We start from the raw sequence: 48,387 nt of genomic DNA, 5'->3' as shown, positions 1-48,387 counted from the left end.
GGCTCAGCAATCGCAAAAAACTCTCGAATTCACGAGTGTTACTTGTGATGCTGATAATCTTGCGATCGATCAGTCTTAACTCACAAGCACCCACACGAATTGCTTGATTCAACTTGTTAAAGAGCAGTTGGCTGAGGCCTTCGCTTCAACCGAGGCGCGCATTCTACGCTAACCTCTTCGTCCGTCAAGCCTTATTTTTCGAAATTTTCGTTTCTACTCAATCGCTTGCGCCAAGGAGAAGATCGAAGCCTTCTCGTCAGCGGGATGCGCATTCTACAGCGATCAAACTCGCTGTCAAGCCCCTCTCGGCACTTCACTCTCACTTCATCGCTGCTTAAGTGCTTGATTTTCAAGCTCTTTGCCGGCACCGCCGTGAGAGTGGGGCGCATTATAGGGACTTGGAAAACTGAGTCAACGACTTTCTGAAAGAATCTTCACTCGGCGACGAGCAAGACCTTTGCAAAGGTTTTCTTGCCAGCCTGGCACACATGCGTCGCACCAAGCTTGAACACGAAGCTGCGATCGACCACATGGCCGTCCACCTTCACACCACCGGAAGACAGCAGATCACGCGCAACGGCCGAGTTCTTCACCAGCCCCGCCTTATTAAGAACAGCGCCAATCGGCAGATCCTCAGCCGAAGCAACCTCCACCTCCGGCAGATCTTCCGGAAGCTCACCTTCCTTCAGGCGGTTACCAGCAGACTTGTGCGCGGCAGCAGCAGCCTCTTCACCATGGAAGCGCGCGACGATTTCCTCGGCCAGCTTGATCTTGATGTCGCGCGGATTCGCACCCTTCTCGACATCCTGCTTGAAGCCCTCGATCTCTTCCATGGAACGGAAGCTCAGCAGCTCGAAGTAGCGCCACATCAACGTATCCGGGATCGACACCAGCTTGCTGTACATGATGCCCGGCGCTTCCTGGATGCCAATGTAGTTCCCCAGGGACTTGGACATCTTCTTGACCCCATCCAGCCCTTCCAGCAGCGGCATGGTCAGGATGACTTGCGGCTCCTGATCGTAGGCACGCTGCAGCTCACGCCCCATCAGCAGGTTGAACTTCTGATCGGTGCCGCCGAGCTCGACATCCGCACGCAGCGCAACGGAGTCATAACCCTGTACCAGGGGATAAAGGAACTCGTGAATGGCAATCGACTGATTGCTGGCATAGCGCTTGCTGAAGTCATCCCGTTCGAGCATGCGCGCAACGGTGTACTGGGAGGCAAGGCGAATGAAATCAGCCGGGGAGAGTTGGTCCATCCAGGTGGAATTGAACGCCACCTCGGTGCGCGCCGGGTCGAGGATCTTGAATACCTGTGCCTTGTACGTCTCGGCGTTTTCCAGCACCTGCTCGCGGGTCAGCGGCGGGCGGGTGACGCTCTTGCCGCTGGGATCGCCGATCATTCCGGTGAAGTCGCCGATCAGGAAGATGACCTGATGTCCGAGGTCCTGGAACTGCCGCAGCTTATTAATGAGGACCGTGTGACCGAGATGCAGGTCCGGCGCGGTCGGGTCGAAGCCAGCCTTGATGCGCAAGGGCTGGCCGCGCTTGAGCTTGGCGACCAGTTCGGCCTCCACGAGAATTTCATCTGCGCCACGCTTGATCAGCGCCAGCTGCTCTTCGACCGACTTCATTGCAGAGCTCCGCCCATTTCCAGAATTCAAAAGGGAACCAAAAATACAAGATCGATAACTAAAAACAAGCCCCGCTCCGCCCAGGGGACGACTAACCAGATCCTTGAACGCAGGGTTGCTTCAGAGGGAATTTGGTTATATTTTAGGCAGTTATTTCACATTCCAAAAACACCACTCAAGCCATGACGCAATCAGATCAGAAAGCGCCCTACTACCCGAAGAGCCATTTGCTGGCTGCCAGTGGTATTGCTGCGCTCCTAAGCCTGGCCCTGCTGGTGTTCCCCTCGAGCGAAGTTGAGGCCAAGAAAACCACCCTCAACCTCGAGATGGATGGCGGTACCGAACGCATCGTTCAGGAGAAAGACGATCTCCGACCTGCTCCGGTCACCGAGGACGAAGGCAGTTCACCCTTTGCACAGACCGGGGCCCCGTCCGCCAGCAACAACGACAGCGCCGGAAAAGACGCGGAAAAGAACACCGAACTCACCGCCTCCAGCGAGAAAGCCCCCGTCACTCCAGCCGCTCCGGCCTGGAAAAGCGTGACCGTGGGCAAGGGCGACACCCTCTCCACCGTATTCGCCAAGGCAGGGCTGCCGGCCAACCTCGTGCACGACATCCTGGCCAGCAACAAGGACGCCAAGCGTTTCACCCGCCTGCACAAAGGCCAGGAAGTCGAGTTCCTGCTTGGCTCCGCCGGCGACCTGCAGGCCCTGAAGGTCAAGCAAAGCGACCTTGAAACCCTCAATCTGAACAAGACCGCCAAGGGTTACGTATTCAAGCGCGACCTGGTCAAGCCGGAGCTGCACGCCAGCTACGCGCACGGCCGGATCGACAGCTCGCTGTTCGCCGCGGCGCGCAATGCCGGCCTGCCCCATGGCCTGACCATGGAGCTGACCAAGATCTTCGGCTACGACATCGACTTCGCTCTCGACCTGCGTGACGGCGACGAATTCGACGTGATCTACGAAGAACACAAGGTGAACGGCCGCAAGGTCGACACCGGCAACATCCTGGCGGCACGCTTCGTCAATCGCGGCAAGACCTACACCGCCGTGCGCTACACCAACAAGCAGGGCAGCACCAGCTACTACCGCGCCGACGGCAGCAGCATGCGCAAGGCGTTCATCCGGACTCCGGTGGACTTCGCCCGCATCAGCTCGCGCTTCTCCATGGGGCGTTTCCACCCTGTCCTGAACAAAATCCGTGCACACAAGGGCGTCGATTACGCCGCGCCGACCGGCACGCCGATCAAGGCCACCGGTGATGGCCGGATTGTCGAGGCAGGCCGCAAGGGTGGTTATGGCAACGCCGTGGTCATCCAGCATGGCCAGCGCTACCGCACCATCTACGGCCACCTGAGCCGCTTCGCCAAGGGCATCCGCTCCGGCACCAGCGTCAAGCAGGGGCAGATCATCGGCTACGTCGGCATGACCGGCCTTGCCACCGGCCCGCACCTGCACTACGAGTTCCAGATCAACGGCAAGCACGTCGACCCGCTCAGCGCCAAGCTGCCGATGGCCGACCCGCTCGCCGGCGCGGATCGCAAGCGCTTCATGGCGCAGACGCAGCCCCTGATGGCCCGCATGGATCAGGAAAAGACCACCCAGCTCGCCATGAACAAGCGCTGAGCCATGGCGCTCTATCTGGGGGTGATGTCCGGGACCAGCCTCGATGGCCTGGACATCGCCCTTGTCGAGCAGGATGCAGGAGCCACCCTGCGCGCCTCCCACTACATCCCCATGCCCGCGGCGCTACGCGCCGATCTGCTGGCCCTCTGCGCTCCCGGCGCGGACGAACTGGCTCGCGCCGCCCGCGCCGAGCAGGACTGGGTTCGCCTGGCAGCCCAGGGTATCAACGAGCTACTGCGTTCCCGGAACCTCGACGCCAGCGCCATCCGCGCCATCGGCAGCCACGGGCAGACCGTGCGTCATGAGCCGCAATGGGGCTTCACCATCCAGATCGGCAACCCGGCGCTGCTCGCCGAACTGACCGGCATCGATGTGGTTGCCGATTTCCGTCGCCGCGACATGGCAGCGGGCGGACAAGGCGCCCCGCTGGTCCCGGCATTCCACCAGGCCCTGTTCGGCCAGGACTCGCGCCAGCGCGCCATCCTGAATATCGGCGGTTTCAGCAATGTCTCCCTGCTCGCCCCCGGCGAACCGGTGCGCGGTTTCGACTGCGGCCCCGGCAATGTCCTGATGGACGCCTGGGTCCAGCATCAGCGCAACGAAAGCTACGACAAGGACGGCGCCTGGGGGGGCAGCGGCAAATTGAACGATGCGCTGCTGCAACGCATGCTGGCGGACGACTTCTTTGCCACCCGCGGCCCGAAGAGCACCGGACGCGAGCGTTTCAACCTGGCGTGGCTACAGGCGACTCTCGCCGCCGGCCCGGTATTGCCATCTGAGGATGTGCAGGCGACGCTGCTCGAGCTCAGCGCCCGCAGCATCGCCGAATCCCTGCTGGATGCCCTGCCGGGCTGCGAAGAGGTTCTGGTGTGCGGCGGCGGCGCCTTCAACCCGCCGCTGATGGCGCGTCTTGCCGCGCATCTGCCGGCCGCGCGGGTCGCCAGTACCGCGGATTACGGCATCCCGCCGGAATGGATGGAGGCGATGGCATTCGCCTGGCTGGCACACCGCTTCCTCGAACGGCAACCGGGCAACTGTCCGGACGTCACCGGCGCACACGGCCCACGCATCCTCGGCGCGCTCTACCCCGCCTGACGGCAGATACGAAAACGCCGCGCAAATTGCGCGGCGTTTTTGTATGCCGAAGATCAGATCGAGAAGGACTGACCACAGCCGCAGGTGGTCGCAGCATTCGGGTTCTTGATCACGAAGCGCGAGCCTTCCAGACCTTCCTGATAGTCCACTTCCGCACCCGCCAGGTACTGGAAGCTCATCGGGTCGATCACCAGGCTGACACCGTCGCGCTCGACGATAGTGTCGTCGTCGGCGGTATCCTCATCGAAGGTGAAGCCGTACTGGAAACCAGAGCAGCCACCACCTGTGACGAATACCCGCAGTTTCAGGCGCGGATTGCCTTCTTCGTCGATCAACGTCTTCACCTTGGTTGCCGCACCTTGGGAAAAGATCAGTGCTGTGGGGGTGAAGGTCTCGATGGTCATGGTTACAACTCTCCCGGCCAGGGCCGTACGTTACAACATTGCGGGCTATTATCCGCTTACCCTAGAAAAATGGTCAACTAATCCACAGCAAGGATCAGTCGAATCGCCGCCCCGGAAAATCGGGGCGGCTGAGCTGCATCAGGGCAGCAGCGCGACATTCGACAGGCCGAGGCGCTCTTCCAGGCCGAAAAGGATGTTCATGTTCTGCACAGCCTGGCCCGAGGCGCCCTTGACCAGGTTGTCGATGACCGACAGCACCACCACCAGGTCGCCGCCCTGCGGACGGTGCACGGCGATGCGGCAGACGTTGGCGCCACGCACGCTGCGGGTCTCCGGATGGCTGCCGGCCGGCATCACATCGACGAAGGGCTCGTTGGCGTAACGCTCCTCGAAGAGCTTCTGCAGATCGACCTTGCGATCGGCGACCCGCGCATAGAGGGTCGCATGGATGCCGCGGATCATCGGAGTCAGGTGCGGCACGAAAGTCAGGCCGACATCGCCCTTGGCCGCGCGACGCAGGCCCTGGCTGATTTCCGGCAGGTGACGATGGCCCTTGACCGAATACGCCGCCATGCTTTCGCCAGCCTCGCAGAACAGCGAACCGACCTTGGCTCCACGGCCCGCGCCGCTGACGCCGGACTTGCAGTCGGCGATCAGATTGGCGGTGTCCGCCAGGCCTGCTTCCAGCAGCGGAATGAAGCCGAGCTGGGTCGCGGTCGGATAGCAGCCGGGCACCGCGATCAGGCGGGCCGACTTGATCGCCTCGCGGTTCACTTCCGGCAGACCGTAGACCGCCTCCGGCAGCAGCTCCGGCGCGCCGTGCGGCTGGCCGTACCACTTGGCCCACTCATCGGCGTCCTGCAGGCGGAAGTCGGCGGACAGGTCGATCACCCGGGTGCCGGCAGCCAGCAGCTCGCCAGCCAGGGCATGCGCCACGCCGTGCGGAGTGGCGAAGAACACCACGTCGCAGCCGCCGAGCTTCTGCGCATCTGGCACGCTGAAGGCCAGATGATCGTAGTGACCGCGCAGGTTGGGGTACATGTCGGCAACCTTCACGCCCTCTTCGGAACGCGAAGTGATCACCTCGACCCGCACCTCCGGGTGCTGCGCCAGCAGACGCAGCAATTCCACACCTGTGTAACCCGTCCCACCAACGATACCGACCTTGATCATCTGTCACTCCAGCAATGGCGCCAAACTCAGGAGCGCAATGATAAGAGTCACCGCCTGCGCTGAACAGGCCGAATCGACCTAGGGTCTGTTGACGTTTCGTTCCGGCCGCGACGGAGCCTGTTTTTGCGCGGGGCAAGGCGCGAGGAGAGTGGTCAAATAAACGACGAGCAACGCGGCACCGCGCAAAAACAGGCCCGTCCCTTCGGGTTGCGCGGCAAATGGCGCCATGCGTCGTTGCGGGACTTGGCAAGGGAGCGACCATTCCCTGTGTCCCGCGCCTAGCCTGGCGCCATTTGACGCAGCAACGCGGTTCGGAACGAAACGTCAACAGACCCTAGAGGCCGGACCGTTTGCCGGATGTCAGGCTTTCCATCATCTGCCGGGCCAGGGCGTGGTAGATCGGTACGCGGCTGATGCGCGAGGAAATCGCGCTGGCCAGCAGGGTCGCGGCGAGGATCGGGATCAGCATGTCGGGGCTGTGCGACAGCTCGATGGTGATCACCGTGGCCGTCAGCGGCGTGCGGGTGACCCCGGCGAGATAGGCGGACATGCCGAGCAATCCCACCGCCGGCAGCGTGGCACCCGGGATCAGCGGGGTGATCCACGGCGCCAGGCTGGCGCCGACGGTCAGCGACGGCGAGAACAGGCCTCCAGGGATACCGGCGATGAACGACACCACGTTGCCGAGGAACTTCCACAGCAGGAACCAGTGGTCGACAATGGGTTGGCCTTCGAGGATCGAGCGGGTTTCCGCATAGCCGGTGCCGAACACGTGCTGCCCCGAGCACAGCCCCAGCAACGCCAGAAGCAGGCCACAGACGACCGCAAAGGGAATCGGCCAGCGGCCGCGCCAACGCGCGATGAAACTCAGCGGACCGCTCTTCGCCGGCAGGATCAGGCGGCAATACAACCCGCCGAGCAGGCCACCGATCACGCCGCACGCCGCCACCGCCATCCACGCCGGCCCCAGCGGCATGCTTTCCGAGAGCCTGCCGAAGTAGCTGTAGCTGCCCATCAGCCCGAGCGTCACCATGCCGCCAAGCAGCACGGCGGTGAGCAGCAGGCCGCTGAAACGCTGCTCGAAGGTCTTGCTCAACTCCTCGATGGCGAACACCACGCCACCCAGCGGCGTATTGAAGGCCGCCGCGATGCCCGCCGCGCCGCCTGCGAGGATCAGCCCGGTGACGGTGCGCTTCTCGTACAGGCCCAGGCGGCGGCCGAAGGAATACATCAGTGCCGCGCCGATATGCACCGTCGGGCCTTCGCGCCCGGCGGAGGCGCCAACCAGCAGCGCCAGCAGGGTCAGGACCAGCTTGCCGACAGCGATCGGCAGCGACAGCAGCGCATTGCGCGTGCGGCTACTGCTCTGCCCCAGCGCCACGATCACCTGCGGAATGCCGCTGCCGCGGGTGTTCTTCAGCGCGCCCTGGGTCAGCCAGACCAGCACGGCGAAGCCCAGCGGGCAAATCAGCCACGGCCACCACGGGTTGTGCGCCACCACGCCGCGAAAGGTCGCGCTGGCCAGATCGGCGAGATGGGCGAACGCCAGCGCCACCAGCCCGACCAGTAACGCACCGATCCAGAATGCGACGACCTGCCGCCAGCGGCGCAGGAAACGGTTGCGCCGCCAGAAGCGCAGCGGATTGCTGCGCACAGCCTGCGGCGGCAAGATGGACTCGCGATCCTCTGGGCCGGGGTCGAGCATCCTGGGAGCCCGGGCATCTGCCGGATGCCATGCGGCATGTCGCCCGCCGGGGGCGCATGAAATTTGCGATAGCGGAGAGTCTAGTCAGACCCTGGAGATGACGGCATGCCCATGCGCCACTACTATCAGCGCAACCGTGAAACGAGGAGGACTCCATGCTTTATCTCTGGCTGAAAGCCGTGCACATCATCGCCGTGGTCTGCTGGTTCGCCGGCCTTTTCTACCTGCCGCGACTGTTCGTCTACCACGCGATGAGCGAGGACCAGGCCAGCCGCGAGCGCTTCTGCGTGATGGAGCGCAAGCTCTACCGGGGGATCATGCTGCCGTCGATGCTCGCCACCCTGATCCTCGGCATCTGGATGCTCATCCTCAATCCCGCCTGGCTGTCCCAGGGCTGGATGCACGCCAAGCTGACCCTGGTGCTCCTGCTGGTCGGCTACCACCATGCCTGCGGCGCCATGCTCAAACGCTTCGCCCGCGGCGAAAACAGCCGTGGCCATGTGTTCTACCGCTGGTTCAACGAAGTCCCGGTACTGTTCCTGATCGCCATCGTCATCCTGGTAGTGATCAAACCCTTCTGACCCCGCGTACCCCGGGCGGCGCCCGGCACTACGCCATCAGCGGTACAGGAGCATAATCCCGCTTGTTCGCCACAGGCCGTGCCGATTACGCTGTCACCAGCCAATTTCCAGCCGACAAGGATGCTTCGATGGACGCAACACGCTACAAGATCGTGTTTGACGGCGCTTTGATGCCACAGACGCCCCTGCAAACCGCCAAAGAGAATCTTGCGCGCCTGTTCAAGAGCGACCCGGCCAAGGTCGACGCCCTGTTCAGCGGCCAGCCGGTCGTGCTCAAGCGCGATCTCTCCGAGGACGAGGCCGAGAAGTATCTGCGCGCGCTGCACAGTGCCGGCGCCAACGCCCGCAAGGAAGCCGACCGGCTCGCCGGCCTGTCGCTGGTGGAAACCGAAGACCACCCCTCCCCCGCCAGGGCAACAGCCCCGACCGCCGATGCACAGCGCATGACCTGCCCGAAATGCGGGCACGAACAGGACAAGGCTTCGGAATGCTCGTCCTGCGGCATCATCATCGACAAATACCTGGCCCGCCAGGCCGAACTGGCAGCCAGCCCGCCCGCGCAACCGGCCGCGACTCCCGCCCCCGCCGCCGCCCAGTCGCCCTACGCGCCGCCGCAGGCCCAGGTGGGCGACGTGCTGCCCGAGTACGGCGAACTGAAGTACATCTCGGCGAGCGGACGCATCGGCCGCGTTCGCTACCTCGGCTGGGGCATGGGCGCGATGTTCCTGATGCTGCCGGTCTTCGCGGTATTCGCCGGGCTCGCCAGCGTTTCCAGCTCCCTGGCGATGGTTCTGCTGATCGTAGCCGTCGCCGCATACGCCGTCATCGCCGTGCTCTTCGGCATACAGCGCCTGCACGATATCGGCTTGTCCGGCTGGCTGTGGCTGGTCAACCTCGTGCCCGTGGTGGGCAGCGTGATGGGCCTGGTGATGCTGCTGATGCCCGGCAACGCCGGCGCCAACCGCTATGGCCCGCCACCACCGCCGAACAGCCGGGGCGTAGTCGTGCTTGCCTGGAGCACCGCCCTGGTGGCCGTCATCGGCATCCTCGCCGCCTTCGCCATCCCGAGCTATCAGGACTACGTGACCCGCGAGCAGTTGAGTCATTACAGTCAGGACAGCGACTACGGCTCCGGCGAAGACAGCGAAAGCGCCGCGCCGGACGAGTCCTCGTCCGAGCAATAGCCGGCCATGTCGGGGCGCGTTAGAATCCGCGCCCCTTCACCGAGACTCGTTCGATGCCACGTTATGCCCTGATCACCGGAGCCTCCAGCGGTATCGGCCTCGCCCTGGCCGAAGCCCTGGCGCGCCGTGGCCAGGCGCTGGTGCTGGTGGCGCGCCAGCGGGATGCCCTGGAAAGCATCGCCTGCGAACTGGCGCAGCGCTTCGGCGTGGACGTGCTGTTCCGCACCTGCGATCTCTCCGAGCCGCTGCAGTTATCCGGACTGGTGCACGAACTGGACCAGAACGGCCTGCAGATCGAGCTGCTGGTGAACAGTGCCGGCATCGGCTCGGCCGGCGCCTTCATCGACCAGGACTGGACGCGCGAGCGGGAGCTGATCGAGCTCAACGTGCTCGCCCTCGCCCGCCTCTGCCACGCCATCGGCTATCGCATGGCGCAGAACGGCGGCGGCCGGATCCTCAACATCGCCGCGACCGGCGCCCTGCATCCGGGGCCGTGGATGAGCAGCTACCACGCCAGCAAGGCCTATGTGCTGCATTTCTCCGAAGGACTGCGCGAAGAACTGAAAGGCCGCGGCGTGAAGGTTTCTGTGCTCTGCCCCGGTCCGACGCAAACGGCGTTCTTCCGCGAGGCCGGGCTGAAGCCGGAGCGTTTCGCCGGCAAGCGCATGATGAGCCCGGAAGAGCTGGCGTTCCTCACCGTGAAGGCCCTGAAGCGCAATCCGGCGATCATCATCCCCGGCTGGCGCAACCGCCTGCTGGCCTGGCTGCCGCGCCTGGCGCCGCGCTGGCTGGTGCGCAAGCTGGCAGGTCGGCGCAACCGCCTCGCCGTGCAGGGCTGACGCTCAGTCCGCCCGCACCGTGCGGCCGTCGGCCCAGCGCCGCAAGGCTGCCAGGTCTTCCGCCATCACCACCGACAACGGCGAAGTGCGCTTGAGCTCCTGCAGCAGCAGCTCCTGGTCCACGGTCTTCTGCTGCGCCTGCCCCGCATAGAACGCGCCCACCACCACCTGCTCGATTTCCGCGCCGGAGAAGCCGTCACTGGCCTGCGCCAGTTCCGCCAGATCGAACTGCGCGGGATCGAGCTCGCGCCGCACCAGATGGATGCGGAAGATATCGCCGCGCACCTGCATGTCCGGCAGATCAACGAAGAACAGCTCGTCGAAGCGCCCCTTGCGCACCAGCTCCGGCGCCAGCCGATCGATATTGTTGGCGGTGGCGACCATGAACACCGGCGCCTTGCGTTCGGCCATCCAGGTCAGCAGCGTACCGAGTACGCGCTGGCTGACGCCGCCATCGTGGTCGCCGGTGGCCAGCCCCTTCTCGATCTCGTCGACCCACAGCACGCAGGGCGCCATTTCGTCCGCCAGGCGCAGGGCATCACGCAGGTTGCGCTCGGTTTCGCCGAAGTACTTGTTGTACAGGCAGGCGAAATCCAGGCGCAGCAACGGCAATCCCCATAACCCGGCGACGGCCTTGGCCGCCAGGCTCTTGCCGCCGCCCTGCACGCCGACCAGCAGGATGCCCTTGGGCAGATCGTTGTCCCTGTCGGAGCTGAATGCCGCCTGGCGCTCGCCCAGCCAGCGTTTCAGGCTGAACAGTCCGCCGACTTCGGCGAAGCGCGCGGTGTCGTGCTCGAAACTGAGCACGCCACTGAGATCGAGCAGGTCGAACTTGGTGCGATTGAGGCTGGGCAGGTCTTCCTGGGTGATGGCGCCGTCGTTGCAGATCACGTTGCGCGCCAGCAGGCGGGCCTCGCCATGGCTGAGTCCGCGCAGGTTCTTCACCACCTGGCGCAGCGTGCGGTTGTCGGTGCGCACCCGCACGCCGTTGTTGCGTTCGCTCCAGCGCGCGGCCTCCTCGCGGACGATGCCGACCAGTTCGTCTTCGCTGGGCAGCGCCAGGGAGAAGCGAGCGGCGAAACGCTGGATTTCCGCCGGCAGCTTGAGGGCATGGGAAACCAGCACCACGGTGGGTTTGAACGGGCTCTCCGCCATGGCGATTTCCTTCAGCAGGCGCACCACCCGCGGGCCGTCCACCAGGAACGGATGCAGGTCGCAGAGCACGTAGAGGTTTGGCTGCACGTCGGCCTTGATCAGCCGTAGCGCGGTTTCCACCTCGCGGCTGTCGCCCTCGCCCTGCACTTCGCCACCGAAGCCCAGGCGCTGCAGGCCCTCGGTGACCGACCAGGTCAGCAGACCGAGTCCGCGCTTCACCGCCAGCCCGGTCAGGGTTTCCAGCACCCGTGGCTCGTCCCAGGACTCGATCACGACCAGCTTGACCCGCGAGTCCAGCACCAGGCCCAGATCATGGATGTCGTTCTTCACGCAGGCTCCTTGCGATTGCCGCCCCGGCCGTTACACTCAGGCCGCATGACCCAGGCCGGAGGCACTTCCGTGAACTGTCTGTTCTGCAAGATCGTGACCGGGGAAATTCCCGCGCGCAAGTTCTACGAGGACGACCAGGTGGTCGCCTTCCACGACATCAACCCGCAGGCGCCGGTGCATTTCCTGGTCATACCGAAGAAGCACATCCCGACCCTCAACGACCTCACCGAGGCGGACAAGCCGCTGACCGGCCATATCCTGCATACCGCGCAGCAACTGGCGCTGGAGCAGGGCTGCGCGGAAGGCTTCCGGGTGGTGATGAACTGCAACGACCTCGGCGGCCAGACGGTCCATCACATCCACATGCATGTGCTTGGCCAGCGGGCGATGCACTGGCCGCCGGGCTGAGCGGGCGTCCTACGACACTTTCCCACTGCCCTGCGGCAAGACCTGGCCCGCCCATTCCGCTAAACTGGCGCGCGATATTTCTTCCGGAGGTACGCCATGTCCGCCGAACGTCACTACTCGCCCGTCGACCGTTTCCTGCTGCAGGCCGATGCCGCCATGCGCACCCTGCTGCCGTTCGCCGGCCATCCGGCGCGACCGTCGCCCGCCATCGTGCAGCCGGACGCCGAACTGAGCGAAGAGGACGCCCGCCACGTCGCCGGCCTGATGCGGGTGAACCACACCGGCGAGGTCTGCGCCCAGGCGCTCTACCAGGGGCAGGCGTTGACCGCCAAGCTGCCGAATATCCGCAAGGCCATGGAAGATGCGGCGGACGAGGAAGTCGACCACCTCGCCTGGTGCGAGCAGCGCATCCGCGAACTCGGCAGCCGGCCGAGCCTGCTCAACCCGCTGTTCTATGGCATGTCCTTCGGCGTCGGCGCAGTGGCCGGGCTGATCAGCGACCGCGTCAGCCTCGGTTTCGTCGCCGCCACCGAAGACCAGGTGTGCAAGCACCTCGACGAACACCTCGCGGAAATCCCCGCCGAGGACCAGAAAAGCCGCGCGATCCTCGAACAGATGCGCAGCGACGAGCAGCACCATGCCAACAGCGCCCTGGATGCCGGCGGTTTGCGCTTCCCGGCGCCGGTAAAGCTGGGCATGACCCTGCTGTCGAAGGTGATGACCAAGACCACGTACCGGATCTGAAGCCTCTCCTGTAGAAGCCAGCTTGCTGGCGATCGATGGTGTCAGCCGGCAATACGCTGCCAGGCGGAATCCCTGGATCGCCAGCAAGCTGGCTCCTACAGAAAAAGAAAAGGGCGCCATGCAGGCGCCCTCTTCTTTTGGAGTCGATCCTCAGTGCGGCATGTTGCGCGCGTAGAAGATCTCCAGCATCTCGTGACGCAGGCGTTCTTCCACCTGCTTGCGCTGCTCCGCCGACAGGGTGCGGGTGGCGTCGCCGAACAGGTAGTTGTCCAGCTCGAAGTCCTTCAGCAGCATCTTGGTATGGAACATGTTCTCCTGGTACACGTTCACGTCGGTCATCTGGTATGCCTCGTACGTGTCGTCGGAGAGATAGTTCTGGATCGAGTTGATCGCGTGGTCGATGAAGTGCTTCTTGCCTTCCACGTCACGGGTGAAGCCGCGCACGCGGTAGTCCACGGTGACGATGTCCGAGTCGAACTGGTGGATCAGGTAGTTCAGCGCCTTCAGCGGAGAAATCACGCCGCAGGTGGAGACGTCGATGTCCACGCGGAACGTGGCGATGCCTTCCACCGGATGGATTTCCGGATAGGTGTGCACGGTGATATGGCTCTTGTCCAGGTGCGCCAGGATGGTTTCCGGCAGCGGCCCTGGGGATTCCTCGATCTGGCTTTCGGTCGGCTCGACCGGCTGCTCGGAGATCAGGATGGTTACGCTGGCGCCTTGCGGATCGTAATCCTGACGGGCGATGTTCAGGATGTTCGCGCCAATGATGTCGACAACATCGGTGAGGATCTGCGTGAGACGTTCAGCATCGTACTCTTCGTCGATGTACTGCACGTAGGCCTGCTGGTCTTCAGGCGTCTCGGCATAGCAGATGTCATAGATGTTGAAGCTCAAGGTCTTCGTCAGGTTGTTGAACCCGTGGAGCTTGAGTTTGCTTTTCACCGTGGAAACTCTCGTCAATGCGGCTCTGCCGCGTGATTGAGCATGCCCGTCAGATGCGGACGACGCACCTGCGTAGGACGGTTTACACCTCTTCGCGATGGCGATTGTGGTTGCTTGCCGGGGCGGCAAGCCCCGAAAAAAGGTGGCGCATTATGCAGAGGTCGAAGGCCCCGCACCAGAGTTTGCGCCACTCCGATGATGAAAGGATGTCAGCCGAGTTCGACGATCTCGTAGTCGTGGGTGATCTCCACGCCGCCACGAGCGAGCATGATCGAGGCCGAGCAGTACTTCTCCGCCGACAGCTCGACCGCGCGCTTGACCTGCGCTTCCTTCAGACCGCGGCCCTTGACCACGAAATGCACGTGTATCCTGGTGAACACCTTCGGGTCCTCACCGGCACGCTCGGCGTCGAGGAAGGCCTCGCAGCTTTCCACCGGCTGGCGGCTTTTCTTCAGGATGCTGACCACGTCGAAGTTGGTGCAGCCGCCCAGGCCGAGCAGCAGCATTTCCATCGGCCGAACGCCGAGGTTGCGGCCACCGTTTTCCGGTGGGCCATCCATCACCACCACATGGCCGCTGCCGGACTCGCCGAGGAACATGGCCTCGCCTGCCCACTGGATACGCGCTTTCATCGAGTGCTCCGCCGAAAAAAAGGGGCGACAGATTAACACAGGGGCAATCGAGTCGAGCCCTCTCCCCGCGCTGTTAGCTGCGTCGCAAATCCAGGGCGCTGCGCATTGTCTGACACTTAATTTGACGCCACCAAAATGGCACACTCTCAGAAAATCCTCTGACGGACGTTCCAGGTTTCTGATTGTAGGGAACACTGCGTCTGTTAAGCTCATGCCGCTTTACGTAAAAGCACGGGAGCACAAAAACGCAGTTCGCCAGCTTGATGGCGAGGGGGAGTCGCTAGGGAAACGGCGCGCTGCACATAACAAACAAATAACGCCTGTTGTGCAAAGGGCCTTTCTTAAATTTCCGGGACTCGGGCATGGCTATCACCCTCACACCCAAACCAAAGAACTTCGACAAGCTGCTCGCGCATTGCCACCGCCGTCGCTACACCGCCAAAAGCACCATCATCTATGCGGGCGACCGTTGCGAAAGCCTGTTCTTCATCATCAAGGGCTCGGTCACCGTACTGATCGAGGATGACGACGGCCGCGAAATGATCATCGGCTATCTCAACACTGGCGACTTCTTCGGAGAGATGGGGCTCTTCGACAAGGAAGGCAGCATCGGCCAGGAGCGCAGCGCCTGGGTTCGCGCCAAGAGCGAGTGCGAAGTGGCGGAGATCAGCTACGCCAAGTTCCGCGAACTGAGCCAGCACGATCCGGAAATCCTCTTCACCCTCGGCAGCCAGATGGCCGAACGCCTGCGCAAGACCACCCGCAAGGTCGGCGACCTGGCCTTCCTCGACGTCACCGGCCGCGTCGCCCGCACCCTGCTCGACCTGTGCCAGCAGCCGGACGCCATGACCCACCCGGACGGCATGCAGATCAAGATCACCCGCCAGGAAATCGGCCGCATCGTCGGCTGCTCGCGGGAGATGGTCGGCCGCGTATTGAAGGGCCTGGAGGAACAGGGTCTGGTCTATGTGAAGGGCAAGACCATGGTGGTGTTCGGCACGCGCTGAATCACCGCAGAAATGAAGAAGCCGGCATCAGCCGGCTTCTTTTTTTGTCCAACGCGGATCAGAGCGCAGGTTGGGCTGAGGAGCGAAGCGACGAAGCCCAACGAAGCGACGCCTGCCAGATGTTGGGCTTCGCTGCGCTCAGCGCCAACCTACGCCTCGATAATCAGTCGGGATCGGCAGCCAGCACGACCTTGTTGCGATCCGGGAAGAACAGGCGCTTCAGCTCGGTGCCCGGCTCGTCGGCACGCATGAACGCTTCGCCAACCAGGAATGCGTACACCTCGCTGACTTCCATCAGCTCGACATCGGCACGGTTGAGGATGCCGCTTTCGGTGACCACCAGGCGATCGCGCGGGATGCTCGGCAGCAGGTCGAGTGTGGTTTCCAGGCTGACTTCGAAGGTGTGCAGGTTACGGTTGTTGATGCCGACCAGCGGGGTATCCAGCGTGTTCAGCGCCCGCTCCAGCTCCTCGCGGTCGTGCACTTCGACCAGCACGTCGAGATTGAAGTCCTTGGCCACCGCGGCCAGTTCGGCCATGCGCGTGTCTTCCAGGGCGGAAACGATCAGCAGGATGCAGTCGGCGCCGATGGCGCGCGCCTCGACCACCTGGTAGGGATCGATCATGAAATCCTTGCGGATCACCGGCAGCTTGCAGGCCGCGCGGGCTTCCTTCAGGTAGGCATCGCTGCCGAGGAAGAAGTCCACGTCAGTCAGCACCGACAGGCAGGCGGCGCCGCCTTCCTGGTAGCTGCGGGCGATCTCGGCCGGCACGAAGTTCTCGCGCAGCACGCCCTTGCTCGGCGAAGCCTTCTTGATCTCGGCGATCACCGCCGGCTCCTTGCGCCTGGCGCGCTCCAGCAGCGCATTGGCGAAACCGCGCGGGGCATCCGCGCTGCGTGCCAGCTGTTCCAGCTCGGCAAGGCTGACGCGGGAACTGCGTTCGGCGACTTCTTCGACCTTGCGGGCAAGGATCTTCTGCAGAACCGTGGGCACACTCACTGTGCGTTCTCCTCTCGGTAAACGGCGGTGAAGGCCGCCAGTTCTTCCATTTTTTCCTTGGCCAGGCCGGTGTGCAGGGCATCGTTGGCCAGGCGCATACCTTCGTGCATGCTGGTCGCCAGGTCGGCTGCGTACAGCGCGGCACCAGCGTTCAATATGATCAGATCGGCGGCCTTCTGCCCGGCCTCGGTCTTGCGCCGGCCGAGGGCATCGCGGATCAGCTCCAGCGATTGCTGCGGGCTGTCGACGGTCAGGCCGATCAGGCTCTGGCTCCTGATGCCGAAATCTTCCGGCTGCACCTCGTACTCGCGGATTTCGCCGTCCTTCAGTTCGGCGACGTGGGTCGGCGCGGCGAGGCTGAACTCATCCAGCCCGTCGCGCGAATGCACCACCAGGATATGCTCGCCACCTAGGCGCTTGAGCACTTCGGCGAGCGGACGGCACAGCGCCTGGTTGAACACGCCGACCACCTGATGCCTGACGCCCGCCGGGTTGGTCAGCGGGCCGAGCATGTTGAACAGGGTGCGCAGGCCCAGCTCGCGGCGCGGGCTGGCGGCGTACTTCATGGCCTTGTGGTGGACCTGGGCGAACATGAAGCCGACGCCGACCGCATCAATGCAGCGCGCCACCTGTTCGGCGTGCAGGTCCAGGTAGATGCCGGCCGCTTCCAGCAGGTCGGCGCTGCCGCTCTTGCCGGACACCGCGCGGTTGCCGTGCTTGGCCACCTTGCCACCCGCCGCGGCGACGACGAAGGCCGACGCCGAGGAAACGTTGAAGATATTCGCCCCGTCGCCACCGGTGCCGACCACGTCGACCACATTGTTCAGGCTCGGCAGTTCGACCTTCTCCGCCAGCTCGCGCATCACCGAGACGGCGCCGACGATCTCGTCGATGGTCTCGCTCTTCATGCGCATGCCCATGAGGAAGGCGCCGATCTGCGCGTCGGTGCACTGCCCGGTCATGATCTCGCGCATCACGTCCTGCATTTCCTCGGTGGAGAGGTCGAGCTGGTTGACCACGCGGTTCAGGGCTTCCTTGATGTTCATGCGCGCACGCCTCCGCTCTGCTTGAGGAAGTTGGCCAGCATCTCGTGGCCCTGTTCGGAGAGGATCGATTCCGGGTGGAACTGCACGCCCTCGACGTTCAGGGTCTTGTGCCGCAGGCCCATGATCTCGTCGACCGAGCCGTCTTCATGCTGGGTCCAGGCGGTGATTTCCAGGCAGTCCGGCAGGGTCTCGCGCTTGACCACCAGCGAGTGGTAGCGGGTCTGGGTCAGCGGATTGTTCAGGCCGGCGAACACGCCCTGGTCGGTGTGGTAGACCGGGCTGGTCTTGCCGTGCATCACCTGGCGCGCGCGCACCACGTCGCCGCCGAAGGCCTGGCCGATGGACTGGTGGCCGAGACAGACGCCGAGCAGCGGCAGCTTGCCGGAAAAGTGCTCGATCACCGCCAGCGACACGCCGGCTTCGTTCGGCGTGCACGGGCCGGGCGAGAGGACGATGCGCTCGGGCTGCAGCGCGGCGATCTGCTCGACGCTCAGCTCGTCGTTGCGAATGACGTGGATATCGGCCTTCAGCTCGGCGAAGTACTGCACCAGGTTGTAGGTAAAGGAGTCGTAGTTGTCGATCATCAGCAGCATGGCGGTACTCCTCAACCCTGCATCTTGGCGGTGTGTTCGGCCAGCGCGACCGCGCGGAACATGGCGCGGCGCTTGTTGATGGTTTCTTCCCACTCCAGCGCCGGAACCGAGTCGGCGACGATGCCGCCGCCGGCCTGCACGTGCAGCTCGCCGTTCTTGATCACCGCGGTGCGGATGGCGATGGCGGTGTCCATGTTGCCGTTCCACGCCAGGTAGCCGACCGCGCCGCCGTAGACGCCACGCTTGACCGGCTCCAGTTCGTCGATGATTTCCATGGCGCGGATCTTCGGCGCGCCGGACAGGGTGCCGGCCGGGAGGATGGCGCGCAGGGCATCCATCGCGCTCATGCCGGCCTTCAGATGGCCGTTCACGTTGGAAACGATGTGCATGACGTTGGAGTAGCGCTCGATCACCATCTTCTCGGTGACCTTCACCGTGCCGGTCTCGGAGACGCGGCCGACGTCGTTGCGGCCGAGGTCGATCAGCATCAGGTGTTCGGCCAGTTCCTTGGCGTCGGACAGCAGGTCCTCTTCCAGTGCCACGTCGGCCTCTTCGGTGGCGCCGCGCGGGCGGGTGCCGGCGATCGGGCGCACGGTGACCAGGCCGTCCTCGACGCGCACCAACACTTCCGGCGAACTGCCCACCACGTGGAAGTCACCGAAGTTGAAGAAGTACATGTACGGCGTCGGGTTGAAGCAGCGTAGCGCGCGGTACAGGTCGATGGGCGCGGCGCTGAAGTCGATGGACATGCGCTGCGACGGCACTACCTGCATGCAGTCGCCGGCGAGGATGTATTCCTTGACGGTATCCACCGCGCGCTCGTAGTCCTCGCGGGTGAAGCTGGCGCGGAACTGCGGCTCCGGCGCGTTCACCGCGCTGAAGTCGAGGCCGCGGCGCGGGGTGATCGGCTGGCGCAGGTGCTCCAGCAGCTCTTCCAGGCGCGCATGGCCGTTCTCGTAGGCATTCGCCTCGGCCGGATCGGCGAGGACGATGGCGTGCATCTTGCCGGCCAGGTTGTCGAACACCACCACGGCGTCGGAAACCATCAGCAGGATGTCCGGATTGCCCAGCGGATCCGGGTTCGGACACTGCGCCAGACGCTTCTCGACGTAGCGCACGCAGTCATAGCCGAAGTAGCCGACCAGCCCGCCGTTGAAGCGCGGCAGCCCCGGCAGGGTCGGTACGCGGTAGCGGTTCTTGAACTCTTCGACGAAGGCCAGCGGGTCTTCGCACTCGAAACGCTCGGTCTCGACGTCGTCGACCTTGATGCTCGCCGTGTGGCCATGGACGCGCAGCACGGTGCGGCTGGGCAGGCCGATGATCGAGTAGCGGCCCCACTTCTCGCCGCCCTGCACGGATTCGAGCAGATAGGTGTTCGGCCCGTCGGCGAGTTTCAGGTAGATCGACAGCGGGGTATCGAAGTCGGCGAGGGTTTCGCAGGTCAGGGGGATGCGGTTGTAGCCTTCGGCGGCCAGCCGCTGGAATTCTTCGCGAGTCATGATCGGCCTCGTGTGAGGAAGCGGTGAAACGGGTTGTGTGCAAACGCGCCGGGATTCCGGCCAGGGATGTGTCAGGCGCGCCAGCGCCAGCGGGCCAGGGCCTTGATGACCTTCATCCAGAGTTTGCAGGTAACCGTCACCAACACGATTCGATCTCTTTGGGCGGGAGCGCAGTTGTCCGGCAACACTATCGCAGAGCCTGGCTCCAGGCAAGGCAGCAGTTCGCGCAGGTCGTCCAGCACCATCGCCGGCGACTCCTCGGCAATCGGCCGGCCGTGGTTGTAGCCGTAGGTGAGGCCGACGCAGGACACGCCGGCGGCCTTGGCCGCCAGCACGTCGTTGCGCGAGTCGCCTATGAACAGCGCGTGCTCCGGCTTGACCCTGGCCATTTTCATCACGTGCAACAGCGCGGCCGGATCGGGCTTCTGCTGCGGAAGGGTGTCGCCGCCGATGATCCAGCGGAAGAACTTGCCCAGCTTCATCTCGTCCAGCAGCGGGCCGACGAAGCGCTCGGGCTTGTTGGTGATCAGCGCCATCTGGACCTTGCGCCGCTTCAGCCACTTGAGCGTCTCCACCACCCCGGGATAGACCTCGGTCAGGGTGTGACTGTCGGCGTAGGCGTCCATGAACAGCGCCAGAGCGCGTTCGGTCTCCTCCTCGCCGATGCCGTCGTGCTCGATGCCGCCGGCCAGGGCACGGCGCACCAGTACTCGCGCGCCGTTGCCGACCCAGTGGCGGACCTGCTCGACGCCAGCCGGCTCACGACCGAGGGCGACGAGCATCTTGTCCACGGCTGCCGCGAGGTCGGGTACCGAATCGACCAGGGTGCCGTCCAGGTCGAACATCACCAGGCGCGGCAGGCGCACAGCGAACAACGCCTCGGCGGCGCTCATCACTTGCCGACCTGGGCGAGTTCGGCATGCATGGTGCGGATTACCTCGGCGTAGTCGGGCGCGTTGAAGATCGCCGAACCGGCGACGAAGGTGTCGGCGCCCGCTTCAGCGATCTCGCGGATGTTCTTCACGTTCACCCCGCCGTCGATCTCCAGGCGGATGTCGCGGCCGCTGGCCTCGATCAGCGCGCGGGCCTCGCGCAGCTTGCCGAGGGTGCCGGGGATGAACTTCTGCCCGCCGAAGCCGGGGTTGACGCTCATCAGCAGGATCATGTCGACCTTGTCCATCACGTACTTCAGCGCGTCCAGCGGGGTCGCCGGGTTGAACACCAGGCCGGCCTTGCAGCCGCCGTCGCGGATCAGCTGCAGCGAGCGGTCGATGTGCTCGGAGGCTTCCGGGTGGAAGGTGATGTAGGTGGCGCCGGCTTCGATGAAGTCGCCGATGATGCGATCCACCGGCTTGACCATCAGGTGCACGTCGATCGGTGCGGTGACGCCGTACTTGCGCAACGCCGAGCAGACCATCGGACCAATCGTCAGGTTCGGCACGTAGTGGTTGTCCATCACGTCGAAGTGGACGATGTCGGCGCCAGCGACGAGCACCTTGTCCACATCCTCGCCCAGGCGGGCGAAATCGGCGGACAGGATCGACGGAGCGATGGCGTAGGGTTGCATTGCGCACCTCAGATAGAAGAATCACGGATGGCGCGCATTGTAGCCGGTATGCGGGGACGACGCTTATTCGACCGGATCGCAGGTAGATCCGACGCAGGTTGGCGCTGAACGCAGTGAAGCCCAACATTGGACGTTGGGCTTCGCAAGCTCAGCGCCAACCTACGATCATTAGGTCGGGGCGGTGCGCATCTTCTCGCTGCGTCCGCGCAGCCACTCCAGGGTCAGCAGCAGCAGGACGGAGAAGCCGATCAGCAGGGTCGCGGCGGCGGCGATGGTCGGGCTGAGGTTCTCGCGGATGCCGCTGAACATCTGCCGAGGCAGCGTGGCCTGCTCGGGGCCGGCGAGGAACAGGGTCACCACCACTTCGTCGAACGAGGTGGCGAAGGCGAACAGCGCACCGGAAATCACCCCGGGAGCGATCAGCGGCAGGGTCACCCGGAAGAAGGTGGTGATCGGCGGCGCGCCCATGCTGGCGGCGGCGCGCACCAGGTTGTAGTTGAAGCCCTGCAGGGTCGCCGACACGGTGATGATGACGAACGGCACGCCGAGCACCGCGTGCATGATGATCAGCGAGATATAGCTGTTGCCCAGGCCCAGCGGGGCGAAGAACAGGTAGGCGGCGACGCCGACGATCACCACCGGCACCACCATCGGCGAAATCACCAGGCTCATCACCAGCGCCTTGCCGCGGAACTCGCCGCGGGTCAGGCCGATGGCGGCCAGCGTGCCGAAGACCATCGCCAGGAAGGTCGCCGCCGGGGCGACGATGATGCTGTTGGTCAGCGAGCGCATCCATTCGGCGGAACCGAAGAAGTCGGCGTACCAGCGCAGCGAGAAGCCCTGCAACGGATAGACCAGGAAGGTGCCGGAGTTGAACGACAGCGGCACGATGACCAGCACCGGCAGCACCAGGAACAGCAGGACCAGGCCGCAGAGAATGCGCAGGGTGTAGTACCACACGCGCTCGACCGGGGACATGTAGGGACTCAGCATTTTCTTGTTCTCCTCAGCCCAGCCGCAGTCGGTTCGCACCGACCAGCCAGCCGTAGATCACGTACAGCACCAGGGTGGCGAACAGCAGCAGGCCGCCGAGGGCCGTGGCCATGCCCCAGTTGATGGTGGTGTTGGTATAGAAGGCGACGAAGTAGCTGACCATCTGGTCGCTCGGGCTACCCAGCAGGGCCGGGGTGATGTAGTAGCCGATCGACAGGATGAACACCAGCAGGCTACCGGCGCCGACACCGGCCACGGTCTGCGGGAAGTAGATCTTCCAGAAGCTGGCGAACGGGTGGCAACCGAGGGAAATCGCCGCGCGCATGTAGCTCGGCGAGATGCCCTTCATCACGCTGTAGATCGGCAGGATCATGAACGGCAGCATGATGTGCACCATGGCGATGTACACGCCGGTGCGGTTGAACACCAGTTGCAGCGGCTGGTCGATCAGGCCGAGCTTGAGCATCGCGCCGTTGATCAGGCCACCGGCCTGCAACAGCACGATCCACGCTGCCACCCGCACCAGGATCGATGTCCAGAACGGCAGCAGTACCATGATCATCAGCAGGTTGCTCTGGCGGGTCGGCAGGTTGGCCAGCAGGTAGGCCAGCGGATAGGCCAGCACCAGGCAGATCACCGTGATCACCACGCTCATCCAGAAGGTGCGCGCGAAGATGTCCAGGTAGATCGCCTGGTCAGGAGTGGCCGCCGCCAGTTCGCCGAGATCGTCGATGCGGTGGTCGAGGGCCGCCAGGAGGAAATAGGGGGTGATGCTGCTGGCGTTGCGACGGATCGCCTGCCAGTAGGCCGGGTCGCCCCAGCGCTCATCGATGGTTTCCATGGCCTCCTTGTAGGAAGCCGGTTCGCTCTTCAGCGGCAGCGCGCGAGCGGTCTTGGCCATCAGGCTGCGGTAGCCGGCCAGCTCCATGTTCAGGCGTTTGGAGAGATCGCCGATGGTCTGGTTCTTGCGCGCGGCAGCCAGGTCTTCGCTGAGCGCCTTGTAGGCGGCGTCCGGCGGCAGCGACTTGCCATCCCAGTCGGAAATGGCCTGGATGGTCAGCGGCAGCGACTCGACGACCTCGGGGTTGTGCACGCTCTTGTAGAGCAGTGCGACGATCGGCACGAGGAAGGTCAGCAGGAGGAACAGCAGCAGCGGCAGGATCAGCGCCTGGGATTTCAGGCGGTTCATCCGTTCGGCACGCGCCAGGCGCTGCTTGAGGGTGGGGCCGGCGACCTCGTTCAACGTCACAGCGGTGGCCATAGCGAACTCCGGTAAAACGGGCCGTCCGGGGACGGCCAAGGTGTGGTATCGGGCGAGTCGGAAGGCGCGCCGCGTACGACGCGCATTCCAGCCGCGGCCCCGGTGCAGGGGCCGCGGCAGGGGCTTACTTGGCAGCCCAGGCGTTGAAGCGCTGTTCCAGCTGCTCGCCGTAGTCGGCCCAGAAGGTCACGTCCATGCCGACCTGGCCCTGCATGTTCTCAGGCGTGGTCGGCATGTCCTTCAGCAGGCCCTTGTCCAGCAGCGCCACGGCCTTGGTGTTGGCCGGACCGTAGGCGATGTTCTCGGAGTAGATCTTCTGCTGCTCCGGCTGGACCGAGAAGGCAATGAACTTGAGGGTCTCGTCCTTCTTCTTCGAGCCTTTCGGGATCGCCCAGGCGTCGAAGTCGTAGATGCCGCCGTTCCACACCACCTTCAGGTTGCTTTCCTTCTGCACCGCAGCGATACGGCCGTTGTAGGCCGAGCTCATGACCACGTCGCCGGAAGCGAGGTACTGCGGCGGCTGGGCGCCGGCTTCCCACCACTGGATGTTCGGCTTGATCTCGTCCAGTTTCTTGAAGGCGCGGTCCTGGCCTTCCTTGGTGGCGAGCACCTTGTAGACATCCGCCGGCGCGACGCCGTCGGCCATCAGGGCGAACTCCAGGGTGTACTTGGCGCCCTTGCGCAGGCCGCGCTTGCCCGGGAAGTCCTTGACGTTCCAGAAGTCGGTCCAGCCGGTCGGTGCGCTCTTCAGCTTGTCGGCGTTGTAGGCCAGCACGGTGGACCACACGAAGAAGCCGACGCCGCAGTTGGTGATGGCGCCCGGAACGTAGTCATCGGCATTGCCGAGGATGGCCGGGTCGATCTCCTCGAACATGCCCTCGTCGCAACCGCGGGCCAGTTCCGGCGACTCCACTTCCACCAGGTCCCAGGAGATGCTCTTGGTGTCGACCATCGCCTTCACCTTGGCCATCTCGCCGTTGTACTCGCCGGCGATGATCTTGTTGCCGGTGCTCTTCTCGTAGGGTTCGTAGAAGGCTTTCACCTGGGCGTTCTTGTTGGCGCCGCCGAAGGATACGACGGTCAGGTCGGCGGCCATGGCCTGGGCCGCGCAGGCCAGGCCGATGCTCAGTGCGGCCAGCTTGAAGCAGGATTTCGACATTATTGTTCTCTCCACAGTGTGCAGGTTTGCTTTTCTTCGACTCAGAGCCCTTGTCCCGGGCTGATCCTTCACGCCACCGGCAGCGGGTCGAGCGCGCGCACGTGCTCGACATCCCAGCCCAGCGGTACCACGTCACCGACGCGGAGCTCGTGGTCGAGCTGGGCGATCGGCTGCTTGACGATGAAGTCGGTGCGGCCGCAGACCTCCAGGCGAACGCGGACGTGGTCGCCAAGGTAGATGAACTCGGCCACGCGGCCGGAGAAACGGTTGGTGCACTTCTCGCTGGCGCCGTTCAGGTGTACGCGCTCCGGACGGATCGACAGGCTGACGGTTTCGCCCGGTTCGCCGACATTGATCGCCAGTGCCTCGACCTTCTCGCCACGCGCCAGGCTGACCACGCAGCGGTCGCCGTTGCGGCTCTGCAACTGGCCGGCGATGCGGTTGTTCTCGCCGATGAAGTTGGCCACGAAGGAGTTCTTCGGATGCTCGTAGAGTTCGTGCGGCGCGGCGTTCTGCTGGATTTCGCCATTGTTGAACACGGCCACGCGGTCGGACATGGTCAGCGCCTCGCCCTGGTCGTGGGTCACGTAGACCACGGTCACGCCCAGGCGCTGGTGGATGTGCTTGATCTCCATCTGCATGTGCTCGCGCAGTTGCTTGTCGAGCGCACCGAGAGGTTCGTCCATCAGCACCAGTTGCGGTTCGAAGACCAGTGCACGGGCCAGCGCCACACGCTGCTGCTGGCCGCCGGAGAGCTGCGCCGGATAGCGGCCGCCGAACTTGTCGAGCTGGACCATCGACAGCGCGCGTTTGACCCGCTCGGTCACGTCGGTCTTGCTCATGCCGCGCACGGTCAGCGGGAAGGCGAGGTTTTCCGCCACGGTCATGTGCGGGAACAGCGCATAGTTCTGGAACACCATGCCGATGTTGCGCTTGTGCGGGGGAACGTTGTTGATCGCCTTGCCGTCGAGGAGGATCTCGCCGGCGGTGGGGGTTTCGAAACCGGCCAGCATCATCAGGCTGGTGGTCTTGCCGGAGCCGGACGGCCCCAGCAGAGTCAGGAACTCGCCGCGGCGAATGTCCACGTTGAGATCCTTGACGATGAGAGTTTCGCCGTCGTAGCTCTTCTGCACGCCACGGAAGCTCACCAGTACATCGTTTGCCTGAGTCTCGGCCATAACCGCACCTTTGTAATTATTTCTGCAGTTCTCAAAGCCTAGAGAAGGCAGAACAGGGCGCAAATCGGGCGAAAAGACAAATTGCTATAAGGTTAGAAGAGGTTCGCATGTAGGGCGATCCCTACACGCGTTCCTTCGCTCGGGCAGACGATGTGGCGGCAGGCCTAGAACAGCTTGTGCTCCACCGCGTACTTCACCAGATCCGCAACGGAATGGGCGCCGAGCTTCTGCATCAGGCGAGCCTTGTGGGTGCTGATGGTCTTGTTGCTGACCGCCAGTTGCTGGGCGATCTCGTTGACGCCCTCGCCCTGCACCAGCCGCTCGAACACCGAGAACTCGCGCTCGGAGAGCAGCGCGTGGGGCGGCCGCGAGTCGGTCAGGCCGACCTCGAAGACCATGCGGTCGGCCAGCCCCGGATCGATGTAGCGGCCGCCGCTGGCGACCTTGCGGATCGCCGTGAGCAGCAGCGCCGGATCGCTGTCCTTGGTGGCGTAGCCGGCCGCGCCGATCTTCAGCGCGCGGGCGGCCATCTGCACCTCGTCGTGCATCGACAGCATGAGGATCGCCGGCGGGTTGTTCAGCGCGCGAATCCGCGGAATGGCTTCCAGCCCGCTGACACCGGGCATCGAGATATCCAGCAGGACCACTTCGCACGGCACCTGGCGCAGGGTTTCCAGCAGCTGCTCGCCGTTGGTGGCCTCGCCCACCACCTGCAGGTCCTTGGCCATGCCGATCAGTTGCTTGATGCCTTCACGGACGATGGTGTGGTCTTCCGCCACCAGAACTCGAATCACTGCACGTACTCCCCTCTTGCTTCATTGTTATCTGGCGCCGGGCGGATCGAGCGGAACCCGCACCCACAGCGTGGTCCCCTCCCCCGGCTGGCTGTCGATCTGCAGCGAGCCGCCGAGCATCAGCACCCGCTCGTGCATGCCGACCAGCCCGAACGACACGCCCTGGCGCATCGCCAACGGCTCGAAACCGCGGCCATCGTCGCTGATGCGCAGGCATAGCTCGCCATCTTCCACCGTCAGCGCCAACTCCACAGTATGCGCCTGGGCATGGCGCATGACATTGGTCAGCGCCTCCTGGAGGATGCGGAACAGGCCGATGGCCTTGGCGTCGGCCAGCCGCGGCGGATTCTCCGGCACCTCCACCAGGCAGGGAATCTGCGTGCGCGCCTCGAAGCGCCGGGCCTGCCATTCCACGGCGGAACCGATGCCGGCGTCGAGGATCGGCGGGCGCAGCGCGGTGGCCACGTCGCGCACCAGCTGGAACAACTGGGCGATCAGCTTCTTCATGTTGCCCAGCCGCTCGCGCAGGCCGGCATCCAGTTCGCCATACGCGAGTTCGCACATCGAGGTTTCCAGCTTGAGCACGGTGAGCACCTGGCCCAGCTCGTCGTGCACCTCGCGGGCGATGCGCGCCTTTTCCTCCTCGCGCACGCTTTCCAGGTGCGCCGACAGGTCGCGAAGCTGCGCGCGGGATTCCTCCAGCTTCAATTCGATCTGCTTGTTCTCGGTGATGTCCCAGACCACCCCGTCCCAGGCCAGCCGGCTGTCGTCGAGCTGGCGGGCGGTGGCCTTGATGTCCGCCCAGCGCGCTTCACCGTTGCGGGCGAGGATGCGCCCCTGCCAGCGCCAGTTGCTGCCGCTTCCCACCGCGACGTGCTGGCTGGCCAGGTAGCCGTCACGGTCGTCCGGATGCACCAGGCCGATGATCCCGGTGCCGCTTTCGCGCAGATAGCCCGGCGGATAGCCAAGCGAGGCCTCGCTGCCGCCGGTGATGAAGCTGATGTAGGCGAAGTCGGAGCCGTCGTCCGGCTTGCTCGGTTCCAGGCGGAACACCAGGCCGGGCACGTTGGCGGCGATGCCCTGTAGGCGCGCCTCGCTTTCCTCCAGCGCGGCGCGGGCGCGGCGGCGCTCGGTGACGTCGGTGAGGAACACCAGCAGGTATTCGGACTCGCGAAAACGCAGGAAGCTCAGCGAAACATCCACCGGCAGCCACTGGCCATCGGCGCGCAGGCAGTTGGTCTCGAAACTCAGCGGCCCCTCTTCGCTGTTGCGCGCGCGGCGCCAGAGGTTCAGCCAGCGGTCCATGCTCAATCCCGGCTCGAAGTCGGCCAGCGGCCGGTCGATCACCTCGCCGGGGCGGTAGCCGAACATTTCCTCGGCGGCGCGGTTGGCGTAGCGCACATGGCTGTCCCAGTTGACCCAGAGGATGCCCACCGTGCTGTTGTCGAGGGCGAACTGGCTCAGCCGCAGGTCCTGCTCGGCGGCCCGCCGCGATTCGAGATCGCGCCGCGTCGCCAGCAGCCGGCGCTCCAGCCCCCGCCCCTGGCGCCGTTGCCAGGCGCCGGAGGCCAGCGCCAGGAGCAGCGCCAGGCCGAGCAGCAGGCAGAGGTTGCGCCAGAATACGGGCGACTCGCCGAGCCGCGGATAGGTGGGCTGCAGCCAGCGCTGGTGCAGTTGCTCGAAGTCCTCGGGCGGAATCGAACGCAGGCCGAGATCGACCAGCGCCGCCAGTTGCGGCAAGTCGCGGCGGGTGGCGACCCGCAGCAGTTGCGGGTAGCCGATGTCGGCGAGCACCGCGAGGCCGGAGAATTCTGCATCGCGGCTGAAACGGGCCAGTTGCGCCTCGTCGATCACCGCGTAGCTGACCTGCCGGCCGAGCAGCCGGTGCAGCGCCGCGCGGTCGCTGTCGACGACCTGCAGCTCCAGCCCGGAATAGGTGCCGCGCAGGTAGTCGAGTACCGGGCCGGGACCGCGCACCGCCAGCGGATCGGCCGCGCCCAGCTTCTCCAGCTCGACGGCGCCGCGCTCGCCCCGCTCGCCCACCACCAGGCGCGGCACCCGCAGGTACGGGTCGGAGAACAGCCATCGGCGCAGGGTGACGGGCGTCTGGGTAATGCCCGGAGCGAGGTCCACCGCGCCTTCGCGGACCGCCTTGTCCAGCGCGGCCTGATCCTCGAACACGCGCCATACGAAGTTGACCCGCAGCGCGCCGGCCAGCCGCTCGATCAGCTCCACATGGGCGCCGGACAATTGCTGCGAGCGGCGATCCTGCTGCGCATAGGGAGCTTCCAGCACCACGCCGACCCGCAGCGGCGCGTGGGCGTCGAGCCAGGCGCGCTGCGTGGCGTCCAGCGCCACGCCGGCCGGCTCCGGGGCCGCCACGGAGAACAGCGGGATACACAGCACAAACGCCACGAAGGCGCACCAGGACAGACGACTCATGCCGACAGCGAAGCTCCCAGGAGAAAAGCGCCCATACCTTACAGCAGACCCGGGGTCTGTTGCCGTTTCGTTCCGGCCGCGACGGCAACAGCCCCCAGGGGAACCCCGCAAAGCTTCCGCCTGACAAACGTAATAACAGGGGTTAGGCTGGCCCCCGCTCCAGCCCCGGAACCGGAATCCACCCATGCTTCGTCCGCTACCGATTGCCCTGTGCCTGTCCCTGAGCCTGCTGCCCTTGGCACCACTCTACGCCGCCGGCGATGCGACTCCGGAGCAGGTTTCTGCGGCGGAACGCCGCGCGCCGGCCAACGAGCGTAGCCAGGATGCCGCCGACGGCCTCGAACGCCGCCTGCCCAGCGACGCACTGCAGAAACTACAGGCCGGCCGCGAAACCTTCCTCGCCCTCTGGGAACCGGCGAATGTCGCGCGCCCCGCGGGCGTAGTGATCCTCATCCCCGGCGATGGCGAAAGCGCCGACTGGCCGGTCGCCATCGGCCCGTTGCGGCGCAAGCTGCCGGATGCCGGCTGGCAGACCCTGAGCCTGTCGCTACCCGATCCGCAGAGCACCGCGCCGGTGCCGCTACCCGTCGCCCCGGCGGACAAGGCCAGCGCCGACAGCGACGCCAGCGCCACCGACAGCGCCAGCCGACCGGAAGTGGAAGGCTCCACCGGCGCCGCTCCAGCCCCGGAAAGCACCGCCGAAGCCGGCAGCGGCGAACCGGCGCAATCCAGCACGGCAGCGCCGCCGACCCCGATCGATCCGATCGAGCAGCGCAAGGCCCATGCCGAACGGGTGCTGGCGCGCATCCAGGCCGGCGTAGACCTGGCCCTGCAGCACAAGCCGGAACAGGTCATCCTGCTCGGCCACGGCACCGGCGCCTACTGGGCCGCACGCTATCTGGGCGAACGCGAACCGGCGGAGATCCACAACCTGCTGGTGGTGGATGCCCAGGCACCGGAGGACTTCCGTCCGGCCCTGGAAACCATGCTGCCGAGCCTCGGCCTGGCAATCGGCGACTTCTATTATCGGGACGATGCCGTCGCCAGCGATGCCGCCCGCCTGCGCCTGCAGGCCGGCAAGCGCCAGCAGCATCCGGCCTATACGCAGGTCGGACTGACTGCCGTACCGGCGAACCCGGATGCGGAGCAGGAGCAACTCTACCGGCGCATTCGCGGCTGGCTGACGAACCATCTGCAAAGCAGGAACGACGGCAGCTGAGCCGCCTCGCTCAGCGGAAACCGCGGCGCTGGCGCACCACGGCGTAGGCGGCCTGGATTTCGCGGGTCTTTTCCGTTGCGGCGGCGATGCGCGAAGCACTGGCGTCGGAGCCCGCCAGTTTGTCCGGATGGTGCTGGTTGAGCAGGCGGCGATAGGCCCGCTTGATTTCCGCTGGCTCGCTCGCCGCCGTCACCCCCAGCACCCGCAGCGCCTGGGGATAACTGTTGGCCGCGGAAGGCTCGGGCTGGCGCGCCGACTCGGCGCCGGCCGCCATCGCCAGCACGGTGCCGCGCGGCAGGCCGAGCGCTTCACCCCAGCGCAGGATCAGGCTCTTTTCCGCCATCCCCGGCGCCCCGGCCGCCCAGGCCATCCGCCAGCAGGCCTGGATCAGGCCTTCCGCGGCATGGCGCTGTTCCTTGAGATGCAGCAGGCCGGCTTCCATTTGTTCGCCACCGCTCTTGCCGCGGCCGAAGGCCTCGATGGCACGCAGCTTCGCCGGCTCGTCCAGACGCAGGCGCAGCATTTCCGCGCGGGCCTGCTGGATATGCGCGTCGAGCACCCGGCCCCGGCTTTTCGCCAGCCTGCCGAGCAGGACGAACAGCAGTTCCTCGTCGGCCAGCGGCGGTTCGCTGCGCATATGTTCAACAACATCGCGCCAGGAACGCAGTTGCAGCCGCCGGTCGAGCACCTGCCCGAGCAGGCCCCCGAGCATGGCGCCGGGGATGCTCGCCAGCGCCCAGCCAGCTGCAACGCCGATCAGTGTCCCCGGCCAGAGCACTTCAGCCCTCCGCCGCCAGCCGGCGTTCGACTTCCGCCAGCCGCTCGTGGGTGCCGACATCCACCCACTGCCCGCGGTGATGTACACCGCTCACCCGCCCGGCCGCCATCGCCGCACGCAGCAGCGGCGCGAGCTTGAAGGCGCCGTCCTGGCAGCCATCGAACAGCGCCGGATGCAGCACGGCGATGCCGCTGTAGGTCAGGCTCGGCTCGCCGTCGCGATAGTCTTCGACGCGGCCGTCGCGCAGGCAGAAATCGCCGCGGCCGTTGTGATCGGGATTGTCCACCAGCACCAGATGCACCAGGTCGCCGTCGGCCAGCGCCGTATGCAGCGGCGCGTAGTCGAAGTCGGTCCAGATGTCACCGTTGGCGATTGCGAAGGGCGCCTCGCCGAGCAACGCCAGCGCGCGGAAGATGCCGCCGCCGGTTTCCAGCGGCTCGCCCTCGGCGGAATAGCGGATGCTCACGCCGAAGCGGCCGCCGTCGCCGAGATAATCCTCGATCTGCTGGCCGAGCCAGGCATGGTTGATCACCAGTTGCTCGAAACCGGCCTGGCGCAGCGCCAGCAGTTGCCGCTCGATCAGCGGAACGCCGGCGGCGCGCACCAGCGGCTTGGGCGTATGCAGGGTCAACGGACGCAAGCGCTCGCCCTTGCCGGCGGCGAGGATCATCGCCTTCATGCCGGCACCGAGTCGTATTGCGGCAGGCTGGCGAGCAGCGTTTTCAGGTCGGCCAGTTCCGGGCGGCGGGCGATCACGTTGTCCAGGTAGCGGAAGAAGCGCGGCACGTCACTCAGGTAGCGCGGCTTGCCGTCGCGATGGCAGATACGCGCGAAGATACCGATCACCTTGAGGTGGCGCTGCGCACCCATCAGGTCACTGGCGCGGAGGAATTCCTCGAAGCTCGCCGGCAGCGGAATGCCCGCTGCCTGGGCCTTGCGCCAGTAGCGGCTGAGCCCGTCGTGCACGCGCGGTTCCGGCCAGCTGAGGAACGCGTCCTTATAAAGGCAGGTGACGTCGTAGGTCACCGGGCCGTAGACCGCGTCCTGGAAATCGAGGATGCCGGGATTCGGCTCGCTTTCCATCAGGTTGCGCGGCATGTAGTCGCGGTGCACCAGCACCTTCGGCTGCGCCAGCGCACTTTCCACCAGCAGGTCGCAGACCCGCTGCCAGGCGGCCAGGCGTTCGCCTTCCAGCGTCACGCCGAGATGGCGCTGCAGGTACCAGTCGGGGAACAGCTGCAGTTCGCGGCGCAGCAGCGCCTCGTCGTAGTGCGGCAGGCGGTCGGCGACCGGCACCTGCTGGAAGGCGACCAGCGCATCCAGCGCCGGCTCGAACAGCTCCTCGGCATTGGCCGGGGTGAGTACGTCCAGATAGGTGCGGCGGCCGAGATCGCTGAGCAGGAGGAAGCCCTGTTCCAGGTCCTGCGCGAGAATCAGCGGCACATGCACGCCAGCCTCGGCCAGCAGGCCGGCGACCTTCACGAATGGCCGGCAGTCTTCCTGTGGCGGTGGCGCATCCATGACGATCAGCGTACGCTCGCCCGCTTGCCAGCGGAAATAGCGGCGGAAACTGGCATCGCTGCTGGCAGCCGTCAGCGTGGCGGCCGGAACGGCGCCCCAGCCTTCGCTATCGAATACGGACGGCAAACAGGAGTCCAGCCAGCGATTCAACTGCTGGTAACGAGCATCTTCAGACATCTTGGGGAATCTCCACGGCCCTAGCCGTTGCGAAGGTCATGTTTTATTATCCCGTATCTTTTTGAGCCCATCGAGAGGCGTGCGGTCCCCATTGGGCCGAAGGCGCGCAGGAAGCCCCGGATTAACAAGATGGCAGTGAACCTACCAGTGTTCCGTAGAAAATTCCCTTTGTTGGTAACCGGCAGCCTGCTGGCTATTCAACCGCTCGCCTACCTGAACGCTGCAGAGCAGTTCGATTGCAAACCTTCCGGCGGTTCCTGGGCCTGCGCCCCGCAGCAGCCCAGCGCAGCCGTTCCGCCGCGTCCGCAGCATAGCACCAGCGCCGTCAGCGCCGGCGCCGCGGCGGCCAGCGGTGGCGAAGCCCGCGCAGAGCCAGGGCAGCTGGTCACCGAGGCCGGCGGCCGTGGACTGAAGTCGCGCAGCGAAGACTACAGCCACCTGGACTGGGTGCCGCGCGAGAAGCTCACCGCCGCCCAGATGGCGGAAATCGGCCCGTACTGCAGCGGCGCCTACATCGAACCGACCCGCCCGGGGATGAACGACAAGACCCCGAACGACGAGTCTCCGACCTTCGTCTCGGCCAAGGTTTCCCGCTACGAGCAGGAAAAACAGGTCGCCACCCTCGCCGGCAACGTCGTGCTGCGCCAGGGCAGCATGCAGGTCGAGGCCGACGAGGCCAGCCTGCACCAGGCGGAGAACCGCGGCGAACTGGTCGGCAACGTCAAGCTGCGCGACAACGGCGCGCTGGTGGTCGGCGACCACGCCGAACTGCAGCTGGACAACGGCGAAGCGAAAATCGATAACGCCGAGTACGTTATGCACAAGGCCTCGGTGCGCGGCAGCGCGCTGTACGCCAAGCGCCAGGAAAACGCCATCATCCAGCTCAAGGATGGCACTTACACCCGTTGCGAACCGAACAGCAACGCCTGGCACGTGCGCGGCAACAACATCGAGCTGAACCCGGCCACCGGTTTCGGCACCGCGACCAACGCGGTGCTCAAGGTGAAGGACATTCCGGTGTTCTACACCCCCTACATCTATTTCCCGATCGACGACCGCCGCCAGTCCGGCTTCCTCGTCCCGAGCATGGGCAGCAGCACGGACACCGGCTTCATGCTGGTCACCCCGTACTACTTCAACCTGGCGCCGAACTACGACGCCACGCTGTATCCGCGCTACATGTCCGATCGCGGCCTGCAAATGGAAGGCGAGTTCCGCTACCTGACCCGCAGCAGCGAAGGCCAGGTCACCGCCGCCTACCTGAACGACAAGGACGACGACCGCGAAGGGCAACCGGAATTCACCGACCAGCGCTGGCTGTACGGCTGGAAAAACACCAGCGGCCTCGACTCCCGCTGGCTGGCCCAGGTCGACTTCACCAAGATCAGCGACCCGTACTACTTCCAGGACCTGGACACCTCGCTGGGCCTCGGTTCGCCGACCTACGTCAACCAGCAGGGCGTGCTGACCTACCGCGGCGACAGCTTCACCGCGCGCCTGAACGCACAGTCCTACCAGTTGGCCACGGTCACCGACGTGACCCCGTACGACCGCCTGCCGCAGCTGACCCTGGACGGCCACGTGCCGTACAACCCGGGCGGCCTCCAGTTCACCTACGGCACCGAGTTCGTCCGCTTCGACCGCGATCTGGACGAGAACTTCTTCTTCGACGAAGACGGCAACCTGATCGGCCAGCGGCCTGACGCTTCCCTGACCGGCCTGGCCCGCGCCACCGGCGACCGCGCGCACCTGGAGCCGGGCATCAGCCTGCCGATGACCGCCAGCTGGGGCTTCCTGACTCCGACCGTCAAGTATCTCTACACCAAGTACGACCTGGACCTGGACAGCGAAGGCAAAGCCGATCTGGCCAGCCCTAATTCCATCACCAACCCGGCCGGTATTACCTTCGACGACAGTCCGGACCGCGACATGCCGCTGGCCAAGCTTGACTCCGGCCTGTACTTCGACCGCGACACCACGTTTGGCGGCACCGCGTTCCGCCAGACCCTGGAACCGCGGATGATGTACCTGTACGTGCCGTACCGCGAACAGGACGACCTGCCGACCTTCGACACCGGCGAGTTCAACTTCAGCTACGACTCGCTGTGGCGCGAAAACCGCTTCACCGGCAAGGACCGCATCGGCGACGCCAACCAGCTGTCGCTGGGCGCCACTACGCGCTTCATCGAGGACAACGGCTTCGAACGCGCCGCCATCAGCGCCGGTCAGATCTACTACTTCGCCAACCGTCGCGTACAACTGCCGGGACTCACCCAGACCGAACTTGCGGCTTTACGCGCTCAGGGCGTGGAAGTCAGTGATCCGGACACCGATAGCTCGCGTTCGCCGTATGCACTGCGCGGCATCTACCGCTTCGACCGCGACTGGCGCGTGAGCTCGGACTACAACTGGAACCCGAACACCCACCACACCGACTCCGGCAACGTGATGTTCCACTACCAGCCGGAAGACGACCTGAACAAGATCGTCAACGTCGGTTACCGCTATCGCGCCGACAGCAAGACTTTCAACCCGAACCTCGGCCGCTACGACTTCAACAGCGAAGCCTACAGGATCAACCAGCACGACTTCTCGGTCATCTGGCCGGTGGTGCCGCACTGGAACGCCATTGCGCGCTGGCAGTTCGACTACAACCAGAGCCGTACGCTGGAATCCATGGGTGGCTTCGAATACGACAGCTGCTGCTGGAAAGTGCGCCTGATCAGCCGCTACTGGGTCGACTACGACGACAACGACTTCATCACCTCGTCGTCCGAAGCCGACCGCGGCATTTTCCTGCAAATCGTCCTGAAAGGCCTTGGTGGCGTGGTCGGCAACCAGGTGGAAGGCTTCCTCGACCAAGGCATCGAAGGCTACCGTCAACGTGAAGAAAATGCTCTGTAACTGTCTGCGCCCGCTCATGCTGGGCGCCCTGCTGGTGAGCACCCTGGCCGGTGCGGAAGTAGTACCTCTGGACCGCGTGGTCGCCATCGTCGACAACGACGTGGTGATGCAGAGCCAGCTCGACCAGCGCATGCGCGAAGTACAGCAGACCATCGCCAAGCGCGGCGCGCAGATGCCGCCCAGCGAGGTGCTGACCCAGCAGGTGCTGGAACGCCTGATTCTCGAAGACCTGCAACTGCAGATCGGCGAACGCTCCGGCGTACGCATCACCGACGAGGAACTGAACCAGGCGATGGCCACCATCGCCCAGCGCAACAACCTGACCCTCGACCAGTTCCAGCAGGCACTGGCACGCGACGGCCTGTCCTTCGACGATGCGCGCGACCAGGTTCGCCGCGAGATGGTCATCAGCCGTGTGCGTCAGCGCCGCGTCGCCGAACGCGTCCAGGTCACCGACCAGGAAGTACAGAACTTCCTCGCCTCCGACCTCGGAAAGATCCAGCTTTCCGAAGAATACCGCCTGGCCAACATCCTGATCCCGGTACCGGAAGGCGCCTCGCCGGAAGCCATCCAGGCCGCCGGCCGCAAGGCCAGCGACGTGTACCAGCAACTGCGCCAGGGCGCCGACTTCAGCCAGATGGCGATCGCCCATTCCGCCGGCGACAACGCCCTCGAAGGCGGCGAGATCGGCTGGCGCAAAGCCGCCCAGCTGCCGTCGCCGTTCGACAGCATGGTCGGCTCGCTGTCCGTCGGCGAAGTCACCGAACCGCTCCGCACTCCGGGCGGCTTCATCATCCTCAAGGTGGAAGAGAAGCGCGGCGGCAGCCGGATGGTTCGCGACGAAGTCCACGTCCGCCACATCCTGCTCAAGCCCAGCGAGATCCGCAGCGATGCGGAAACCGAGCGTCTGGCGCAGCGTCTCTACGACCGCATCCAGGCCGGCGAAGACTTCGGCGCACTGGCCAAGAGCTTCTCGGAAGACCCGGGCTCGGCGCTGAACGGCGGCGACCTCAACTGGGTCGACCCGCAGTCGCTGGTGCCGGAGTTCCGCGAGCAGATGAACAACGCCCCGCAAGGTCAGGTGACCCACCCGTTCCGCTCGCAGTTCGGCTGGCACATCCTCGAAGTCCTCGGCCGCCGCGCCACCGACAGCAGCGACCAGCTCCGCGAACAGCAGGCCATGCAGCTGCTGCGCAACCGCAAGTACGACGAGGAGCTGCAGACCTGGCTGCGGCAGATCCGCGACGAGGCATACGTCGAGATCAAGCTGTGATCGCAGCCTGAATGCGACACCCGAAACCCGGCCCGGCGCCGGGTTTCTTTTTATCCGCCCGACGCTCGTCGTACAGTAAAGCCCCCCACTCATTCCCCGGAGACCGCCACTGGTTCGGCCGTCTCCCCAGAGGTCCGCTCCATGAACGATTCCCGACTTTTCGCGCTGACCCCCGGTGAGCCCGCCGGCATCGGCCCCGACCTGTGCCTGCTGCTGGCCCGCGAGGCGCAGCCGCACCCGCTGGTGGCCATCGCCAGCCAGGCCCTGCTGGCCGAGCGCGCCGCCCTGCTGGGCCTGCCGATCCGCCTGCTGGCGGTCGGCCCGGGCAACTGGCCGCAGCAGCCCGCACCGGCTGGCAGCCTGTATGTCTGGGACACGCCGCTGGCCGCTCCGGTGGAGTGCGGCAAGCTGAACCCGACGAATGCCGGCTATGTGCTGGAAACCCTCACCCGCGCCGGCCAGGGCTGCCTGAACGGCGACTTCGCCGGGATGATCACCGCGCCGGTGCACAAGGGCGTGATCAATGAGGGCGGCATCACCTTCTCCGGCCACACCGAATTCCTCGCCGAACTGACCAGCACGCCCCAGGTGGTGATGATGCTCGCCACCCGCGGCCTGCGCGTCGCCCTGGTGACCACCCACCTGCCGCTGCGCCAGGTCGCCGATGCGATCACCGTCGAGCGCCTGCAGCGGGTCACGCGCATCCTGCATGCCGACCTGCGCGACAAGTTCGGCATCGCCGATCCGCGCATCCTGGTCTGCGGCCTCAACCCGCATGCCGGCGAAGGCGGACACCTCGGGCACGAGGAAATCGATGTGATCGAGCCGACCCTGGAAGGGCTGCGCGCGGAGGGCATGAGCCTGATCGGCCCGCTGCCGGCGGACACCCTGTTCACCCCCAAGCACCTCGACCACTGCGACGCGGTGCTCGCCATGTACCACGACCAGGGCCTGCCGGTGCTCAAGTTCAAGGGCTTCGGCGCAGCGGTGAATGTCACCCTCGGCCTGCCGATCGTGCGTACGTCGGTCGACCATGGCACCGCGCTGGATCTCGCCGGCACCGGCCGAATCGACAGCGGCAGCCTGCTGGTGGCGCTGGAGACCGCCTACCAGATGACCGGCAAGCGATAGAACGTGTAGGAGCGGGCCATGCCCGCGAACCCAAAAGCATCGCGGGCATGGCCCGCTCCTACAGGTATGGCAAGAGCGTAGGGTGGAAATCGCGAAGCATTTCCACCTTGTCGTGGGGCCGGAGCGGTGGACAAGCGGAGCGTTGTCCACCCTACGGGAGCACCTCGCAACGATGCAAAAACAGTTGCCCCTACAGGTGTATGTCATACCGCAGAAGCGCCCTCCCCCGTCTCCCGCCGCTTTTATCGTGCTAGCAATCACCTACTGTTAAAATGATCGCCTTTTTCACTTGAGCTTTTAGCCTGCGGCTTGAAGCTTGCAGCCTGGAGCTGTCCCCGATGTCCGAGCTTTATCAACACCGCGCGCGCAAGCGCTTCGGCCAGAACTTCCTGCACGACGCCGGGGTGATCCATCGCATCCTGCGTGCCATCGCCCCGCGCGAGGGACAGCATCTGCTGGAAATCGGCCCGGGCCAGGGCGCCCTGACCGAAGGACTGGTGGACAGCGACGCCAAGCTGGACGTGATCGAGCTCGACCTCGACCTGATCCCGCAGCTGAAATGGCGCTTCGGCCTGAAGCCGAACTTCACCCTGCACCAGGGCGACGCGCTGAAGTTCGACTTCTCCACCCTGCCCAGTGCAGGCGAGAAGCTGCGCGTGGTCGGCAACCTGCCCTACAACATCTCGACGCCGCTGATCTTCCACCTGCTGGAACACGCCTCGATCATCCAGGACATGCACTTCATGCTGCAGAAGGAAGTGGTCGAGCGCCTGGCGGCCGAGCCGGGCGGCGGCGACTGGGGCCGGCTGTCGATCATGGTGCAGTACTTCTGCCGGGTGGATTACCTGTTCACCGTCGGGCCGGGCGCCTTCAATCCGCCGCCCAAAGTCGAGTCGGCGATCGTCCGCCTGGTGCCCTACGAAGAGCTGCCTTACCCGGCCAAGGATCACCGTCTGCTCGAACGGGTGGTCCGCGAGGCCTTCAACCAGCGCCGCAAGACCCTGCGCAACACGCTCAAGGGCCTCCTTTCCAGCGAGGACATCGAAGCCGTCGGCGTCGATCCGACCTTGCGCCCCGAACAGCTCGGCGTCGAAGCGTTCGTCCGCCTGGCCAACCGTCTGGCCGACCTGACGCCCGACCACTGAATCCAAGGCAGACCAGCATGAGCGATCCCCGCTACCAGATCTCCGTCAGCGTCACCACCCGCCACCTGCCGGAGCAGTCGCAGCCGGAACAGCAGCGTTATGTATTCGCCTACACGGTGACCATCAGCAACACCGGCGAGCAGGCGGCCAAGCTGCTGACCCGCCACTGGATCATCACCGACGGCAACGGCCATGTGCAGGAAGTCCGCGGCGCCGGCGTGGTCGGCGAGAAGCCGCTGATCGAGCCGGGCGCCAGCCATACCTATACCAGCGGCACGGTGCTCGCCACCCAGGTCGGCAGCATGCACGGCAGCTACCAGATGGTCGCCGCCGACGGCCACCATTTCGATGCCGAGATCCCGGTATTCCGCCTCGTCGTACCCGGAGCCCTGCACTGATGGCCACCTATGCCGTCGGCGACCTGCAAGGCTGCCTCGCACCGCTGAAATGCCTGCTGCAACAGGTCGCCTTCGACCCCGCCCGCGACAAGCTGTGGTTGGCCGGCGACCTGGTCAACCGCGGCCCGCAGTCGCTGGAAACCCTGCGATTCCTCTATTCGATTCGCGACGCGGTCACCTGCGTGCTGGGCAACCATGACCTGCACCTGCTGGCGGTCGCGCACAACATCGAGCGCCTGAAGAAGGCCGACACCCTGCGCGAGATCGTCGAGGCGCCGGACCGCGCCGACCTGCTCGACTGGCTGCGCCAGCAGAAGCTGCTGCACTACGACGAACAGCGCGACATCGTCCTGGTGCATGCCGGCATCCCGCCGCAGTGGAGCCTGGAAAAGGCCCGCCTGCGCGCCGCCGAGGTGGAGGAAGCGCTGCGCGACGACGAACGGCTGCCACTTTTCCTCGACGGCATGTACGGTAACGAGCCGGCCAAGTGGGACAAGAAGCTGCACGGCGTCGAGCGCCTGCGGGTGATCACCAACTATTTCACCCGCATGCGTTTCTGCACCGAGGACGGCAAGCTCGACCTGAAATCCAAGGAAGGCCTGGATACCGCGCCGCCGGGCTACGCGCCCTGGTTCAGCCACCCGAAACGCAAGACCCGCGGACAGAAGATCATCTTCGGCCACTGGGCGGCGCTCGAAGGGCGCTGCAACGAGCCGGGGCTTTTCGCCCTGGACACCGGCTGCGTATGGGGCGGCAGCCTGACCCTGCTGAACGTCGACACCGGCGAGCGCCTGAGCTGCGACTGCGCCAGCAAAGACTCCTGATTTCCCGGGGCGAAACGCCCCAACGAGGCACGTGACATGACCGATTTCAAGCGCATCGCCCCCGACCAGGCCCAGCAGCTGCGCACCAGCGGCGCCCAGGTGGTGGACATCCGCGACCCGCAGAGCTTCTCCATGGGCCATATCAGCGGCTCGCAGCACGTCGACAACTATTCGGTGGCCGACTTCATCGCCAAGGCCGATCTCGACGCGCCGCTGGTGGTGGTCTGCTACCACGGCAATTCCAGCCAGGGCGCGGCGGGCTACTTCGTCCAGCAGGGTTTCTCCGACGTCTACAGCCTGGACGGCGGTTTCGAGCTGTGGCGCAGCGTCTATCCCGAGGACACCAGCAGGGAAACGTCTGACTGATAAAACAAAAAATTCGTCAAAAAATCTGTAACTAACTCGCGCGATTCTTATCCAGAACTATCCTTTCCCTCAGGCCATCCAAAAACAGGGGAGAGCCGGCACACCGGCTTCCGGGTTATCGGCAGTGACCATTTGGAGCGGTCCTGGAGGGGCTTCCAGGTACCGTTGGAGTTCTGGGGGACAATCGCCGGCAACACTGGCGGCTCGCCCGCACCCACACGACCGATCCCGCGCCGGCTCACTGCATCGAGCGAGGAGACGTCATGAGCATTTTCAGTCACTTCCAGGAACGCTTCGAAGCGACCCGCCAAGAGGAGTACTCCCTGCAGGAGTACCTGGATATCTGCAAGCAGGACAAGACCGCCTACGCTACGGCCGCTGAACGCATGCTGGTAGCCATTGGCTCCCCGGAACTGCTGGATACGTCCGTGGATTCGCGGTTGTCGCGGATCTTCTCGAACAAGGTGATCCGTCGCTACCCCGCCTTCGCCGACTTCCATGGAATGGAAGAATGCATCGACCAGATCGTCGCCTTCTTCCGCCATGCGGCCCAGGGGCTCGAAGAGAAGAAACAGATCCTTTACCTGCTCGGCCCGGTGGGCGGCGGCAAGTCGTCCCTGGCGGAAAAACTCAAGCAGCTGATGGAGAAGGTGCCCTTCTACGCCATCAAGGGTTCGCCGGTATTCGAGTCGCCGCTGGGGCTGTTCAACGCCGATGAAGACGGCGCCATCCTCGAAGAGGAATACGGCATCCCGCGGCGCTACCTGCGCACCGTGATGTCACCCTGGGCGACCAAGCGCCTCAACGAGTTCGGCGGCGACATCAGCAAGTTCCGCGTGGTCAAGGTGTATCCGTCGATCCTCAACCAGGTCGCCATCGCCAAGACCGAACCGGGCGACGAGAACAACCAGGACATCTCATCGCTGGTCGGCAAGGTGGATATCCGCAAGCTGGAAGAATTCCCGCAGAACGACGCCGACGCCTACAGCTACTCCGGCGCCCTGTGCCGCGCCAACCAGGGCCTGATGGAATTCGTCGAGATGTTCAAGGCGCCGATCAAGGTGCTGCACCCGCTGCTGACCGCCACCCAGGAAGGCAACTACAACAGCACCGAGGGCCTCGGCGGCCTGCCGTTCAGCGGCATCATCCTGGCCCACTCCAACGAATCGGAGTGGCACAGCTTCCGCAACAACAAGAACAACGAGGCGTTCATCGACCGGATCTACATCGTCAAGGTGCCGTACTGCCTGCGCGTCAACGACGAGATCAAGATCTACGACAAACTCCTCGCCAACAGTTCGCTGGCCCATGCCCATTGCGCGCCCGATACGCTGAAGATGCTCTCGCAGTTCTCCGTGCTGTCGCGCCTGAAGGAGCCGGACAACTCCAACATCTACTCGAAGATGCGCGTCTACGACGGCGAGAACCTGAAGGACACCGATCCGAAGGCCAAGTCGATCCAGGAATACCGCGACTCCGCCGGCGTGGACGAAGGCATGTCCGGGCTTTCCACCCGCTTCGCCTTCAAGATCCTGTCCAAGGTGTTCAACTTCGACCCGCATGAAGTCGCCGCCAACCCGGTGCACCTGCTCTACGTCCTCGAACAGCAGATCGAGCAGGAGCAGTTCCAGCCGGAAACCCGCGAGCGCTACCTGCGCTTCATCAAGGAATACCTGGCGCCGCGCTACGTCGAGTTCATCGGCAAGGAAATCCAGACGGCCTACCTGGAGTCCTACAGTGAATACGGTCAGAACATCTTCGACCGCTACGTGCTGTACGCGGACTTCTGGATCCAGGACCAGGAATACCGCGATCCGGAAACCGGCGAGATCCTCAACCGGGCAGCCCTCAACGAGGAACTGGAGAAGATCGAGAAACCGGCAGGCATCAGCAATCCGAAGGACTTCCGCAACGAGATCGTCAACTTCGTGTTGCGCGCCCGGGCTGCCAACAACGGCAAGAACCCGAGCTGGCTGTCCTACGAGAAGCTGCGGGTGGTGATCGAGAAGAAGATGTTCTCCAACACCGAGGACCTGCTGCCAGTCATCAGCTTCAACGCCAAGGCGAGCAAAGAGGACCAGCAAAAGCACAACGACTTCGTCAAACGCATGGTCGAGCGCGGCTACACCGAGAAACAGGTACGCCTGCTGTCGGAATGGTATCTGCGGGTTCGCAAGTCGCAGTAGTCTGCCTTCGGCGCGTCGAGACTTTCGGCGCGCCGATTGCCGTCGCATTCGGACCTGTTCCGTGGCGGTTCAGCCCCACGGCACAGGCCCTGAGGAGTACTCATGAGCTACGTCATCGACCGGCGTCTGAACGGCAAGAACAAGAGCACGGTGAACCGCCAGCGCTTCCTGCGGCGTTACCGTGAGCACATCAAGAAGGCGGTCGAAGAGGCCGTCAGTCGCCGTTCCATCACCGACATGGAGCACGGCGAACAGATCAGCATCCCCGGCCGCGACATCGACGAACCCGTTCTGCACCACGGCCGCGGCGGCAAGCAGACCATCGTCCACCCGGGCAACAAGGAATTCACCACCGGCGAGCACATCCCCCGCCCCTCCGGCGGCGGCGGTGGGCGCGGCGGCGGCAAGGCGAGCAACCAGGGCGAAGGGATGGACGACTTCGTCTTCCAGATCACCCAGGAGGAATTCCTCGACTTCATGTTCGAGGACCTGGAGCTGCCCAACCTGGTCAAGCGCCACCTGACCGGCAGCGACACCTTCAAGACGGTGCGCGCCGGCATCAGCAACGAGGGCAACCCCTCGCGCATCAACATCATCCGCACCCTGCGCTCGGCCCACGCGCGGCGTATCGCCCTGACCGGCAGCAGCCGGGCCACCCTGCGCGAAGCGAAGGCCGAGCTGGAGCGCCTGAAACGCGAGGAGCCGGACAATCTCGGCGACATCCAGGCGCTGGAGGCGGAAATCGCCCGCCTGCGCGCCCGCATCGAGCGGATTCCGTTCCTCGACACCTTCGACCTCAAGTACAACCTGCTGGTCAAGCATCCCAACCCGACCTCCAAGGCGGTGATGTTCTGCCTGATGGACGTCTCCGGTTCGATGACCCAGGCGACCAAGGACATCGCCAAGCGCTTCTTCATCCTTCTCTACCTGTTCCTCAAGCGGAACTACGAGAAGATCGACGTGGTGTTCATCCGCCACCACACCAGCGCCCGCGAGGTGGACGAGGAAGAGTTCTTCTACTCCCGCGAAACCGGCGGCACCATCGTCTCCAGCGCGCTGAAGCTGATGCAGGAAGTGATGGCCGAGCGTTATCCGGTCAACGAGTGGAACATCTATGCCGCCCAGGCGTCGGACGGCGACAACTGGAATGACGACTCGCCGGTCTGCCGCGATATCCTGATGAAGCAGATCATGCCGTTCGTGCAGTACTACACCTACGTCGAGATCACCCCGCGCGAGCACCAGGCGCTGTGGTTCGAGTACGAGCGCATCCGCGAAGCCTTCGAAGACAGCTTCGCCCAGCAGCAGATCGTCTCGGCCGCCGACATCTACCCGGTGTTCCGCGAACTGTTCCACAGGAGGCTAGTCGCATGAGCAAGCGCCAGCCCATCGCCACCGGTTCGGAATGGACCTTCGACCTGATCCGCCAGTACGACCGCGAGATCAGCCGCATCGCCGAGCGCTATGCGCTGGATACCTACCCCAACCAGATCGAGGTGATCACCGCCGAGCAGATGATGGATGCCTACGCCTCCGTCGGCATGCCCATCGGTTATAACCACTGGTCGTACGGCAAACACTTCCTCAGCACGGAAAAGAACTACAAGCGCGGCCAGATGGGCCTCGCCTACGAGATCGTGATCAACTCCGATCCGTGCATCGCCTACCTGATGGAAGAAAACACCCAATGCATGCAGGCGCTGGTGATCGCCCATGCCTGCTACGGACACAACAGCTTCTTCAAGGGCAACTACCTGTTCCGCACCTGGACCGACGCCAGTTCGATCATCGATTACCTGGTGTTCGCCAAGCAGTACATCATGCAGTGCGAGGAACGCTACGGCATCGACGCCGTGGAAGACCTGCTGGACTCCTGCCACGCCCTGATGAACTACGGCGTGGACCGCTACAAGCGCCCCTACCCGATCTCCGCCGAGGAGGAGCGGCAGCGCCAGAAAGAGCGTGAAGAGCTGATCCAGCGCCAGGTCAACGACCTCTGGCGGACCATTCCGCGGGCCGGCGGCAAGGACAAGGAACAGGAACTCGCGCGCTACCCGAGCGAGCCGCAGGAGAACATCCTCTACTTCATCGAGAAGAACGCCCCGTTGCTGGAGCCCTGGCAGCGCGAGGTGGTGCGCATCGTGCGCAAGGTGGCGCAGTACTTCTACCCACAGCGCCAGACCCAGGTGATGAACGAGGGCTGGGCGACCTTCTGGCACTACACGCTGATCAATGACCTCTACGACGAGGGGCTGGTCAACGACGGCTTCATGATGGAGTTCCTCCAGTACCACACCAGCGTGGTCTACCAGCCGGGCTTCGACAGCCCCTACTACAGCGGCATCAACCCGTACGCCCTGGGCTTCGCCATGTACCGCGACATCCGCCGCATCTGCGAGGAGCCCACCGAGGAAGACAAGCGCTGGTTCCCGGACATCGCCGGCAGCGACTGGCTGGCCACCCTGAAGTTCGCCATGAAGACCTTCAAGGACGAGAGCTTCATCCTGCAGTACCTCTCGCCCAAAGTGATCCGCGACTTCAAGCTGTTCAGCATCCAGGACGACGACCACAAGGAGGACCTGCTGGTCGACGCCATCCACGACGACGACGGCTACCGCATCGTCCGCCAGAACCTGGCGGCGCAGTACAACCTCGGCAACCGGGAGCCGAACATCCAGATCTGGAACGTCGACCGCCGCGGCGACCGCTCGCTGACCCTGCGCCACCAGCAGCACGACCGCAAGCCGCTGGGCGAGTCCACCGACGACGTGCTCAAGCACCTGCACCGCCTGTGGGGCTTCGACATCCACCTGGAAACCCTGCAGGGCGAGCAGGTCGTCACCACCCACCACATGCCCCCAAAGGGTGAGAGCGGCAACGAAGAGGGCTACCCGCGGCTGGATCTGGTCATTCCGCCGATCTGACTCGACACCCCCTCACCCTGGCCCTGGCTGCGCGCCCCGCTCCGGAGGGAGAGGGGGCGCTTCGGTGTTGGGAGGTGTGCCGTCGACAACTCAGGACAGTCCCCTCTCCCTTTGGGAGAGGGCTAGGGTGAGGGTCTCCCAACGCCATAGCTGCAAGAGCCAGCCTGCTGGCCAACATCAGGACAATCCCCTCCAAAGCCTCGCGTCTACGTTATCCTCCCGCCATGACGGAGGATTCCCATGCAGATCTACAAAGTTGGCGGCGCCGTGCGCGACCGGCTGCTCGGGCGGCCAGTCGCCGATATCGACTGGGTGGTGGTCGGCGCCACCGGCGATGAAATGCTCGCCAGGGGCTTCCGCCCGGTGGGTGCGGACTTCCCGGTGTTCCTGCACCCGCAGACCGGAGAGGAATACGCTCTGGCGCGCACCGAGCGCAAGAGCGGCAAGGGCTATGGCGGCTTCACCTTCTACGCCAGCCCGGACGTCAGCCTGGAAGACGACCTGATCCGCCGCGACCTGACTATCAACGCCATGGCCGAGGATGACCACGGCCGGCTGATCGATCCCTACGGCGGCCAGCGTGATCTCGAATCGCGCCTGTTGCGCCACGTTTCCCCGGCGTTCGCCGAAGATCCCCTGCGCGTGCTGCGCGTAGCGCGTTTCGCCGCGCGCTATGCGCCGCTCAGCTTCCGCGTCGCGGACGAAACCCTGGAGCTGATGCGCGAGCTGTCCGGCTCGGGGGAACTCGAAGCGCTTACCGCCGAACGCAGCTGGAAGGAAATCGCCCGCGCGCTGATGGAGCCGCGCCCGGACGTGTTCATCCAGGTCCTGCGTGACTGCGGCGCGCTGGCGGTACTGATTCCGGAAGTCGATGCGCTGTTCGGCGTGCCGCAGCCGGCTGCGCACCATCCGGAGGTGGATACCGGCGTGCATATCCTCCACGTGCTGCGCCAGTGCGCGGAACACGACCAGCCGCTGACGGTGCGCTGGGCCTGCCTGATGCACGACCTCGGCAAGGGCCGCACGCCTCGCGAGGAGTGGCCGAAGCACCATGGCCACGAACAACTGGGGCTACGGCTGATCGGAGCGGTGAACGCACGCTTCAAGGTACCGCGGGATTGCCAGGAACTGGCGCTGCTGACCGGCGAATACCACTCCCACGGACACCGCGCGCTGGAACTGCGTCCCCGCACCCTCGCAGACCTGTTCCAGGCCTTCGACCTGTATCGCCGGCCGCAACGGTTCGAGGAGTTCCTGGCTGCCTGCGAGATGGACTCCCGCGGCCGCCATGGCTTCGAGCAGCGCGATTATCCACAGGCCGCCTACCTGCGCGGCGCCGCACAGGCCGCCCGCGCGGTCAGCGTGCAACCGCTGCTGGAGCGCGGCCTGAAGGGTGCGGAACTAGGCGAAGCGCTGAAGCACGAGCGCCTGCAAGCGCTCAAGGCTTACAAGGAAGGTTTCGCGAAGGCCTGAAGCAAGGCGGCCGGAGTCAGCGCCCGGCCATGCCATTCGAACGGCGCCGGCCACAGATGCTGGTCGATCCGCGCATCCGCCCACAGCTCGGCAAAACTGCGCTGTGCGCCGGGATGCAGGGTATCCGGCGCCAGCAGGGACAGCGGCCAGAGCACGAAGGCATTCTTCAGCACCTCGGCACGCGGCAGCACCAGGCCGTCGAATTCGCCATGCAAGCCGCCATACAGCAAGACGTCGATATCCAGCGGCAGGCCCTTGCGATCGGGCGCGTAACGGCCGTTGTCCGCTTCGATGTGCTTCAGGCGCAGGCCCAGTTCGCGCAACGGCAGCCGCGTTTCGCCGCGCACCGCCAGATTGAGGAAGGGGCCGCTGCGAATGCCCACCGGCTCGCTCTCGAAGACCGGCGAACAGTGGATGTTTTCGATGAATCCGCCCAGGGCATCGAGGCCGGCGACCAGATGGCGCTCGCGCTCGATATTGCTGCCGAGGCCGAGATAAACGGTGGTCAGCGACATCCGCGCTCGATCTCCACGCCTACTCCCTTTGCCGTCGGCACGGCACCCGGCTTGGTCACCCGGATGCGCAGCCAGCGGATGCCGAACTCCGCCATCAGCAGCGCGGCAAGACGTTCGGCGAAGGTTTCCACCAACTGGAAGTGCGCGTCGCGGGCGAATTCGCCGACCCGCGCGGACAGCACCGCGTAATCGAGCGCCCTGGCGATGTCGTCATCCGCCGCGGCCGGCTGGATGTCCCAGCCCAGGTCCAGATCCAGCCGCAGGCACTGGCGAATGCCGCGCTCCCAGTCGTAGACGCCGATCACGGTGTCGACTTCCAGGCCCTCGATAAAAACTGTATCCAATCGCTGCATGCTCCAAGGCGGTCACGACAACTGCGCACCGCCCCGCTAGAATCGGGGACTCACTCGCCCCGGTGGAAACCATGGTCTGGTTACTGGCGATCCTCGCCTACCTGCTCGGCTCCCTGTCCTTCGCAGTGCTCCTCAGCCGCCTGTTCGGCACCGAGGACCCACGCGCCAGCGGCTCGGGCAACCCCGGCGCCACCAACATGCTGC

The 48,387-nt window shown here is 64.9% G+C and carries 45 protein-coding genes (1 of these 45 only partly in view); 21 read left to right on the top strand and 24 right to left on the bottom strand.

Annotated features, from left to right (window positions below):
* Positions 1 to 434: 434 nt before the first annotated feature.
* A complete protein-coding gene (gene tyrS, locus JFY56_RS20435; RefSeq protein ID WP_208315919.1) occupies positions 435 to 1,634 on the bottom strand; it encodes a tyrosine--tRNA ligase in 1,200 nt (399 codons plus the stop codon).
* A 182-nt stretch (positions 1,635 to 1,816) separates the two neighbouring features.
* On the opposite strand from tyrS, the gene JFY56_RS20430 reads away from it, so the two are divergent.
* Both JFY56_RS20430 and JFY56_RS20425 read left to right on the top strand, forming a co-directional pair.
* Positions 1,817 to 3,262 carry a peptidoglycan DD-metalloendopeptidase family protein gene (locus tag JFY56_RS20430; RefSeq protein ID WP_408004439.1) on the top strand — a complete coding sequence of 482 codons (1,446 nt, stop codon included), beginning with the start codon at positions 1,817 to 1,819 and terminating at the stop codon, positions 3,260 to 3,262.
* 3 nt (positions 3,263 to 3,265) lie between these two features.
* Entirely contained in the window at positions 3,266 to 4,357 is a 1,092-nt protein-coding gene (locus tag JFY56_RS20425; RefSeq protein WP_208315917.1) for an anhydro-N-acetylmuramic acid kinase, read from the top strand.
* Between the two features lie 53 nt (positions 4,358 to 4,410).
* Here the strand turns inward: JFY56_RS20425 and erpA are convergent, their stop codons facing one another.
* The 3 genes from erpA to JFY56_RS20410 form a co-directional block, all read right to left on the bottom strand.
* Complete coding sequence (gene erpA, locus JFY56_RS20420; RefSeq protein ID WP_208315914.1) at positions 4,411 to 4,761, bottom strand: iron-sulfur cluster insertion protein ErpA; 351 nt, start codon at positions 4,759 to 4,761, stop codon at positions 4,411 to 4,413.
* 138 nt (positions 4,762 to 4,899) lie between these two features.
* Complete coding sequence (argC, locus tag JFY56_RS20415) at positions 4,900 to 5,934, bottom strand: N-acetyl-gamma-glutamyl-phosphate reductase (protein ID WP_208315912.1); 1,035 nt, start codon at positions 5,932 to 5,934, stop codon at positions 4,900 to 4,902.
* Positions 5,935 to 6,268: 334 nt separating this feature from the next.
* Positions 6,269 to 7,603 (bottom strand): chloride channel protein, encoded by a 1,335-nt coding sequence (locus JFY56_RS20410; protein WP_236032910.1) that lies wholly within the window; start codon positions 7,601 to 7,603, stop codon positions 6,269 to 6,271.
* 191 nt (positions 7,604 to 7,794) lie between these two features.
* Here JFY56_RS20410 and hemJ point away from each other — a divergent pair, with 191 nt between their 5' ends.
* The 3 genes from hemJ to JFY56_RS20395 all read left to right on the top strand — a co-directional run bounded on the left by hemJ (position 7,795) and on the right by JFY56_RS20395 (position 10,243).
* On the top strand, positions 7,795 to 8,220 hold the full coding sequence (hemJ, locus tag JFY56_RS20405) for a protoporphyrinogen oxidase HemJ (RefSeq protein ID WP_208315908.1): 426 nt from the start codon (positions 7,795 to 7,797) through the stop codon (positions 8,218 to 8,220).
* Positions 8,221 to 8,348: 128 nt separating this feature from the next.
* A complete protein-coding gene (locus JFY56_RS20400) occupies positions 8,349 to 9,404 on the top strand; it encodes a DUF805 domain-containing protein (protein ID WP_208315906.1) in 1,056 nt (351 codons plus the stop codon).
* Positions 9,405 to 9,457: 53 nt separating this feature from the next.
* Positions 9,458 to 10,243 (top strand): SDR family NAD(P)-dependent oxidoreductase, encoded by a 786-nt coding sequence (locus JFY56_RS20395; RefSeq protein ID WP_208315904.1) that lies wholly within the window; start codon positions 9,458 to 9,460, stop codon positions 10,241 to 10,243.
* 3 nt (positions 10,244 to 10,246) lie between these two features.
* Here the strand turns inward: JFY56_RS20395 and JFY56_RS20390 are convergent, their stop codons facing one another.
* Positions 10,247 to 11,728 carry an AAA family ATPase gene (locus tag JFY56_RS20390; protein WP_208315901.1) on the bottom strand — a complete coding sequence of 494 codons (1,482 nt, stop codon included), beginning with the start codon at positions 11,726 to 11,728 and terminating at the stop codon, positions 10,247 to 10,249.
* A 69-nt stretch (positions 11,729 to 11,797) separates the two neighbouring features.
* On the opposite strand from JFY56_RS20390, the gene JFY56_RS20385 reads away from it, so the two are divergent.
* Complete coding sequence (locus JFY56_RS20385) at positions 11,798 to 12,136, top strand: histidine triad nucleotide-binding protein (protein ID WP_208315899.1); 339 nt, start codon at positions 11,798 to 11,800, stop codon at positions 12,134 to 12,136.
* A 96-nt stretch (positions 12,137 to 12,232) separates the two neighbouring features.
* On the top strand, positions 12,233 to 12,880 hold the full coding sequence (coq7, locus tag JFY56_RS20380; protein WP_208315897.1) for a 2-polyprenyl-3-methyl-6-methoxy-1,4-benzoquinone monooxygenase: 648 nt from the start codon (positions 12,233 to 12,235) through the stop codon (positions 12,878 to 12,880).
* A gap of 150 nt (positions 12,881 to 13,030) precedes the next feature.
* Here coq7 and speD read toward each other — a convergent pair whose 3' ends face one another.
* Together speD and JFY56_RS20370 are read right to left on the bottom strand one after the other, a co-directional pair.
* Positions 13,031 to 13,825, bottom strand: coding sequence for an adenosylmethionine decarboxylase (gene speD, locus JFY56_RS20375; RefSeq protein ID WP_208315895.1), 795 nt, complete (start codon positions 13,823 to 13,825; stop codon positions 13,031 to 13,033).
* Positions 13,826 to 14,034: 209 nt separating this feature from the next.
* Complete coding sequence (locus JFY56_RS20370) at positions 14,035 to 14,457, bottom strand: OsmC family protein (RefSeq protein WP_208315893.1); 423 nt, start codon at positions 14,455 to 14,457, stop codon at positions 14,035 to 14,037.
* A gap of 362 nt (positions 14,458 to 14,819) precedes the next feature.
* On the opposite strand from JFY56_RS20370, the gene crp reads away from it, so the two are divergent.
* Positions 14,820 to 15,464 carry a cAMP-activated global transcriptional regulator CRP gene (gene crp, locus JFY56_RS20365; protein ID WP_208315891.1) on the top strand — a complete coding sequence of 215 codons (645 nt, stop codon included), beginning with the start codon at positions 14,820 to 14,822 and terminating at the stop codon, positions 15,462 to 15,464.
* Positions 15,465 to 15,627: 163 nt separating this feature from the next.
* Here the strand turns inward: crp and trpC are convergent, their stop codons facing one another.
* From trpC to JFY56_RS20305, 12 genes are all read right to left on the bottom strand, one after another.
* A complete protein-coding gene (gene trpC, locus JFY56_RS20360) occupies positions 15,628 to 16,464 on the bottom strand; it encodes an indole-3-glycerol phosphate synthase TrpC (RefSeq protein WP_208315889.1) in 837 nt (278 codons plus the stop codon).
* Positions 16,461 to 17,510: an anthranilate phosphoribosyltransferase gene (gene trpD, locus JFY56_RS20355; RefSeq protein WP_208315881.1), complete on the bottom strand. Its 1,050-nt coding sequence runs from the start codon at positions 17,508 to 17,510 to the stop codon at positions 16,461 to 16,463. The genes trpC and trpD overlap by 4 nt, the downstream gene beginning before the upstream one ends.
* Complete coding sequence (locus JFY56_RS20350) at positions 17,507 to 18,103, bottom strand: aminodeoxychorismate/anthranilate synthase component II (protein WP_208315879.1); 597 nt, start codon at positions 18,101 to 18,103, stop codon at positions 17,507 to 17,509. The genes trpD and JFY56_RS20350 overlap by 4 nt, the downstream gene beginning before the upstream one ends.
* Before the next feature lie 11 nt (positions 18,104 to 18,114).
* Positions 18,115 to 19,602, bottom strand: a complete 1,488-nt coding sequence (gene trpE, locus JFY56_RS20345; RefSeq protein WP_208315877.1) for an anthranilate synthase component I — start codon at positions 19,600 to 19,602, stop codon at positions 18,115 to 18,117.
* Positions 19,603 to 19,673: 71 nt separating this feature from the next.
* Positions 19,674 to 20,495 (bottom strand): phosphoglycolate phosphatase, encoded by an 822-nt coding sequence (locus tag JFY56_RS20340; RefSeq protein ID WP_208315874.1) that lies wholly within the window; start codon positions 20,493 to 20,495, stop codon positions 19,674 to 19,676.
* Positions 20,495 to 21,169: a ribulose-phosphate 3-epimerase gene (gene rpe, locus JFY56_RS20335; RefSeq protein ID WP_208315872.1), complete on the bottom strand. Its 675-nt coding sequence runs from the start codon at positions 21,167 to 21,169 to the stop codon at positions 20,495 to 20,497. The genes JFY56_RS20340 and rpe overlap by 1 nt, the downstream gene beginning before the upstream one ends.
* A 168-nt stretch (positions 21,170 to 21,337) precedes the next feature.
* Positions 21,338 to 22,162 carry an ABC transporter permease gene (locus JFY56_RS20330; protein ID WP_208315870.1) on the bottom strand — a complete coding sequence of 275 codons (825 nt, stop codon included), beginning with the start codon at positions 22,160 to 22,162 and terminating at the stop codon, positions 21,338 to 21,340.
* A 13-nt stretch (positions 22,163 to 22,175) separates the two neighbouring features.
* Positions 22,176 to 23,423 carry an ABC transporter permease gene (locus JFY56_RS20325; protein ID WP_208315869.1) on the bottom strand — a complete coding sequence of 416 codons (1,248 nt, stop codon included), beginning with the start codon at positions 23,421 to 23,423 and terminating at the stop codon, positions 22,176 to 22,178.
* Between the two features lie 124 nt (positions 23,424 to 23,547).
* Positions 23,548 to 24,582 (bottom strand): ABC transporter substrate-binding protein, encoded by a 1,035-nt coding sequence (locus tag JFY56_RS20320; RefSeq protein WP_208315867.1) that lies wholly within the window; start codon positions 24,580 to 24,582, stop codon positions 23,548 to 23,550.
* A gap of 68 nt (positions 24,583 to 24,650) precedes the next feature.
* A complete protein-coding gene (locus JFY56_RS20315) occupies positions 24,651 to 25,760 on the bottom strand; it encodes an ABC transporter ATP-binding protein (RefSeq protein ID WP_208315865.1) in 1,110 nt (369 codons plus the stop codon).
* A gap of 164 nt (positions 25,761 to 25,924) precedes the next feature.
* Positions 25,925 to 26,554, bottom strand: a complete 630-nt coding sequence (locus JFY56_RS20310) for a response regulator (RefSeq protein ID WP_208315862.1) — start codon at positions 26,552 to 26,554, stop codon at positions 25,925 to 25,927.
* 27 nt (positions 26,555 to 26,581) lie between these two features.
* On the bottom strand, positions 26,582 to 28,996 hold the full coding sequence (locus tag JFY56_RS20305) for a PAS domain-containing sensor histidine kinase (protein ID WP_208315860.1): 2,415 nt from the start codon (positions 28,994 to 28,996) through the stop codon (positions 26,582 to 26,584).
* Positions 28,997 to 29,180: 184 nt separating this feature from the next.
* Between JFY56_RS20305 and JFY56_RS20300 the strand changes: the two genes are divergently transcribed.
* A complete protein-coding gene (locus JFY56_RS20300) occupies positions 29,181 to 30,215 on the top strand; it encodes an alpha/beta hydrolase family protein (RefSeq protein ID WP_208315858.1) in 1,035 nt (344 codons plus the stop codon).
* A gap of 10 nt (positions 30,216 to 30,225) precedes the next feature.
* Here the strand turns inward: JFY56_RS20300 and JFY56_RS20295 are convergent, their stop codons facing one another.
* From JFY56_RS20295 to JFY56_RS20285, 3 genes are read right to left on the bottom strand one after another with little or no spacing between them, the layout of a single operon-like run.
* A complete protein-coding gene (locus tag JFY56_RS20295; protein WP_208315942.1) occupies positions 30,226 to 30,993 on the bottom strand; it encodes a DnaJ domain-containing protein in 768 nt (255 codons plus the stop codon).
* Between the two features lies 1 nt (position 30,994).
* Entirely contained in the window at positions 30,995 to 31,672 is a 678-nt protein-coding gene (murU, locus tag JFY56_RS20290) for an N-acetylmuramate alpha-1-phosphate uridylyltransferase MurU (RefSeq protein ID WP_208315855.1), read from the bottom strand.
* The gene (locus JFY56_RS20285; RefSeq protein ID WP_208315853.1) at positions 31,669 to 32,691 is read right to left on the bottom strand and encodes an aminoglycoside phosphotransferase family protein; all 1,023 of its coding nucleotides are present in this window, start codon (positions 32,689 to 32,691) and stop codon (positions 31,669 to 31,671) included. The genes murU and JFY56_RS20285 overlap by 4 nt, the downstream gene beginning before the upstream one ends.
* 129 nt (positions 32,692 to 32,820) lie before the next feature.
* Here JFY56_RS20285 and JFY56_RS20280 point away from each other — a divergent pair, with 129 nt between their 5' ends.
* The 11 genes from JFY56_RS20280 (at position 32,821) to JFY56_RS20230 (ending at position 47,315) form a co-directional block, all read left to right on the top strand.
* Positions 32,821 to 35,595, top strand: coding sequence for an LPS-assembly protein LptD (locus JFY56_RS20280; RefSeq protein ID WP_208315851.1), 2,775 nt, complete (start codon positions 32,821 to 32,823; stop codon positions 35,593 to 35,595).
* Positions 35,576 to 36,868, top strand: coding sequence for a peptidylprolyl isomerase (locus JFY56_RS20275; RefSeq protein WP_208315849.1), 1,293 nt, complete (start codon positions 35,576 to 35,578; stop codon positions 36,866 to 36,868). Before JFY56_RS20280 ends, JFY56_RS20275 begins: the two co-directional genes overlap by 20 nt.
* Before the next feature lie 141 nt (positions 36,869 to 37,009).
* Complete coding sequence (gene pdxA / locus JFY56_RS20270; protein WP_208315847.1) at positions 37,010 to 37,999, top strand: 4-hydroxythreonine-4-phosphate dehydrogenase PdxA; 990 nt, start codon at positions 37,010 to 37,012, stop codon at positions 37,997 to 37,999.
* 338 nt (positions 38,000 to 38,337) lie between these two features.
* On the top strand, positions 38,338 to 39,144 hold the full coding sequence (gene rsmA / locus JFY56_RS20265; RefSeq protein WP_208315845.1) for a 16S rRNA (adenine(1518)-N(6)/adenine(1519)-N(6))-dimethyltransferase RsmA: 807 nt from the start codon (positions 38,338 to 38,340) through the stop codon (positions 39,142 to 39,144).
* Between the two features lie 17 nt (positions 39,145 to 39,161).
* Complete coding sequence (gene apaG / locus JFY56_RS20260; RefSeq protein ID WP_208315844.1) at positions 39,162 to 39,542, top strand: Co2+/Mg2+ efflux protein ApaG; 381 nt, start codon at positions 39,162 to 39,164, stop codon at positions 39,540 to 39,542.
* Positions 39,542 to 40,366: a symmetrical bis(5'-nucleosyl)-tetraphosphatase gene (locus tag JFY56_RS20255; protein WP_208315843.1), complete on the top strand. Its 825-nt coding sequence runs from the start codon at positions 39,542 to 39,544 to the stop codon at positions 40,364 to 40,366. Before apaG ends, JFY56_RS20255 begins: the two co-directional genes overlap by 1 nt.
* Positions 40,367 to 40,402: 36 nt before the next feature.
* Positions 40,403 to 40,732 carry a thiosulfate sulfurtransferase GlpE gene (gene glpE, locus JFY56_RS20250; RefSeq protein ID WP_208315842.1) on the top strand — a complete coding sequence of 110 codons (330 nt, stop codon included), beginning with the start codon at positions 40,403 to 40,405 and terminating at the stop codon, positions 40,730 to 40,732.
* A 263-nt stretch (positions 40,733 to 40,995) separates the two neighbouring features.
* Positions 40,996 to 42,918: a PrkA family serine protein kinase gene (locus JFY56_RS20245; RefSeq protein WP_208315841.1), complete on the top strand. Its 1,923-nt coding sequence runs from the start codon at positions 40,996 to 40,998 to the stop codon at positions 42,916 to 42,918.
* A gap of 102 nt (positions 42,919 to 43,020) precedes the next feature.
* On the top strand, positions 43,021 to 44,292 hold the full coding sequence (locus JFY56_RS20240) for a YeaH/YhbH family protein (protein ID WP_208315840.1): 1,272 nt from the start codon (positions 43,021 to 43,023) through the stop codon (positions 44,290 to 44,292).
* Positions 44,289 to 45,842 (top strand): SpoVR family protein, encoded by a 1,554-nt coding sequence (locus JFY56_RS20235; protein ID WP_208315839.1) that lies wholly within the window; start codon positions 44,289 to 44,291, stop codon positions 45,840 to 45,842. The genes JFY56_RS20240 and JFY56_RS20235 overlap by 4 nt, the downstream gene beginning before the upstream one ends.
* A 240-nt stretch (positions 45,843 to 46,082) precedes the next feature.
* A complete protein-coding gene (locus JFY56_RS20230; protein WP_208315838.1) occupies positions 46,083 to 47,315 on the top strand; it encodes a multifunctional CCA addition/repair protein in 1,233 nt (410 codons plus the stop codon).
* On the opposite strand, the gene folK is transcribed toward JFY56_RS20230, so the two are convergent.
* A complete protein-coding gene (folK, locus tag JFY56_RS20225) occupies positions 47,288 to 47,830 on the bottom strand; it encodes a 2-amino-4-hydroxy-6-hydroxymethyldihydropteridine diphosphokinase (protein WP_208315837.1) in 543 nt (180 codons plus the stop codon). The two genes, JFY56_RS20230 and folK, sit on opposite strands and share 28 nt — an antisense overlap.
* Positions 47,821 to 48,174, bottom strand: a complete 354-nt coding sequence (gene folB, locus JFY56_RS20220; protein ID WP_208315836.1) for a dihydroneopterin aldolase — start codon at positions 48,172 to 48,174, stop codon at positions 47,821 to 47,823. The genes folK and folB overlap by 10 nt, the downstream gene beginning before the upstream one ends.
* A gap of 80 nt (positions 48,175 to 48,254) precedes the next feature.
* Here folB and plsY point away from each other — a divergent pair, with 80 nt between their 5' ends.
* A protein-coding gene (gene plsY / locus JFY56_RS20215; RefSeq protein ID WP_208315835.1) for a glycerol-3-phosphate 1-O-acyltransferase PlsY crosses the window boundary here: on the top strand, positions 48,255 to 48,387 show its 5' portion. It continues 437 nt past the right edge of the window; the window shows 133 of its 570 coding nt (coding positions 1-133); its start codon is at positions 48,255 to 48,257; the stop codon falls past the right edge of the window.

The organism is Pseudomonas schmalbachii (genome assembly GCF_017589465.1).
Taxonomy (GTDB): Bacteria; Pseudomonadota; Gammaproteobacteria; order Pseudomonadales; family Pseudomonadaceae; genus Pseudomonas; species Pseudomonas schmalbachii.
The sequence above is the reverse complement of the archived record's forward strand: the minus strand, read 5'-3'. Positions and strand labels throughout refer to the sequence as shown.

Coding starts and splice junctions, on each gene's coding strand:
- tyrS (WP_208315919.1), bottom strand. CDS start 1,634: ATGAAGTCGGTCGAAGAGCAGCTGGCGCTGATCAAGCGTGGCGCAGAT.
- JFY56_RS20430 (WP_408004439.1), top strand. CDS start 1,817: ATGACGCAATCAGATCAGAAAGCGCCCTACTACCCGAAGAGCCATTTG.
- JFY56_RS20425 (WP_208315917.1), top strand. CDS start 3,266: ATGGCGCTCTATCTGGGGGTGATGTCCGGGACCAGCCTCGATGGCCTG.
- erpA (WP_208315914.1), bottom strand. CDS start 4,761: ATGACCATCGAGACCTTCACCCCCACAGCACTGATCTTTTCCCAAGGT.
- argC (WP_208315912.1), bottom strand. CDS start 5,934: ATGATCAAGGTCGGTATCGTTGGTGGGACGGGTTACACAGGTGTGGAA.
- hemJ (WP_208315908.1), top strand. CDS start 7,795: ATGCTTTATCTCTGGCTGAAAGCCGTGCACATCATCGCCGTGGTCTGC.
- JFY56_RS20400 (WP_208315906.1), top strand. CDS start 8,349: ATGGACGCAACACGCTACAAGATCGTGTTTGACGGCGCTTTGATGCCA.
- JFY56_RS20395 (WP_208315904.1), top strand. CDS start 9,458: ATGCCACGTTATGCCCTGATCACCGGAGCCTCCAGCGGTATCGGCCTC.
- coq7 (WP_208315897.1), top strand. CDS start 12,233: ATGTCCGCCGAACGTCACTACTCGCCCGTCGACCGTTTCCTGCTGCAG.
- JFY56_RS20370 (WP_208315893.1), bottom strand. CDS start 14,457: ATGAAAGCGCGTATCCAGTGGGCAGGCGAGGCCATGTTCCTCGGCGAG.
- crp (WP_208315891.1), top strand. CDS start 14,820: ATGGCTATCACCCTCACACCCAAACCAAAGAACTTCGACAAGCTGCTC.
- trpD (WP_208315881.1), bottom strand. CDS start 17,510: ATGAACATCAAGGAAGCCCTGAACCGCGTGGTCAACCAGCTCGACCTC.
- JFY56_RS20350 (WP_208315879.1), bottom strand. CDS start 18,103: ATGCTGCTGATGATCGACAACTACGACTCCTTTACCTACAACCTGGTG.
- trpE (WP_208315877.1), bottom strand. CDS start 19,602: ATGACTCGCGAAGAATTCCAGCGGCTGGCCGCCGAAGGCTACAACCGC.
- JFY56_RS20340 (WP_208315874.1), bottom strand. CDS start 20,495: ATGAGCGCCGCCGAGGCGTTGTTCGCTGTGCGCCTGCCGCGCCTGGTG.
- rpe (WP_208315872.1), bottom strand. CDS start 21,169: ATGCAACCCTACGCCATCGCTCCGTCGATCCTGTCCGCCGATTTCGCC.
- JFY56_RS20330 (WP_208315870.1), bottom strand. CDS start 22,162: ATGCTGAGTCCCTACATGTCCCCGGTCGAGCGCGTGTGGTACTACACC.
- JFY56_RS20325 (WP_208315869.1), bottom strand. CDS start 23,423: ATGGCCACCGCTGTGACGTTGAACGAGGTCGCCGGCCCCACCCTCAAG.
- JFY56_RS20320 (WP_208315867.1), bottom strand. CDS start 24,582: ATGTCGAAATCCTGCTTCAAGCTGGCCGCACTGAGCATCGGCCTGGCC.
- JFY56_RS20315 (WP_208315865.1), bottom strand. CDS start 25,760: ATGGCCGAGACTCAGGCAAACGATGTACTGGTGAGCTTCCGTGGCGTG.
- JFY56_RS20305 (WP_208315860.1), bottom strand. CDS start 28,996: ATGAGTCGTCTGTCCTGGTGCGCCTTCGTGGCGTTTGTGCTGTGTATC.
- JFY56_RS20300 (WP_208315858.1), top strand. CDS start 29,181: ATGCTTCGTCCGCTACCGATTGCCCTGTGCCTGTCCCTGAGCCTGCTG.
- murU (WP_208315855.1), bottom strand. CDS start 31,672: ATGAAGGCGATGATCCTCGCCGCCGGCAAGGGCGAGCGCTTGCGTCCG.
- JFY56_RS20285 (WP_208315853.1), bottom strand. CDS start 32,691: ATGTCTGAAGATGCTCGTTACCAGCAGTTGAATCGCTGGCTGGACTCC.
- JFY56_RS20280 (WP_208315851.1), top strand. CDS start 32,821: ATGGCAGTGAACCTACCAGTGTTCCGTAGAAAATTCCCTTTGTTGGTA.
- pdxA (WP_208315847.1), top strand. CDS start 37,010: ATGAACGATTCCCGACTTTTCGCGCTGACCCCCGGTGAGCCCGCCGGC.
- rsmA (WP_208315845.1), top strand. CDS start 38,338: ATGTCCGAGCTTTATCAACACCGCGCGCGCAAGCGCTTCGGCCAGAAC.
- apaG (WP_208315844.1), top strand. CDS start 39,162: ATGAGCGATCCCCGCTACCAGATCTCCGTCAGCGTCACCACCCGCCAC.
- JFY56_RS20255 (WP_208315843.1), top strand. CDS start 39,542: ATGGCCACCTATGCCGTCGGCGACCTGCAAGGCTGCCTCGCACCGCTG.
- glpE (WP_208315842.1), top strand. CDS start 40,403: ATGACCGATTTCAAGCGCATCGCCCCCGACCAGGCCCAGCAGCTGCGC.
- JFY56_RS20245 (WP_208315841.1), top strand. CDS start 40,996: ATGAGCATTTTCAGTCACTTCCAGGAACGCTTCGAAGCGACCCGCCAA.
- JFY56_RS20240 (WP_208315840.1), top strand. CDS start 43,021: ATGAGCTACGTCATCGACCGGCGTCTGAACGGCAAGAACAAGAGCACG.
- JFY56_RS20235 (WP_208315839.1), top strand. CDS start 44,289: ATGAGCAAGCGCCAGCCCATCGCCACCGGTTCGGAATGGACCTTCGAC.
- JFY56_RS20230 (WP_208315838.1), top strand. CDS start 46,083: ATGCAGATCTACAAAGTTGGCGGCGCCGTGCGCGACCGGCTGCTCGGG.
- folK (WP_208315837.1), bottom strand. CDS start 47,830: ATGTCGCTGACCACCGTTTATCTCGGCCTCGGCAGCAATATCGAGCGC.